Origin of the sequence: Halomonas sp. ATBC28 (assembly GCF_005937175.1) — a bacterium.
Taxonomy (GTDB): domain Bacteria; phylum Pseudomonadota; class Gammaproteobacteria; order Pseudomonadales; family Halomonadaceae; genus Vreelandella; species Vreelandella titanicae.
This window is the reverse complement of the sequence record NZ_VCQL01000003.1, coordinates 1-57,248: the sequence shown is the minus strand read 5'-3', so window position 1 is coordinate 57,248 and position 57,248 is coordinate 1. Positions and strand designations below refer to the sequence as shown.

Sequence of the window (57,248 nt, the reverse complement as noted above, 5' to 3'; positions counted from 1 at the left end):
GGAATGCTTGAATGAATTCTGTAAACGGCACTGTTCGATCCACAAGAACCTGCAAGCCGTATTGGTCGATCGCCTTCGATACTCGCGCCAGCCGCTGACCGTCGGATGCATGGAATATGAAACCGGCAGTGACGTTATGAGCCGCGACCAACGTTTCATCAGGCGGCATGACGGTAGACAACAAATGCCCTCCCGACCGCAGCACCTCGAAAGAGCGTTGCTGGGTTTCGCCACCCATTGTATCGAGTACTACGTCAATGTCGGATACCTTCTGGACGAAATCCTCGCAACGATAATCGATACCCATATCGGCGCCGAGTAGGCGGACGATGTCTAAACCGCTACCCGAGGCCGTTGCGATGCCCCTTGCCCCAACGCAATTAGCGAACTGAATGGCAAAGCTGCCGACGCCACCCGCGCCGGCATGGATCAACACCTTCTGACCCTCAGTAAGCTCGGCGGACTCGAACAAGGCCTGCCAAGCCGTTCCGGCGGCTGTCGGAATGCCGGCCGCTTCCTTGAGCGGTAGGGTACTAGGTGCCTTCGCAAGGAGCTCCTTCGGCACCAGTGCGTATTCTGCAAAAGCACCTCCGGCGGTCGGTTCGGTCCTGGCGACCACCTGATCGCCGAGAGCCCACCCTTCGACATCCGCCCCCAACTGCTCGATGACACCGGCGAGATCGGTGCCTAGCGTGTAGGGAAAGGTCAGGGGAAAGAACTGTTCCATGTAGCCGCGTTGCAGCTTGACGTCGAGCGGATTGAGGCTGGCGGCCCGAACCCGAACCAATACTTGGCCGCTAGCTGGCACTGGTTGGGAGACGTCATCAAGGTTCGGTTCGGTCTCATAGCCGGTGATACGGATGGCTTTCATCGTGTGCTCTCCTGCTGAGTCGCTGGCCAGGCGCCGACCTGGTTGAGCCATCCAAACCAGTCTTCCAGGTGCCAGGTGTGGGTCAATCTGCCGTTAGCAATATGGTGGAATTCGTGAATCGCGAGCTGGCAGGTCTTGCCGGTCGGTGCAATGCCAAACCACTCGCCTTCATGTGTGCCTGAGATCACGGCTCGCACGGCGGCCCGGCCAGGAGCACTGATGATCTCGTGGATAGTAACCTTTGCATCTGGAAACGCAGCTCCGAAATCGGCAATGAGCGGTTTCATTCCGTCTCGGCCTGCTATTTGTCCAGGAGCGAGCGGTATATCCTGCCAATCGGCCGCGACAGCATCGTCGAGCAGTTCCGGCTTTCCTTCAAAGGCGCGATAGAATGTTTCGATAGCCTTGAGTTCTTCAGCGGGTAGGCTCTCTACTTTGGCCTTGTGCTGAGTGGTTGAATCAATCATGGGGGGCTCGCTGTGAAGGTTCTCGTTGTGAGGGTTTTCATAGCTTAGGGCTGCAAAGAACATACTTGAAATCGATTTTTGATATGCATTAACATCCATCTCATGAATCTACACGGCATAGATCTCAACCTGCTCGTCGCTTTCGATGCCTTAATGGTGGAGCGAAGCGTCACGCGAGCAGGAATACGGATCGGACGCACCCAGCCCGCAATGAGCGCTGCGCTCTCAAGGCTTCGTGCTCTGCTCCGGGATGAGTTGTTCGTACGCGGAACCAACGGTCTACAGCCGACCCCACGGGCACTCGAATTGGCCGAACCGATTGGCCATGCGCTGGCGGAAATCCAGCGCACTCTGGATTTCACACAAGAGTTCGATCCTTCTTCATCCACCGTCGCTCTTTCTATCGGCCTGTCCGACCACCCGGCGTTCAGGTTTTTGCCGCGGCTGGTGGCGAAGCTGTGCGAGGTAGCTCCGGGCATAACGCTAGCTGTACGGAATTTCACCAGTCGGGATGATGCCATCTCAATGCTTGATGCCGGGGAAGTAGAAATGACCATCGGCGTCCCGCCCACATCGACCGGCCGCATTCTTAGTGTTCCCCTGTTTGAAGAGCGCTTTGTCTGCATCCTGCGTAAAGATCATCCGGCCATTCGTCAGGGTCTGAACCTCGAAACATTCCTGTCCCTGACGCATCTTCTTGTCTCTCCCGAGAACGACCATTTCGGCGTCGTGGATACAGCCTTAGCAAAACAAGGGCTGAAGCGGCAACTCGCTTTGACCCTTCCGCAGCTCTACGCCGCTCCGGCTCTTGTCGCCTCATCGGATATGATCGCGACGATTCTCGAAGGGGTGGTGGAAGCTTCCGGCCAAGCGGAGCGTCTCTATGTGGGAAACCCGCCGATCGAACTCGACCCGGTTCCTTTCACACTATCCTGGCATCGCCGCAACGATACTCACCCTGCACAGCGCTGGTTCCGTGAACGGGTTATTGAGGTATTTAGTGTCTGAACTTGCTTAAGCGATGCCACCATTCGCACGTATGACTTGACCGTTGATCCAGCCCGCCTCCGGCGACACGAGGAAGACGATGACCTCTGCGATATCGTTGGGCTGATCCCATCAATGCGTGATGCATCCATGCTAACCGTGTCGACACTCGCCGAGATCGTGGAAGCCTATCAGTGCGAAGTGAAGCTCTCATCTAACGCGACAGCTCTACCCCTTGGCTCTCGATGCATCCCAAACTAGCATCACTTGGGTGATAGCAGCATCTAGATCCGAGTGACGAACACCGTCTCGAGATAGCGTGGAAAGCCCCAATAAAAATGAGTCAAACACCATGGATAAGGCACGCTCATTGGTGTCAGCCCGCAGCTCGCTGCTCTCGATACCACGTTTCACGCAAGCCACGATACCCGCGCGGGTTCTTGCACGCGAACGCGTTAAGGGAGCGATCACAGCGGCATTTTCATCCGAAGGCGTGCTAATGACGCTCAACCCTACCATGCAGCCTTTAGGATGCCCGCGTTCACACTGCATCTTAGCTGAGCGCCGCAGGGTAATTTCGATGGCGTCGCGGGGAGCAAGCTCCTCCTCCCACAAGGATTCCGTCACTAGCGCATAGGTGGACAAATAACGTTGTGTACACTCCTGAAACAACGCTTCCTTGGAACCAAAAGCGGCATAGAAACTGGGGGCAGAGATACCGTTGCCGATACCCGCCTTTAATTGGCTTAACGACGTAGATTCGTAGCCATTCTGCCAAAAGATGTGCATCGCCTCCTCCACTGCCTTATCACGATCAAAGGTTCGAGGCCGCCCCATCGTTGCCATATTGAACTCCATAAATTCTCCCACTCAACTAATATACTATTCGGTATATAAATACTTGACAAGGGACTTCCGTTCCGCCTAGTTTTATACCGATCGATACATATATAGTTAAAAATCGGGATGTCACAGCACTGAACACAGCCCGGAGATTACTTAACCTTCTAAAGGATTTTCGTTGTGAGCTACTTATCCGCACAGACAGAATTAACTGAACCTGACCGCCTACCATTAGCGGGGCTGCTGGCCTTGGCCATGACGGGCTTTATTTGCATTGTCACAGAAACGATGCCAGCGGGTTTGTTGCCTCAAATCAGCCAGAGCTTTGGCATTAGTCCAGCACTCGCGGGTCAAATGGTAACGGCCTATGCGCTGGGATCTTTGTTAGCTGCTATCCCACTCACGATTGCAACCCGCGGGTGGCGGCGCCGTAACGTGTTATTAACAACCGTTGTTGGTTTTCTCATTTTCAATTCAGCGACAGCGCTTTCCACTAACATCTGGTTAACGCTAGCCGCTCGCTTTTTCGCCGGGGTTGCCGCGGGACTTGCGTGGAGCCTGCTTGCTGGTTACGCAAGACGAATGGTGGCGCCTCATCAGCAAGGACGCGCTTTGGCAGTGGCAATGGTAGGAACCCCCATCGCACTCTCCCTGGGAGTCCCTCTTGGAACCTTTATGGGTTCAGTGATTGGCTGGCGAGCGGCGTTCTGGATAATGTCAGCCTTGGCACTCATCTTGATTGCATGGGTACTCGCCAAAGTTCCTGACTACCCCGGTCAGCCCACTCACGAACGTATGCCATTGCTGAAAGTGTTTACGACTCCTGGCGTGAGACCGGTACTGGCGGTTGTTATCGCGTGGATGCTCGCTCACAACATTCTCTATACCTACATTGCGCCCTTTGTAGCTCCGGCAGGACTTACCGATCGCATTGACCTTGTTTTACTAGCATTTGGCGCGGCGGCCCTCGCCGGGATCTGGATCACCGGGAAGCTGGTGGATAGCTTTCTGCGCGCAACCGTACTGGCAAGCTTGGCAGCATTTGCTCTAACGACGTTGGTATTCGGTTTGGGCACGCTGAATCCCCCTGTTGTTTACCTGGGCGTCGCAGTATGGGGCATTACCTTTGGTGGCGCGGCAACGCTACTACAAACGGCGCTCGCTGATACTGCCGGTAGCGGCTCTGATGTAGCACTTTCCATGAATGTAGTGGCCTGGAACAGCGCTATAGCTGGCGGTGGGTTATTGGGAGGCTTTCTGTTGCAAACATGGGGAGCTAGCTCATTTCCATTAGCTCTTACCTTGTTGCTCCTAGTAGGACTCGCTATCACTTGGTCGGCAAAGATACATGGTTTCCGACCAGGACGACGCACCGCAGAGAGCCCTTCAATTAGTCACTAAGCCTATCGCTAAACCTCTTTTACCAATCTAGCAGTAACCATCTGGATCTCTGCCTATCTTTCCACCAATCAATTAATTGAGGATCAATCCGTGTCCCAACATCATAGCAATACGTTTTCTAATGCTTCATCTACTTGCCCCGCTGATGAATTCCCGATCCCCGATGGATTCACTAGTGGGTATCAGACCATCGACGGCGTTAAACTTCATTACGTCAAAGACGGATCGGGCCCACTGGTTTATCTGGTGCATGGTTTTGGACAAACGTGGTATGAGTGGCACCAACTGATGCCCGCGCTGGCAAAAAGCTTCACCGTCGTTGCACCAGACTTGCCAGGTCTGGGCCAGTCGGCTGTTCCCCCCTCCTATAGAGCCACCGATATTGCAGTGCTGCTCTATAAGCTTGCCAAACAATTCAGTGGCAATCAGACGTTTGATCTGGTCGCCCATGATATCGGCATCTGGAATACCTACCCGATGCTGGTGCAGCATCAGAATGCTATTCGTCGTGTTATCTACATGGAGGCACCGATCCCTGGCGTCAGTATTTACTCGTTCCCCGCTTTTACCCCCGAAGGTGAATCATTGGTATGGCATTTCAGTTTCTTTGCCGCAGAGCAGCAGTTGGCAGAGAAGTTGGTCTCAGGCAAGGAGCGCATCTTCTTCGAACACTTCATCAAAGTTCATGCCGCCAATAAGGAGGTATTCACACCGGAGCTTCTTGTCCTGTATGCCAGTTCGTATGCCAAACCACACAGCCTTAATGCCGCTTTCGAGTACTACCGGGTACTCAATCAAGGCGTAAAAGATAATAACGAATTGGCCAGGACAAAGGTCACTATTCCTGCACTTGCCATCGGCGGTGGAGATCATGGCGGTATGGGACAGTATCAGATTGATATGATGCGTCATTACTCCAGCGACGTGACAGGCATCGTTCTCCATGGTGGTGGCCACTGGTTGCCTGAAGAGTGTCCCGAAGCACTGAACAAAGCTGTGATGGAGTTCTTGAATAGAGACTAAGAGAGCCTACACTTTCTTGCGTTTAGTGCTTTAAAAACCATCGGGATCTACAAGATCCCGATGGCATCATATCAAGAGCCTTCGCCCTTTTATCAAAAAGACACTGTTTGTATTACGAATCAGGAGTGAGAATATAACGAACGCTTGGATCTCCGCCCCAGGCCTCTGCCACAGCACTAAGCGGTAAGCATTTATGCGGGGCATGGAAACCAGCTGCCGGTGCAGCGGCAAGCAACTCGCCAGCACCTTGGATGAGTTCATTGACAGCCACACTGCCGATGCCGCTTCCGATCAGCTCCAACCCTGAACTACGCAGCATATCGCCGCGAATGGGGATCTCATCTCCCGCCACGGTGCCGAGTTGCACATAGCGGAGACGTGGTTCACCGGCACCCGAGCCACGATTTAGAGTGGCGGCCCTTAAAACATGTACAGCGGGCTCACCCCATAGGAAGTCGAGCACAATATCGACCCGCTCGTTAAACTGCTCACGCAATGCTGCCTCGCTGCCGTCATTGAGGGCGATCTTCACATCAGCGTTGAGGCTTTGAAGTTTTTTCTCATCACGGCCGACGGCGATGATCTTACCTGCGCCACAATATCGAGCGGTATCAAGTGCCATTCCACCAGCTGAGCCTGTCGCACCCAACACCATCACCGTTTCACCTTTTCGCAATTTGGCTCGACGTGTAAGCGCGATCCAGGACGCTAGCCCAGCCGTGGCTATGGATGCTGCGTGTATGTCAGGCAACTCATCTGGCACTGGCACCATCATGTGATTGGTAACCAATGACTGCTCTGCCATAGAACCAAACGGTGCCTTGGGGAAAAGAAAGTAGACGCGCCGTCCGCTAGCATCGACTCCTACGCCGTCAACACCCGGTATGAATCCGGCTTCTGCACCACTCGCATAGTGTTTGCCTGACGCTAATCCTTTCACAATAGGGCTTAGCGCAGTGGCATTCACCTTGACCACCGACTCTCCCTCACCGGCCACTGGCTCGCGAAAATCCTCAAACGATGGTGGAGCACCGAATTTATTCACAACAGCTGCTTTCATGATGTTTATTCCTGAATATTGATTCTTCCCACTGAAGAATTGCCGCATTGGCAATGTAGGCAGAATCAACCAAACGATCTATACTTTAAAGTCCGCTTTGTTTACGCATTCGTCCGGGTAATATATGGATCCTCTTTCTGAAGTACTCTCAATGCTAAAGCCCCGTAGCTATATCACCGCTGGCTTCGATGCAGGCGGTGCATGGGCGCTCACACTCGATGATCTAGCTGGTCGAATCAAATGCTATGCCGTCATGCAAGGCGCCTGCTGGCTGTCAATGAAAGATATGGAAGCACCAGTGCTGCTCCAGGCTGGTGACTGTTTTGTCTTGCCCAGTGGCAAAGCCGTACGTATAGGCAGCGACTTGAGCACCGAGCCTAAAAGAGCCAGCGAAGTACTTGATCCCTCTCGTAGCGGCGAAATCGTCACCTATAACGGTGGTGGCGACGTATTTCTGGTGGGCAGCCGTTTTGAAGTCAATGGACGTCACGCAGAGGCACTGCTGCAAACGTTACCACCCCTGATGCGAGTCGAGACCTCGGCTGATCGCGCCAGACTACGATGGTCGATCGAACTGATGATGGAAGAGTTGCAAGAGGCCCGCCCCGGTTCATCCTTGGTGGCACAACAGCTGGCACACATGATGTTAGTACAAGCGTTACGGTTATACCTATCGGAGCAATCTTCTAATGACATTGGTTGGTTTGCCGCGCTTGAAGATCCTCAACTCAGTAAAGCACTCAGAGCGATGCATGCGAACCCTGCACACTCCTGGACAGTTCAGGAGCTAGCGACACAAGCAGGGATGTCACGCTCTACATTTGCCGAGCGCTTTCGCCATAAGGCAGGTGAGACTCCCATCGCCTACCTGACGCGCTGGAGAATGATGCTTGCGGGGGAGCAGCTCACTCACGGTCGTGACACGCTAGCGCGAATAGCCCTGTCAGTCGGCTATGAATCCGAGCATGCGTTTAATACGGCTTTCAAGCGCGTTATGGGCATATCACCAGGGCGTTATATCAAAGCCACGTGGTGAGTCGGACATCGTGATCGCACAACACTTCAGGCGATCAGGCGCCGAGTGCCGCCTTTACCCGTTCAGGTAGGAAAGGGTAGTGCCGGAGCCGCACGCCGCCAGTGAGGCGCGCCACGGCGTTGGCGATTGCTGGCCCGACCGGCGGCAGGCCAGCCTGGCCTATGCCGCCAACCGGACTCCCGCTTGTCGGCACCACCGCCACTTCGATTTCAGGCGCCTCTGACATACGAATCACCCTATAGGTATCAAAGTTTCCTTCCTGCACCTCGCCATTGACGATGTTGATCTGCTCAAATAGCGCGTGGCCGGTTCCGTTTGTGATGCCCGCGATCATCATGCCTTCAATGTGGCGCGGTTGGATCGCCACCCCTGGATCTACAGCACACCAGACCTTATGCACTCTAATCACACCGGTTTCCCGGTTGAGCGACACTTCCGCAATCTGCGCACAATGAGAGCCAAAGGCATCGGAATAGGCGAGGCCTAACGCCCGGTCATCACGCTCACGATCCCATTCGGCCATCTGGCCAACGGTCTCGATGACGTTGCGCGCCCGTGGCTGATCCTTCAGGAGTTCGAGCCTGAGCTGCAGAGGATCAGTTCCCCTAGCGGCTGCGATTTCATCGATAACGCATTCGATACTGAATCTGGTGTAGCCAACCCCGACGGCGAACCAGAAGCCGATATCCAAGCCATTATCCTGACGGATATACTCGATCCGGTGCCCTGGCACCGTGTAGTTGAAATGCGCGCCCTCGGTCACCACGTCGTCATGCCCACCCGCGCTTGCGAACAGTTCAGCATTCGTACGAGCAAAAATGGAATCGGCCACAATACGGTGCCGCCAGCCAGTGATATTTCCATTGACGTCGAGACCAACCTGAATGTGCTGCGCTTCGAGTGGTCGGAATTTATCGTGCCGGACATCGTCCTCGCGGCTCCAGATGACCTTGACCGGACGTCCTTCCACCTCCTTGGCCAGCGACACGGCATCGACGATGAAGTCTGCCTCGGCTTTGCGGCCGAAACCACCACCAAGCAGGGTCACGTTCACCTTGACCTTATCCGGCGTCGTGCCGACCACCTCTGCAGCAAAGCCTTGCGTGCCCGTCGGTCCCTGCGTGGGCGCCCAGATTTCAACAGTGTCACCAGTCACCAGCGCCGTGGCGTTCATCGGTTCCATGGTTGCATGGCAAACCAGATCGCTCATGTAGTCGACTTCAATGACCGTTGCCGCATTCGTGATCGCGGAATCTGCATCACCCTCCGAGAACGCCTCAACGCCCGTTTGCGAGAGATCGCGCCCCACATCGCGATAATGTTCCAGCAGGCGGTCGCTTGTGTAGTTGCGAACCCGTGAGGATGTGCTCCACGTCACATTAAGCAGATCTTTGGCCCGCCGCGTCGCCTCGACCGTCTCGCCGATGATACCGACCCCGTAGGAGAGCGGAACAATATGCGTGATGCCAGGCAGGGCCCTGGCTTCCGAGTCGTCAATTCTCTCGGGTTGCTCACCCTGGACAGGCGCCCGCAATACTGCGCCATACAGCATGTCGGGAAGCTGCACATCAATGCCATAGACTGCACTCCCGTCGACCTTCGAAGGGAGGTCGATGCGGTGGATGTCACGCCTGCCGATATAGCGCCATTGATCGGTCGGCTTCAGATCGGCCTCGGTTACCTGCGGCAGCGGATCGGGAAGCGAACCATCTGTGGCGATCTGGCCATAACTGAGTGAGCGGCCGGTTCGTGCATGTACGACCCTACCCGGCTCTGTTGTGAGCTCGCCCACTGACACGTCCAGCATGTTGGCCGCGCTCGACAGGAGAACCTTACGGGTCTGCGCGCCGGTAATCCGTAGCAGCTCATAATAGCCGCGCGTGGATTCGCTGCCGCCCGTGAGCTGGATGCCATAGAAGCCAGGATTGCCGTATTTATCCGCATCGGATGAAGCCTGAACAATGCGAACCATCTCCCAATCAGCATCCATTTCTTCCGCGATGAGAAGCGGCAGAGTGGTCATGATGCCCTGCCCCATCTCGGAGGCAGGCGACATGATCGTCACGGTTCCATCGCCCGCGATGGTCACCCACGCATTCGGGAGGTAATCGCCCTCACCGACCAACGACATTGTTGCGCCAAAGGCATTACGAACTAGACCGCCGAATGCAACCGCAACGCCGAGACTTCCAACCGAAATAAGGAAGCTGCGCCGAGAAATCGCGTGACTGAAAATCTTGACTGTCTTGGTCATGTCTCAGGCCTCCCGTGCGGCGAGCTGTATGGCGCTGATAACCCGCACATAGGTTCCGCAGCGGCAGATATTACCGTCCATATGTTCAATGATCTGCTCACGCGTGGGATTGGGGTTGCTCTCAAGAAGTGCAGCTGCTTGCATGAGCTGTCCGGACTGGCAATAGCCGCATTGCGGCACCTGTTCGTCGATCCAGGCCTTTTGAAGCGGATGGCTCGCATCTGGCGACAGCCCCTCAATCGTTGTTACTTCACGGCCAGCCACGTCCTCGAGCCAAGTCACGCAGGAGCGCGTCGGCGCGCCATCGATATGAACCGTACAGGCTCCGCACTGCGCGATGCCGCAGCCGAACTTGGTGCCAGTGAGCTGCAGATGCTCCCGGATCACCCATAGAAGCGGCGTGTCTTGCGCGGCGTCGACATCCACCACACGCCCATTGATTGTAAACGCTGTCATGACGGCTTCTCCTGGGAGGGTTACTGATTTTCGAGATAGTCGATGATCGCCGCACGCTGAGTGTCGTCGGGGACGGTGACGGTCATCCGAGTGCCTGGAACCACCTCATGCGGCGCTGCAAGAAACGTGTCGAGCGAGCGATTGTCCCAGACGATGCCTGAATCACGCATAGCATCCGAATAGCGGGCCCCTTCGATGCTGCCGGCAGCGCGGCCGATAACACCCGCGAGATGCGGGCCAATTCCGTTCTGGCCAATCTGAAGGCTGTGACAGGAACCACATCGTTGTTGAAAGAGCCTCTCGCTGCCAGTTTCCTGCGCCTTTACAGCAGTCGCCAGGGCAAAAAAAACCGCTAATATGCCCGTGGCGAACAGCAGCAAAGCGGCAAAATGAGGGGATTCGTTGGTAGTCTTCATGCCGTTATATCCATATCAGGGCTGCAGTGAGAGGAGGTTGCTTCGTGCGCCTCTAAAAGATAGGCCGTCGGAGAAGTACTATCTATGCTCAGAAATCCGTTTTATCTTTGCGATCGTCCAGGATACTTGATGGAATCACTGCCAGACGTGCTGGTATTGTTCAGGCGAGCAGCTATGTATCCTCCGTTTTTGGCACGGACGTCGACGGGTCAATCCAATTTTCCTGTCAGCAAAACCGAATAAAATGACATGCGGCAATATCAGCATGACCTGACCCAAGCACTGGTAGCTAATGCGTGGAAGTGACCCGACGGAAACGGTAGACCGTCGCCGGGGGAAGATTGGCTAACGTGCGGCCTAGCAGTTCCGCTTTAATCCCAAGATGATGCTGGAACCGCTGTGAAACGGGGCAGCGAGCACCATAAGTGAACTGATAGAGCACACCCTCTGGCCTCATTTTACGAAACGCCCCCGACAGAACCGCGATCACTTTACGCGGTGACATAGAAAGTAAAGGAAGACCACTAATAACCGCACCAGCCGGTCTCCCTTCGAAAAGGTCGACCATACGAAGGCGAGTGGCGTCCATCCTCAATATCTGGGCCTGCGGATAGAGAATACTGAGTGCAACCGCAAACTCAGGCATGGATTCAATCAGCGTCAGATCCTCTTGTTTAACACCACGTTCAATCAATGCGCGCGTAAATACCCCGGTTCCAGGCCCAAGTTCTATCACGGGCCCAGTTTCGCGCGAGATTTCAGAAGTGATAAGACCAGCTAGCGCGCTTCCTGACGGTATAACGGAAGCGACAAGTAGAGGATTTCTGGCCCATGCCAGGAAAAAACTTAATGATGTATTCGTGGTCGTGCACTGCTTCATAACCGATGCTCCTGAACGCGAGTTATAGATGGAAGAAAGTCGGTTGCATGCGCGCATTCGGTGCTTCTTATTACATTCCGCCGACTTGATACCCGTCGCAGAAGCCAAAACAGGACAATTTCTAAACACAACAGAAAACCGAGCGCTACCAGGGTTAGAAGCGTTGTATTTTCAGCAGTTGACCAATAGGAAGCGAAGTAACCGATGCTAATAAATAGGCCGTTCCAAATCACGATTCCAGCAGCCGAGGCCATCAGGAAACTCCCTGAGTGACTGCGTAGAAGAGCCGCAAAGGCAGGAGCGAATAGCCTGATGGTAGGCACGAGTTGAAGCGCAAAGGCCAGTACGGTCTGGTTTCGCCGAAAAGATGTAATCCAGTGAGTGATGCGAGAAGCAGGCATTCCGAAAAGTCGCCCTAATCTGTTGAGAAACCGCATAGAGCGTGAATCACCAAGCCCTCTAAAAATGTAAAAGAAGACGGTAGCCCCTAAGGTATTGCCTGTAACGGTCACCAGGAAAGCAATTGACAGCGACCAAGTTCCTTCCGCTGCTGCAATCCCAACAGCAAGTAGCAATCCATAAGAAGGTATTACCGGAACGAAACGCTCCACAAAAGTGATAGCGAAAAGTGCGATCAAACCATAGGCACTAAGCCATGCGGTAACGGTACTAACTGGATCGAAGTTCATAGGTTGTACTCTCCTGTCACAAGCTACTATGAGCCCTCTCTTCACACCGCAGAGGTAGGTAGAACGGTTCGCGTGCGGCGTTCAGCTATGGTTTCAGTAGTGGTCAGTGGCAGTGAGCGTATCCGTCGGCCCGTGGCGGCTTGAATGGCATTGGCGATGGCCCCTGCGATGGGCACGATGCCGGGCTCACCCGCCCCGCCAGGCGGCAGGCCGCTGTCGATGATCGTGACTTCAATCTCGGGTGCGTTCGCGAGGCGCAGCATCGGGAAATCGTGGAAATTCGATTCCACGACCGCGCCACTTTCCAGCGTAATGCTACTCATCAGCGCGGCTGTCACGCCAAAGGCGATTCCACCCTCCATCTGAGCGATCACAGCATCAGGATTGATCACCATTCCTACATCGATAGCGCAGAAAACGCGATCCACGGTGACAACACCATCTTCCCCAACAGTGACTTCAGCAACCTGGGCGACCACGCTGCGATAGCACTCTTCGATGGCGATGCCGCGGCCACGGCCACGGCCGGGGGCCATGGCTGAACCCCATCCAGCCATCTCCGCCACCCGATTGAGCACGGTCAAATGTCGCGGACTGTTTCGAAGCAAGGCACGGCGGTAGTCCAATGGGTCTCTCCCCGCCGCCAGTGCGCATTCGTCGATGAAGCTCTCGGTGAAGAAGGTATTGAAAGAAAAGCCGTTCGAGCGCCAGAGCCCGATCGGCACGTGGCTGGCCACATGCTGGCTGCGAATGCGTCGGTTGGGAATGGCATAGTGCAGCTTGTCCACCCCTTCGACGGTCAGACGATCGCCGTTGGGTCCGGGGTTGAACGGCAAGTTGCGGCCAGCGACAGATTCAATGACCGATTGAGCCGCAACCAGTGCGTCATAAGCGCTGGGCAGACCGTCGGGCCCTAGGACAGCACGCAGGCGTGCGGCAGCATGGCTGCGGTAGAGGCCGCGGCCGACGTCCTCCTCACGCGACCAAATCAGCTTGACCGGCCGGCCTCGGTGCCGAGTGGCCAGGAAGGCTGCCTGGGCCGCAACGTCTAGATCACCGCGTCGACCAAAAGCACCACCATTCATGGTGATGTTGCATGTGATTGAGGTAGGCTCTACGCTTCCCCATTCCGTTCCTCGCTGCACACCGGTACGCACCCCCAGGGGAGACTGGGAAGGAACCCAGGCCTCGGCCGTCCCATCTTCACGTACGATCACGGTCGCATTCATCGGCTCCATGCAGGCATGCGTCAGAAAGGGAACCTCATAGGTTTTCTCGATTACAGACATGGAGCTGTTAGCTATGCTGGCCTCCACATCACCGTCATTGATATTTTCGTACGGCGCATCGCTGCCAAGCGCAGCTTGCAGCCTTACGGACATCTCGGCGCTGTTAATGCCATCCCCGTCGGTTTGCGCCCACTCAATATCGAGACGCTGGGCTGCCTGTTCAGCACGCCACCAGGATTCAGCCACGACGGCCACCTGACGCCCATCAATGATCGCGACATCTCTAACGCCGGCAACGGTACGCACCTCAGCCTCGTTCACGACCCGAGCCACCTGCGCTCCAAAAACCGGCGCATGGCGGATAGAGGCATACAGCAGGCCAGGCTGAACCACATCCATTCCAAAGACCGGCTCCCCTCGGATCTTGGCGGGAAGATCCACACGGGGCTGCGACCGGCCAATCAGCCGCCAATCAGATGCCGGTTTCAGCGGAGGATCATTGGGCGGCGGCAAAACAGATGCCTCTCGAGCCAGCTCGCCATAGGACAAACTTTGGCCCGAGGCCTCGTGCCGAACAAAACCATCGGCGGTTGTCAGCTGATTTACCGGGACGCCAAGACGCGCGGCACCAGCGGCAAGCAGCATCTGTCGGGCAGCGGCACCTGCCACACGCATCGGATACCACAGTGCCATCGTTGATGCCGAGGCGCCGGTCGCGATAAAGCCAAGAAGCCCGAGCACCCGCCGTCCGACCCAGACCACAGGCCCGCTGGCTTCCTCGGGACGCTGTTGCAAGACGTTGAACCAGCTAGCATAGGCAGGCAGAGGTTCGACCGGAAACTCAACGCTGATACGGTCATCGAAGGGAATATCAAGTTCCTCGGCCACCACCATGGCGAGACCGGTATGGATGCCCTGCCCCATCTCGGTACGTGGTACGTTAACCACTACGCGGCCATCTTCATGGATAGTAAGGAACGCATTGAGCACAGCACGATCACCATCGACATATCCATCGAGGCCATCCACATCGACCGACGCTAGGTATCCGACGCCACCTACAGCGGCAACAAGGGCGGTGCCACCAAGGGCCGCACCGGTGAGCAGAAAGGCACGTCGGGAAAGTAAACGAGGCATGGCTGTCTCCTCAGCGCTCGGCTAGCATGGCGGCGGCACGATGAATGGCACGGCGAATACGCGGATAAGTGCCGCAGCGACAAATATTGGTGATCGTTTCATCAATGTCGGTATCTGTTGGTCGCGGCGTCGATTCCAGCAGCGCTGTGACAGCAATAATGAAACCTGGTTGACAATAACCACATTGCGGCACCTGCTCATCCAGCCAGGCTTGCTGAATGATCGATAAACGACCTTCCGCATCCGCAAGACCCTCGACAGTGACTACCGATGCGCCTGCCACAGAGCCAACCGGCGTTATACAGGAAAAGCTCGACACTCCATCAATGAGGACACGGCAAGCCCCGCATTGAGCAATACCGCATCCGTATTTCGGCCCGAGCAATTCCAGATCCTCACGAAGTACCCAAAGAAGGGGCTTGCTGGAATCTGTCTCGACGCTTACCGACGCTCCATTAACCACAAACTCAACCATGCTCTTTCTCCTCGGTTTTACCCGTTTTGCATAGGTAATCGGCTGATAGACCTTAAATCGCCTACCCCCTTGTGGGCACTTACATGAAGTTCATGCTGGCTATGAGTAGCTCGTCGCTAGTCCAGTGGCTGTCGTGGCTGTCACCTTGTGCAGAATCATGCGACATCGGTTCTGGAGCCCTCGCCAAGATCGACTGCCAAGTGATTTGCCATTCCGCAAGCGCTTCACCGTCGCCCTCAAAGACTAAGTCAAAGAAAGCTAAGGCCAAATCGGCGGTGGCGACTTTAACTTTGGCGTTGAGCGCACGACCGCCGGTAAGGGTGCGATCAGTGAATATGCTGTGGGAACCGCCCCGAAAAACGGCCAGAAACTTGTTCGGGCTGGTGATCGCATCGAAGATATCGATCCGATCCTCTATGCCCGAGTGATAGCCTGGGATCTGGATCACATCATCGGTCGCAGTGACGTGAATGGTAGGGATCGACACATTGTTAAGCACCGTTGCCACGTCGGACTCCCCATAGAACGGCGGAGCGGAGATCAAGACTGCCGCGGAAAAGCGTGAATCCAAGTAGTCAATCGTTTGGCCTTCTCTCACAACTTGCGCGCCAATCGTGAGTAGTGTGGTATTCGCGCCGTATGAGTGGCCTGCAATAACGAGGCGCTGACGGTTAACTGCAACACCGCGGCTGCCCATTTCATCCGAGAGCATTTGGTCAAGCGCAAAGCGTACATCGGCGGCACGTTCGATGGCCTCCGTTTCCCGCGCTGCAGCCTGCAGGCGATCGACCATCCGAAATGGATTGCCTCGCCACAATTCCTCATCACTGCCTACGTGCTGTACATGTAGGCTGGCAACGCCCTGGGCCGACCAGTGTTTTCCGAGATAGCTGTAACCTTCCCGCGAACCACCGATGCCGTGTGAAAACACGACCAACGGCACCGACATTTCAGGCGTAGCCGCCGTAGGCCAGTACAGTCGTGCGGGTACCGGGCGCGAACGATCTTGATCCACCCAGTCGAAATCAGTCACTGAATAGGTGGGCTCTGACTCTATTAACTGCGCGCTCACCGCCGAGTACGGTACGGCCAACCCCGCTAATAAAAGCATGGCGCTCACTTTTCGCCGCCACATGTTTACCTGTTTTTTTACAATCACTGTAGAGATCGGTGTGCCGCTGAACTCAGCGGATCGATCTGGAGCTATTGGTCGATGTATTGGGATATCGTTCATAAGTTGTCTGGTTCCGCACTACGCTACTTTGATAGAAGGCTGTAGTAGTAGATTTGAGAGAGATACGAAAAAAGGCGGCAGACTAAAGACTCGCTAGCGGCCAGCGAATCAATGGAGGCTTATATTTCGTTTATCAGCGACGCTGGAATTCTGAATTTCCTCAAGGGAAAACAGTGCTCCCGTCAATCGTTCCGACTCCTCCCATAACCTGATTGCAACTTCTAGATCCAGTGCTTGTGGAGGAAGTTTGGCCGCGGAAGGATAGCCTCGGGTTTCACCAAACCTATCGGGTCCGTAATAGGCACCACCTTGCGCCTGCGGTGACGTAGCGGCGAAAAGTGTTGGCAACGCCCCCTGCGCTGCTGGCTGAAACAGGAACCAAAGGTAACGACGGATGATCCCCACGACACTTTGTGCTCCAGCGCCATTGGGCAACAAGTCGGTGCGTGAAACGCCTGGATGCGCCGCAATACTCTGGATGCCCCATCCTGCGACATCGCTGCGACGTTGCAATTCGAGAGAAAACATCAAGCAGGCCAGTTTTGACTGGCCATAGGCAACCATTGGTTTATAGCTGCGCCCGGACTGCAAATCGTCGAAGTCGATCGCACCGCTACGAGCGGCAACGCTTGATAGAGTGACGATACGCGGATGATTACCATTACACAGAAGCGGCAATAGCTGGGCCGTCAAAGCAAAGTGGCCAAGATAGTTCGTACCAAACTGTAGTTCGAAATGATCGGCCGTCATTTTCCGATCTGGGGGCGCCATAACCCCTGCGTTGTTGATAAGGAGATCGATGCTGTCAAATGAGGAGTGCAGATGCTTACCAAATGCTGCAATTGAATCGAGATTAGCGAGATCTAGTTCCTCAAACCACACATTCGCGTTAACAACATCATGGCGAATCCGATCAATGGCCGCCGCCCCTTTTGATGGGTTTCGGCCTGCAAGGATGACGCTCGCGCCAGCGCGAGCCAGCGCCAATGCGGTTTCTAGTCCAAGCCCACCTGTGCCAGTGACGACCGCGGTACGGCCACATTGAGAGGGGATGTCGGAATCTGTCCAGTTGGTCATGGGGCGTACCTCGCGTTAAGAAGAAAGATCAGTTGAGTGAATAAATCAGCTCATAGGCATTTCTGTATGCAGCAGTATTTACTGGCGAGATTAATTTGCGTTTAAGACGCTCGGCACGAAGGTTGTGTCCGAGCCTGGGCTTCCAGAAGCGCCAGATATGACGGACTAGGACTTAAATGTTTCGAATAGAACAGAGTGAGACGTTCAATGGCTTGATTGACGTAATCGGGCTTGTGGTACAAGTCGTAGTGGCTGGCCCCTTCTACAACGAAGAAGTCTTTCTCAGCGGCAGGTGAACTATTGAACAGCGCTTTACCATTTTTGTATTGACCAGTGTTACCGCGGCGCCCCCCAACGATCACTTGAAGAGGCTGCGTCAGCAGTTCAGGTACCAAGTTAAAGGCATCAAAGCCGAGCAGGTGGATATAGCTGGTGAAGAGCAAGCGATTACTAGAGTTGGGGTGGCGATAGCGCGACTCCCGATAGAACGTGACAGCTTCTAGTACTTCCGGATCCGTGATGCCAACGGCTTCTGCTACTTTTATGCTGTCAGGAATCCAAGGATCAAACCTCGGTTCGGCTCCGCGTGCTTCGTCTGTACGCTGCCTGCCTATTTCTTCCAGCATTTTGAGGAGGTCTTCCCTTGTCTGCATCTCACGGAATGCTCGACCTATATCATTAGCCACGACCGTTCCAATGGCGTTGAAGCGCCGGTCGGTAAGCGCCGCTTTGACCGCGTATCCACCACCGGCGCAAATTCCCAGCAGCCCAACGCGTAACTCGTCTATGAAAGGCAGTGTCATCAGATAATCAACGGCGCAACGGATGTCCTCGACCCGAACGGATGGGTCTTCGAGATTTCGCGGCACCCCGCCACTTTCTCCCTGATATGACGGATCGAAAGTAAGGGTCACGAATCCTTGCTCCGCCATCTTCATTGCGTAAATCGCGCCGACCTGCTCCTTTACACTACTACCTGGCGTGGCTAGAACGAGTGCAGCATAGGTTTTGGTTTCGTCGAACCCGTTAGGAAAATGGATAATTCCGGCCAGTTCGATGGCTCTGTTTCTAAAAAAAATGCGTTTCATACTGACTCTCCTGCTTATATTGGCTGAGGCCGCCGTATGCACTGGGATACTGCATACGGCGACAGGGAAGCCTTTACTGGTAATCAATAAATTCGACCCAGCCATGTCGCTTGCTTCAAAAGGTCACCGCTAAACCATGGTTAACAAGCTGGATGAACGGCAGATCAGCTTAGTCAGGATTGGTTAAGGGGCACTTGATGGATAATGTGTGCCGGCGATCTCTTCGGTGACCGCCCACAGGCGAGCAGCGATCGCAATATCATTGGTCACAGAGGGGACGGTCGCCAGGCCAAGCGGGCCACTAACCTCCCGTTCTCCAGTCGGCCCGTAGTAGGCGCCACCTTGTGCGTCAGGCACAGTGGCAGCATATAGTGTCGGCACTGCACCTTGGGCTGCCGTCTGGAGGTGTTCGCGGTTGGCAGACCACTGGCGCCCCTGCTCACTATCCAATCCGGGGCCGCGAGCAACCAGTTCGGTTACCGCAACACCGGGGTGGGCGGCCATGCTCTGGATGCCCCAGCCTGCCGCAGCGCTGCGCCGCTGCAGTTCGAATGCAAACATCAGGCCCGCCAGTTTGGACTGCGCATAGGCCGTCATTGGTTCGTAGGCCTGAGCGGAATGAAGATCGTCAAAATTGATGCTGCCGCGGAGGGCAGCGATACTCGACAGCGTAATGACGCGAGGCGCATCACTGTTGCGTAACAGCGGTAATAGCTCTGCAGTCAGGACGAAGTGCCCGACATAGTTGATGGCGAATTGCATCTCAAAGCCCTCTGCGGACGTACTGCGCTCTGGAGGAGCCATGATGGCGGCGTTGTTGATCAGACCATCCAATCGAGGGAGTGAAGTGTTGAGGCGTTGGCCCAGGGCACGAACCGAGGACAGATCGGCTAAGTCAAAGGGTTCAAAGGTCACCTGAGCATCAGGCACCTCCCGCTTGATCTGATCAATCGCCTCCTGTCCCCGCTCGGGATTGCGCGCAGCGATCACCACCTGGGCCCCCTCAGTTGCAAGGGCTTTTGCGTCTTCATACCCCATGCCGCTGGTTCCGCCAGTGACCAGAAAAATGCGTCCTTCCTGGGAGGGCATATCGGCCAGACTCCAATCCGGTTTGGGTGGGTTCTGCGCCAGCGTGGCACCCGCAAAAAATAGACACATCAACAGCACACCAAGGGCGGCGACACGGATTCGTAATACGTTAAACATTTTTCTTTCCTCATTTTTGGTTTGCTATATATCGATAGATCAGAAACGCCTGCTCAACCCCAGAACGAGGCGTCCTACGCCATTTTGATCAGGCTCCAGCAGCGGGCTGTCTCTAAGTTCGCTCGGCAGGAACTGGTACTCGACCGACCCGAGGAGTTGCCACTGCGATGATCCAACGGAATGCGCCATCGTCAGGCCAATACGCGGAACAACAGCAGAACCCGGCAAGTACTCTGCGACCCCGCGCGCCACTTCTTCATCCAGTACCCCGAAGTAGTAGCCCGCGAAATCGGAGGACATCCAGCTTGCCCCCGCATTGGCTGTGAGCGCAGCTCGGCCGAATTGCCACGTATTGCGATAGTCGAGCGAGATTTCATAGCCTTCACTGGCATCTGAAACGTCGTGAACAGCCTCAAGCGATACCGCACCCCACGACGAGCCCAAGGTCGTGCGAAAACCGGCATCTATGCCGTCATCGCGATCACTCAAGAGGTCAGGATCCACGCCATTGACCAGAAGCTCCGAACGTCCCAGATCGTCGATATCGAACCCATAAAGCCGCGCAGCTAGAATCGCATCGAACGTTAATTGACGGGACTGGTATAAATGCACACCGCCGGAGGTACCCCGGAGGAACATGCGCTCTCCCTCGTAGCTGATCAGCGGCAATGGTCGGACACGTAATCCTTCGCCTGCATAAGGGCTGTCGATAGCTGCAGCACCGACGCCGACGGACCACCTGACGGAGGGTGCCAAGACCTCCTGACCGAACGCGGCGATAGGAAGTACGCTAGAAGCGAGTTGCAATAGTATTCGAGCTAACATATTCATTCTGTGACCCTCATAGCCACGGTTTTATTGGAGTTTGGGCGACACCTCATCGCATCTATTGCACTGAAGAGCTCACGCTCTTTTCTACCAGTTGTTTAAGGCCACCGAATTCGTCTTTAGGCCCGGTGAGTGCTACTTGACCGGCCTGTGCGCGGCCCAACCAGAGACCCAACACGGCCCAAACCAACGCCAAAGGAACAACCACACTGACCAGCCCACCTATAGCCAGCCCTAATCGCCCAAGCGCGCCCTCAGTTTGGGCACCGACAACATCGCCAGCACGGTAGATGAAGGTATCTACGAAGGCCTTGGCCTTGTACTTGTCCTCACGGCCGACCACGGTAAATAACGCCTCCCGTGCTGGACGGGTGACGCCGCGTTGAAGCGCACGAGTAGTGGCCTCTAACAGGATTAACATCACGAACGACCCGTATATCGCCAATCCGATGAAGCCAAGCGCGGTTGCTATCGGTAGGATCGCTAGCGCCACGCCCAAGCCGTAACGCTGGATAATCTTACCGGTCAGAGTAAGCTGTAGAACCAGCACCGCTACCTGCGTCCACATGTCGATCTGGCCTAGTATTTCCGCGCGCGCGTCCATGTTGTCTGATACCGCTGCGACCATCTGTAGGCGGGTGAAGTAGATGAATGTTGCGAGCACAGTCATTAGCAGGATGTACCCGGCAATACCGGTCAGATAGCGTGATCGGAAAACGGCACGTAGACCTGCCCAGGCGCCACCACCGATACGTTCGTATTCGCTCGCGAATCCGGCTACGGCAGAAGTTTCCATGGAGCTGGCCTGATCCGGCACCACGCGCACCAGCAGCCAAGCCAAAGAGAGAGCTAGCAGCAAGAAACCACCGGCGACAAGCAGCAGGCTGGGCGTACCCAATGGCAGGGCCAGTTGCGACGTAAGCCACGGGCCAAAAATCGCGCCGAGGGTTCCACCGACCGAGATAAGGGCGAAGAAACGTTTGCCCTGCTCACTGGTGAACCGGTCAGCCAGCAACGCCCAGAACACCATCGTGACGAACAGGTTGAACACACTGAACCAAACAAAAAATACCTGTCCACTGCGCTGACCCACGGCGGCGGGCGCGAACACCAGCAATGCCCAAAAGGCCACCAAACTCAGCACGAAGAATGTGTAGGTCGCCCCGATGAACTGTAGTCGCTTCAAGCGACTGACCAGCCAGCCGAACAGTGGATTCACTGCCAGCGTCACCAATGCGGTACCGATAAACAGCCAACGGACACTCTCGATACCGCGTTCCATACCTAGCGCATCACGAACAGGGCGCAACAGCATCAATGCGGTCAATATACAAAAGAAGAACAGTGCTGCAATTAGCACAGGCCCAACCTCCTCAAGGCGGAGATTGAAGAGGGTTTTCAATAGACGTGGACGTTGTGCCACCGAAGTCTTGGTTCTGCTCATTGGATAGCGTCCTGGGTTGAAGCACACCACAAAGGCGTCTTTAATACTCAGTCGAAGCGGCTGATGTCGCAGTATTTACCGGTGAGATTAATTTGCGTTTAAGACGATTAGAGCAAAGTTGTTGCCGCTGTAAGCGACCGTATCCAGCGATCGCCAGCCACCTAACAGCCTTTAAGCACAGGCCTTAATCCGTTATTAATGTCGATGTAGGAATATCGCTTCCCTCCCCTTATTACTCGAGCTGCCCGCTATGGATGCGATCCTGCTTGTTGAAGACGACCACATTCTTGATCGTGCGCTCTCGGCCAGAAGAGGAGGTGCGTCGTCCATTGCAAAGATGTGATATCTGCACGAACCGCGCTGGTTGAGCACCCATTCGTCGCTGTGCTACTTGATCTAGACCTGCTTGGCAGCTTTATCAGATATCACAAGCTGTCAGAACCTTTTAAGGGTTTCTGTCGGTCAGTTCAGACGGTGAAAATTTCCGGGTCTCGTGGTCTTGATGCATCGTTATCACGTCGACATAAGGAACGCTGTTATCTTTAGCCGTCCCACGCTCCGCAAGTGCTGCATGAGAGACAAGCATTAATGTAATAACTAACGCTGCGTTTAACATTTTCATGATTCACTCCTCATGCCTAAACCGTGGCTTAAGCATCAATAAATTTTTAGCTAACCCAAATAATTAAAGTGATCTTCGAGAATTAAGATCGCCACTCCTGCTTGGTATTAATAACTACCTTGTATCCGTCCAGAACCGTTTAAGGGTTTCAGCTCTGCAGCGAACAGGGGAATATTAAGGGGTAGATATGCCCACGATATGCCAAGTTCTTCGACGTTTTGTCGCCAAATGTGACAGCTAAGCTAAATAACATTAAACAATTTCTATTTGCCATTAAATATTCAAGTAAATGTGTTGTTTTAGCGCTGAGACAAACTGATACAAGTACGACACACTATTAAAGCTCAGCCATAGTAAAGTGCTCTCATTGCGTATTAAGAAGGGAGCATCGACTATGAAAATTCCAGATTTTGACGATAGCGTAGCAGCGCAATTTCAGGGGTCTGTCTTCGAAATACTCAACGTAGCGCTGTTCGTTATCACGCCAAAACTGTCCCGCCACTTAATATGGCTAGATCATGCTTAGGGTTAGAGAAGGCCGATATTGATACATAGGCCCGTCTAGCATAAGCGCAATTGCTCAATCGGTAATCCTTGCAAGCACACCGATGAACTTACGAAGGAGGTTGTCATGCATATTTTAAGGCGCAAACCCCTCAACCCATCTAACCTTCCCGATACTTTGACCGAAGGCCATAGTCAGGCAGTTATAGTGCAGGGTGGCACCCGGTTGCTAATGTCCAGTCAGGTGGGGGTCGATATCCAAGGAGATTTGGCGGGTCCCGAACTGGCCGAGCAGACTGAAGCGGCCCTGGACAATGTCGAGCGGTTGCTAAAAGGCCTCGACGGCGATCTCTCACGAGTGGTGATGTTGAGAATCTACTTAGCCGAATACGCTCGCTACGATCAACAAGTGGTGATGGAGGCGCTGAAGCATCGCTTCCCTATCGCGCCGCCTGCTGCCACTTGGTTAATTGTGTACGGCCTTGCCGAACCGGAATGGTTAGTCGCTATCGAAGCCGAAGCTGTGCTGCCGGGGTTTGTCTTGAATAGTTAGGTAGCTTTAACCCATTAATCATATTTTTACTCGTTTGCCAGCGCACAGCCCGTTTACCCGCCCCTTCTAAGGATAGGACGCGGTAACCCTCTGTCAGAAGCAAGCTCCTAAAAATGGAGTGGTTCATGTTTCGCCGCCTTAACATCCTACTTTTACTTCTCTTGCTGAACTCCTGTGCTTTACCGCCGGATTCCCCACGTTTTCGACCTTCAGAAAGTCTACCTCCCTATGAGCAAGAGAGTTTTGAACAATATGTGCGCGAAACCCGTGCATGGATTGCCGATAACCGCGCCTTCATCGGTGAAGATCGGGAACTTGAAATAGAGCTCAATACACCGTTCGAAATTCGCCCTGATGAACCGGCGAAGCGCGGTATCCTTTTAGTGCACGGACTGGGTGCCAGCCCGTGGTATTTCATCGATATCGCCACCGCCATGGCGAATGACGGCTGGCTGGTTCGCTCTATCCTTCTGCCTGGCCACGGCACACGTCCTGCCGATTTGATGCTAGCTGATAATAAGGATTGGGGAGAAATCATTGCCCATCACGCCAACCTGCTAGCAGCCGAAGTCGATGAACTTTGGCTTGGCGGTTTCTCAACTGGCGGTAATCTGGTCACCTCTCATGCGTATACAGATGACAATATCGATGGGCTACTGCTGTTTTCCCCTGGGTTTTATCCCGATACCAACTCTCTGTTTCTCACCCCGGCCATTTCCTATTTTTGGGACTGGCTTAATATCGATGACGAAGACAATATCGCTACTTACCAGTCGCTTCCTAGTCGCGGGGCCTCTCTCTATTATCGTTCGGTCAGCACCGTGCAAAAAAATCTCAAAAGCGCACAATTTAACAAACCTGTCCTGATGACGATGAGTCAACATGATAGTGTCCTTGACCCCAATACGACGCTCACTGCTTTTCAAAACCGCTTTCCCAATCCCAAATCACACTTCGTTTGGTACGGTGAAAGCCCGCCCAACCTGAACGATCCACGTGTTACCACCCTTAGCAGTAGCCTACCCGACCGACGCATTAGCACCTTCTCTCATATGAGCGTGCTATTTGCACCTGAAAACGCCTATTACGGTGAAGCAGGAAGCTACATCATGTTTGAGAATGGTCAGGACGATATACCCCGCCCCGCTAACCCTGAAGATCTTTGGTTCGGTGCATGGGGGCAAAACGAAGAGGAAAAATATCATGCTCGCCTGACCTGGAATCCCTATTTTGTCGAACTCCTAGACAATATTCGGGAGGTGGCAGTCGACTAACTGGCCGGGTAGGCTAACTTGTTCTTCCTGCATCGTTAAGTAAATGAACAAGTACGGCAACGTTGAGAGGGAGTATCAGAAGCTTTCCAGCTAGTCATGATCCGCACCTTACGTTAAGAAGAAGTAAGATCAATTGAGTACCTAACTCCTCTCATAGGCAGTAACATATTGAACAGTTTTTACTGGCGAGATTAATTTGCGTTTCAGACGATTAGGGCAAAGTTGTTACCACTGTAAGCGACCGTGTCCAGCAATCGCCGGCCACCTAACAGCCTTTAAGTACATGCCTTAATCCGTTATTAATGTCGCTGTAGGAATATCGCTGCCCTCCCCTTATTACTCGAGCTGCCCGCTATGGATGCGATTCTCCTTGTTGAAGACGACCACATGCTGGGTCGTGCGCTGTCATCCGCCCTTGGTCAGGAAGGCTGGCGCGTTGTGCATTGCAAAGACGTTGCATCCGCACACACAGCGCTGGTCGACCACGCATTCGTCGCGGTCCTACTTGATCTGGGGCTGCCGGGCGGCTCTGGATTGGAGGTGCTGTCCTCGATGCGCAGCCGCTACGACCCGACGCCGGTGCTGATCATTACCGCACGCGATCAGTTGAGCGACCGCGTCCGCGGGCTTGACGTTGGTGCTGACGACTACATCGTCAAGCCGTTTCAGCGCGACGAAATGCTGGCGCGGCTTCGTGCGGTATTGCGCCGCAGCCGTGGCGCAGTCACCCCCGTGTTGCGGTGGCGTGATGTCGAGATCGATCCCGCTGCGCGGGTTGTGACCCGTGAAGGTCAGCGTATTAGCCTTAGTGCGCACGAGTTCCGTCTACTGCTGGCACTGTTCGAGTCGCGTGGTCGTGTTCTCAGTCGTGATCAATTGCAAGATCGGCTCTACGGCGACGATACGGAGATCGGCAGCAACACCGTTGCGGTCTTCGTGCACCAACTGCGCCGCAAGCTCGGCGATGGCGTAGTGGTAACGGAGCTTGGATTCGGCTATCGCCTCGGGGATGAACACTAATGCGCGCGCTACGCACACGGTTGCTGGTTGCGCTGGCCACAGTGCTGCTCTCTACTTGGGCTATCGGGTTCGCCATTCAGTACGTAAACGTACTGGAGCGCCAGGGTGGCGAGATAGATGGCATGCTGCGCAATATTGCCGAGCAGATACTGCAGTCGTTGCCTGCGGACATCGCCACCGCAGGCCAACAGCAGCAATTTCTGCTCAGCGGCGAGACGGTGCCCGCGGAAGGCAAGTTCGGAGCGCTAGGCTTCCAAGCCTGGGAGCATGGCACTGGGCGACGATTGATGTCTTCGCGTCCGGCACCCGCGCACCCGATGGCGCCGGACTTTGTTGATGGCTTTGCCGATGCAACCGTTGCTGGAGTGCCCTGGCGCGTATTCGCAGTCAGCGACGCTGACCAACGGGTGCAGGTGCAGGTCGGCGTGCCGACATCGGCCATCCGGGCGGAATTGATGCGTTGGCTCGGCCCGACCCTACTCACAGCACTGTTGCTCCTGTTCGGTATCGGTGTCGCGATATGGTTGGTGATCCACTGGTCGCTGAGACCAGTGCTGCGCGTCAGCGAGTCGCTCGCTACGCGTGCCCCTCTCGATCTGGCACCGTTGCCCGAACATGGATTACCAAACGAATTCACGCCGCTGGTGCGTTCGTTCAACCAGTTGATGGCGCGATTGGCGCAGGCGCTTCAGCATGAACGCGAGTTCATCGGTGAGGCCGCCCATGAGCTACGCACGCCGTTGGCAGCGCTGCTGACCCAGGCGCAGGTGCTACAGCACGCCAGCGACCAAGAAGAAGCGGGCGAAGCGCTCGAGCATCTCATCGCTGGTATAGAACGCACCTCGCGACTGGCGCAACAACTGCTTGATACCGCGCGGGTGGAATCCGGCGGTTCCACCGCGCGCGCGCAAGATGTGGATCTGGCAATGATTGCGGGGATGGTGGCCGACGAGTTCGAGTTGGTTGCATTACGCAGTGACCAATCAATCGAAGTCGAAGGAGGTCACGCGCCAGTACATGGCGACATTGATGACCTCGGCATACTGGTTCGCAACCTGCTCGACAATGCCTTACGTCATGGAGGCCCGGGCACGCGTGTACGGCTGGAAACTTGGGTCGAAGATGAAGGACATGCTCGAATGGCGACCCTAGGCGTTGCTGATAATGGCCCTGGCATTACCGATGGCGATTACGAGCGCGTATTCGAGCGATTCTACCGCGCCGAGAACGGGCATCGCACTCAGGGTATTGGCATGGGCCTTTCGCTGGTCGAGCGCGTGGTCGCTTCGCATGGCGGACAGTTAAGATGTGGCGTCGGTCTTGAAGGTCGTGGATTTGGCATCACAATCCAATTACCGGCATCCAAAGGGCAGAGATAGCCCCACCTCTCACCTTAAAGCCTCTCAACTAGCTGACGATTGCGCTTTTAGGCCAGAATACGTAACCCCCTTGTGCAACATATCCGTTGTTGGAACACCAACGATGCGGCACTTGAACTTTGCCGGGGCTTTTTATGCACTATCGAACGCGCACAAATTCTGCACTGACTCGCCCTCCATCAGGGCGAGTGAACGTTTCGTACATCCGATCGCCTTCCACTCTCAGTTGAAGCTCCCGCGAGCTTCTCTCACTGCCCGCCCAGTTAGGGAACGTAGAACCTTCTACGTAATTACCGGTGAAGCGCCCCTGCTCATCAATGGTATAACTACCGAAGAAACCAATACTTGAAGCCATGGCACGGCTATTCTCTTCATCAGTGCCACCGCCACGTGTATTTGACTCAAAACGTTCGGTGTCCCCATTGGTTAATACCTCGACGAAGTGCATGCCAGCAGTGAAAACCAGCATGCCCTGTGGATTCTCACCATAAGGATGCTCGGTAGTCCCATCGTTTTCCAATGTAGCTGACACCATGCCCCACGTTCCGGCAACCTGATTGGGTTCGGAAGGAGGCAGTAAAGGCTCGCTAGCCTGAGTAGCTACAGCGGCCGCAAGTAATAAAGTGCCAGTTATAATTCCTAGCTTCATAAGGATGCTCCTGACGGGTTCTGAAGAGATATTTATTCTGTTGTTTTTAACTGTTGAGATAAATACCTATATTTCGCATGACCTAGTGAATAAATACCACCAACAGAAGTGCTTCAGCGCCTAGCTGCCTGAGCTTATCTACACTTTAGCCGGAGCGGGCCAACCCTAGAACTTGATGGCCACTAGCAAGTAGCTCTCTCGTAACGGCTATGCCTAAAAAGCCTGTCGCATCAGTCAAAAACATCTTCATAACGCTTCCCCTTCCTCCCAGTGAATGCTTGTCATGGGAGAGAATATCGATCAATCTTTATCCAGATAAATAAGCGGCTTTATAGGGGGATAATGACTAACACGCTAGCTCCCTCCTGCGATTCCAATAACCTTGGTGCTTTCTTAAAGGATCGGCGGCAACGACTTGACGCGCTAGCACTTGGTTTCGGAGGGCACCGGAGGACACCTAGCCTTCGGCGTGAAGAAGTCGCTCAGCGAGCCCATATCAGCACAACATGGTATACGTGGCTCGAACAGGGACGTGGGGGCGCACCATCAGTGCGCGTACTCGAAAGCCTTGCTAAGGCGCTGATGCTGACCGAAGCCGAGCGCGAGCATCTATTCTTGGTCGGCATCGGTCACCCGCCGAAAGCCCACTCCTCTGTTCAAGAAGGTATCTCGGAACGACTACAACGATTTCTCGACGCTATGCCTATGATCCCAGCGACCGTCGCAACGTCGACATGGGACATTGTTGGCTGGAACCGAGCAGCTCAACTAGCGCTCACGGATTACCCGGCACTACCTCCCGATCAACGAAACATATTGAGGCTCATGTTCCTTGATCCAGCGACACGCGCTGCCCAAAACGACTGGGAAACAGTGGCACGGTTTCTAGTGGCAACCTTTCGCGCAGAAACCGCACGTATGGGGGAGAACCCGCGATCTGCTGGACTCGTGGCGGAAATATCCAGCAAGAGTACGGATTTCAAGCGCATGTGGAGAGCAAACGATGTTCATACCGCTGGGGAAGGATCGAAGACAATTTTCCACGCAGTGGTAGGAGAAATTACCTTCGAGTTTTCATCCTTTGCGATTGACGGGCGGCCGGATCTAAAACTGATGACCTACAACCCGGCGGAGCGCTCCGACTTGGAAAAAATGGATCGGCTGAGCCACTCCGGATAACCTGTCGGCCGACCCTTTTAAAGGTGCTAATCGGCGTAGGCTGAGTCGATCGCACCATCGAAGACCACGAAGGCGACACAGAACTCTGACAAGCAATTGTCAGAGTGCAACTGGCCTCCAGGCTGATACTAATAGGCGCCCGCTGTCTGAATCGGCACGTCCGCTTCAAGCTGACCTTCATCCCAGTGCTTCATAGTCCCCTCCATAAGCGACAGGTGGTAAGCCGCGCTATGACTGTGGAAGCGACCGCCATAATTCAGAGGGAACCGAAACAGCGCTGCCGATGGGCCAGTCTGAGGATTCCCCCACAGCACCGAGATCTGAGGGCTGTTTGGATTATCAGCGTAAAGCGGCGTGAAGCGAGCCTCGGCAGCTTCGTAAGGAACCACGTACGTTCTTCCTTCGGTGGGCGGGATTTGGTCGACGTCGCTCGAATATGCAGGGATGCAGACCAACGAGCCAAGCAGCGAAGCGGCGCATGCCAAAAAAGCAGAGCGGGTCCCTAATCCAGTCCTGTCCATTCTTATTACGGCATGTAAGCTGAACACTACCATGATGCTTTCTCCATTTAGAGGGTGGCGCAAGCGTGTTGCCTGCCGCCGAGAAAGCTGGATTGTGTGCATACCTCACATCCTGGTAAATATGTTTTGTTATAGGGGTAAAAGCACTAACAGGTTGGGCAAACCATTGCAGTCACTGCACGTTCTTGAAAGAGTGCTAGAGAGCCTAGACGCTATTTTCATCACTTTCAGCGATCTATGCTGGGTTGACGCCAGCGCCATTGAGACCAACTGCGTGGCTATACGAAGCGGGCGTTGCCCCACGACTATACTGCCTCGGAGAAACTCCCATGACCCGCTTAAACGCAGTGCTGAACGCGCTTTCGGATTCGTATCCAAGGGATAATGAAATAACGGAAACGGGATCTTGGGAGTTCTCCAACCTCTCTCCCGCCAGCATCATGCGCCAGCGCGTCACGTACTCCATGGGCGATGCTCCTATCGTTTCCCTGAACTTCTGAGCGAACGCCGAGCGCGACATACAGGCGCACTCGGCCAGCGCCTGCAGCGTCCAGCGGTGTGCAGGGTCGGCATGGATCGCATTAATTGCCGGCCCCAACTGTTTGTCCGCTACCCCCAAAAGCCATCCCCCACCGTTAATGACTCCTTCCGCCATATGAAGCCTTAGTGCCTGTACCAGCATCATATGAGCGAGGTGCTGGGCAATCAGGAAACCACCGGGCTCGGGGTCGTGCAACTCCTTCATCATGCGTTCCACAGACCACCGTAATGCAGCCTGTTCTGTCTCGTTGTGGATGTGGACGATGGGCGGCAGCATGCCCATCAGCATATCGGCATGCCCCCCACTGACGCCGAACCGGCTGCCCACGATAAAGAAATCGCCCCCGCCGTTGACCTTCACAACGGTGCCAGTACGTGGTGGGGGAAAATAGTTGCTGGAGGGCTCTGGTGGCAACGACATATCGCTCGCCAACCGAAAAGGGCGTCCGCTCGGTAGAACGAAACAGTCGCCCTTCTGCAGATGTACGGCCTCCGGAACACCATCGACGGCCAACCAACATTCGCCGGAGACTACGGCATAACACTTGAGGAGCTTATGCTGATCCGGAAATTGGAGCGACCATGCACCGCCAGCCTCCACTCCAGAGGAGACATAGCTTCGCGGTTTCAGTAGCGAGAGTACATCTGATAGGGGATCCATGGGTCCTCCTGGACGATTGCAAAGATAAGCAGGACAAACGCGCATAGACCAACCTGCACGCACCCCTTATGGTCGCAGAGTACTCGACTCTGGCAGACACCGCGAGACCTAGTTGAACGCTAAGTTAGCCACACCCTTTGTCATTCACGCCAACAATCTGAACAGCATTATAGAGGACAACACTCTGATGCCATCAACTGTAAGCCCCCATCCGTTTAGCAGTGCGAACGATCAGTGTAGGCCGGGGACATCGCCGCGGGACATGGAACAGGAAATACTGATTGAACAGGAGCAGTATCTACGCAACTTATCCAATAGAACACGATACGGTTCCACTTCTCAGTCAAAGGAGATGAAACATGGACAACAAACAACTTCATCACAGTGAGCAATGCATAGGGGTAAATGATGTTGCTCGGCGCCAATTTCTTAGCGGCCTCGCTTTGGGTGCCGGTGCAGGCTTAGCTATGAGCCTAGCAATATCGCCTCTGGCGAATGCAACCAACCGCACAACTGGCACTCGAATCGTCGTGACTGCGCCGACTGGCAATATTGGTTCGCAAGTACTGACAAATTTACTAACCAGTTCCAGTGATGCGAAGATTCGCGTTATCGTGCGCGATCCATCGCGCCTTCCAGCGCAAGTACTTGATCAGGTCGAGGTCATTCAGGGCTCACACAGCGATGCGAGTGTCATGGATCAGGCCCTAGAGGGAGCCAGCAGTCTGTTCTGGCTATGCCCTCCGGACTCTCGCGCAGAAAGTGTTATGAGTGCCTATGTAGACTTCACCCGCCCCGCCTGCGAGGCAATCAAGCGGAATGGCTTAGGAAGTGTGGTCAGTATCTCGGCGCTAGGAAGGGGTACACCAATGGCGGCAAATGCCGGTTACGTCACTGCCTCTCTGGCAATGGACGACTTGATTGCGAGTACGGGAGTGGCGTTTAGAGCGCTAACCATGCCTTCGTTTATGGATAATATTGCTCGCCAGGCTTCCTCTATCCACGAACAGGGTAGATTCTTTCTACCTATTGATGGTGACCTCAAACTACCGGCCGTTGCCACCAGAGATATCGCTTCGGTCGCCACAGGGCTTCTACTTGATCCAACTTGGCGCAGCCAAGAAGAAGTGCCAGTGTTAGGGCCGGAAGACCTCTCCTTCAATGAAATGGCGAGAATCATGTCCGACGTTTTGGATAAGCCCGTAATTTATGAGCAGGTTTCTTTCGAAACGTACAAGACTGGCTTCGTTCAACGAGGAATGTCAGATGCCATGGCTCAAGGCCTAACCGACATGGCAAAGGCAAAGAACGAGGGGATCGATAACGCACTCAATCACACGCCTGAAAACAGCATGCCGACCAGCTTCAGGCAATGGTGTGAAGAAGAATTGCGACCATTGATTCTCGTGTAGCGGAATTCTCCTATTTTCACTTCACTAGCCTTACGACTTACCGACGCAGCAAAACATAGATCTGGCGCGTCCGCCGGTCACTACAGCGATCAAACTGAAAACAACAGTATCAAGGTCGTCGACTATCTCGTCTGGGGGAACTTGCCAGCAAGTTATAAACCGCACGAAAGCGGCTTTAAACATGACAACGGTGCTTTTAGCCAAAGAACTTCATGATACGAGAATAAAGGTAAATTCGGTCGCACCCGGCTTTACTGCTACTGCCCTGAACGGTGGTGGCTCAGGTGCGCAAACTGAATTAGAAGCGGCTCGGGTGTGCGTCATGGTAGCACTATTGCCTGATAATGGGCCCACGGGCGGCTTCCTTGGGCAAAATTGCAAAAGAGCCTTGGTAATAGCCATTCTATGTTAATTCCGACCAAAAAATCGCTACAGCCACACTCACAACGCTAACAGACTTGTTGGCGATGATTGTCTTATGCGCTACTTACTGGAACCTATTTTAATTCAGATTTAATGTCCATAAGAAAAAATAGAGAAATTAAGCTTAATCGTCTAGCCACGCATTCATCTTTTACCGCCTGATAGTTAAGTTTCTCTAAGTAACTATTCGGCGGTAGTCATAGGTCGAAAGAGTATCAAGTGCGATTGATCAATCGATACTTTTTGCTAATTATCATATTGGCTTACCATCAAGGTTACTATGCATATTTTAAAACGCAAGCTCCTAAATCCGCCCAACCTGCCCGATACCTTGATTGAGGGACATAGCCAAGCCGTATTAGTAGAGGGAGGCACCCGGGTGCTGATGTCTAGCCAGGTGGGGATGGATTCCGCAGGAGAGTTGGCGGGCCCTGAGCTGGCCGAGCAGACCGAAGCGGCGCTGGACAATGTCGAACGGTTGCTAACAGGCCTCGGTGGCGATCTCTCACGAGTGGTGATGCTAAGAATCTACTTAGCCGAATCCGCTCGCTACGATCAGCAAGTGGTGATGGAGGCGTTGAAGCATCGCTTCCCTGTCGCACCGCCGGCTGCCACTTGGTTAATTGTGTACGGCCTTGCCGAACCGGAATGGTTAATTGCTATCGAGGCTGAAGCTGTACTACCGGGGTTCGTCTTGAACAGCTAAATGCTTGTCACCACCGTTCACTGGCTAGAAATAACCGTAATTTTAATAGAGGCTTTGATGGTATGAGTTGTTGTATGAATTAAGTCACAACAAGCGCAAACTAACCCTGCAACGCTCGTAGCAAATCAATAAAAGCCCGCAGGCTAGGCGGCACATGCCGGTTATTCGGATAGTAGAGAAATAGACCGGGAATGCTTGGACACCACTCTTCTAGCACGGTGACCAACCTCCCATCCCTCAAATAATCTTGTGCATAGGGCTCTGGCACATAGGCTATGCCTAAATCATCCGCGGCGGCCTCCACCATCAGTTGGCTACTGTCCAAGGTCAGCGCACCGGGCACATCTACCGCCACATCCTGGCCATGCTGCTGAAACTCCCAGCGGTAGAGTTTACCGCTCGGCAGCCTTTGCCTTATGCACTGGTGAGAGGCCAGATCGTCCGGTGTCTTTGGTACCACACGGCCACGCAGATAGTCTGGGGAGGCAACGGCAAGAAAGCGCAGCTCATGACCCACAGGGATGGCGATCATATCCTGGGGAACCGCCTCTCTCAGTCTTACGCCCGCATCAAACCCCTGATCGACAATATCAACCAGCCGCCCCTCGGCCACGAGATCAAGCTCGACGCCATCATGAAGGGCAAGAAAACGCGGCACCACGGTTTGCAGCAACAGCCGCACGGCTCCTTCACTGCCATTGATACGCAGCCGCCCCGTGATCTTTCCTTCGGCGCTGGAAGCATCCTCAAGGATTGACTCCAAGTCGCTCAATAGAGGACTCAGCCGTAATAACAGCCGCTCGCCGCTCTCTGTCAGCGAGACACTACGTGTGGTTCGGTGCAGCAGCCGGGTGCCCAACCGTTGCTCAAGCGTGCGCACAGTATGGCTGAGTGAAGAGCGGCTGACTCCCATCAGGTCGGCTGCTCGGCGAAAGCTACGGTGCTCCGCCACGGCCTGAAACGCCTTGAGGTCGGTTAACGTTGGCTTACTCATTGGTGAATAAATTTCACCTCCTCGTGCCAATTGATGAGCATTCCCTTACCAGTTTTACTGCCCTAACCTTTGTCTTGCAACATTTAATGAATGACTTAGGAGATATCTCATGGCTAAAACCTGGCTTATCACAGGCACATCCACCGGCCTTGGCCGACTACTCACTGAACGGCTGCTTGAACGCGGCGACCGCGTTATAGCAACGCTACGCCGCAAGGGTTCGCTGGACGACTTGCTCGCCCTGCATGGTGATCGCTTGCAGATACTGACCTTCGACGTGACGGATACGTCGACGATGAGAGATGCCGTTTCGCAAGCGTTCACTACGTTCGATCGAATCGATGTGGTCGTCAGCAATGCGGGGTATGGACTCTTTGGAGCTGCCGAAGAAGCCAGCGATGAACAGATTGAGCGGCAAATCGCGACCAACCTCACAGGCTCTATCCAGTTCCTTCGCACCGTACTGCCACATTTACGTGAACAAGGGGGCGGCCGCATCGTTCAGGTATCGTCAGAGGGCGGCCAGATCGCCTATCCAAGCTTCAGCCTTTATCACGCCACGAAGTGGGGCATCGAGGGGTTCGTCGAATCCGTGGCAAAGGAGGTCGCGCCATTTGGTATTGATTTCGTTATCGCCGAGCCGGGCCCCACGGCCACTCACTTTGCTGAAGGACTGGATCGCACACCCACGACGACGATCTATGAAGATACCCCAGCAGGCGAGCTGCGTAGAGCACTGGCGTCAGGAGACTTGGCCATTAAAGGCGATGCAGGCAACACCGTTGATGCCATCATTAACATAACTGACATGCCGAACCCACCACTGCGTATTACGTTAGGCAGCACGGCCTATGACTCCATTAGCCATGCGCTAAAAGAAAGGCTTGAGTCGCTCGAAGCGTATAAGGAGGTGGCGCTCTCTGCGGACAGAGATGAAGTGACTTAATATGCAACTCCCGCTATGCATTGTCTTCACTCAAGCGCCTATTCGTTGCGCTTCAGGAACGTCTCCATTAACGGCTTGGAGAGATTTTTGATAGCGGAGAGCATCGCGCTTCGGTGGTGTTTGAAAAAGACGGCCGTATTCGCGAGTGAATTGCGATACGCTCTCGTAACCGACCTCAAAGGCAGCATTACTCGCGGAGCATCCCTCGTCGAGCATGAGGCGGCGCGCTTCAATCAAACGCAGCCGCTGTTGATACTGTCCCGGCGTTAGCGAGGTCATGTGCTTGAAGTGTTTGTGAAACGAGCTGAGGCTCATGCCTGCCTTTGCCGCTAGTTGCTCCACCGACACCCGAGACGTGTACTCGGCTCGCAAGAGTGCAATGGCGTCAGCAAGGTGGCTCGCGTAGCTATCCGGGTCGGCGATATCCCGTAAAGCGGCCCCCTGAGGGCCCGACAGCAGCCAGTAATGCAACTCCTGCATGATGCCTGGGCGAAGAAGCGGCGCTGAATCAGGGCGATCCAGCAGTTTCATCAGCCTTGATACGCAGTCAATCACCTCGACTTCACTATCTTCGGCAAATAAGGTCGGTATCTCGGGTAGTTGCTGGGCATGGGCACTCCCTATATGAGCGGCTAGCTCACGCAGGATCGCCCTATCCAGCTCGACCGCAACGGCTAGATAGGGCTCCTCCGTACTTGCCTGCACAATCCTACCCACCACGGGCATATCAGCGCTGACGATCACCGACTCCCCGGCGGACAAGACCGCTTGTTGTTTCCCAACAAGAATGCGCTTGGCGCCCTGGAGAACCAAACATACCAGTGGCTTATAGACCGATTGCAGATCGCCAGCTGGCGCCTCGACGCACATCATTCGCAGGCCCGGCACGGATGTTAACGCCAAACCATCGCTATTGGCGTGACGTTTGGCATACGTCTGAACCGCCTGTTTGAGTGAGTTCATGAGCTTTTCTCTAGCGTTTCGGCTCAACGTTAGCATGGCGATGAAGGCTTTTCTTCTCGCCTACAGGATCAGGCAAGTTTTTTGTAGATGCTGGCAAGCCCCGCCGCCGCCAAATTGGTAAAAAGTGAGTGGCATTCGCCTCTAAAAGTAGACGGAGAGTTAAACCATGAAAATGTCAGGAAACACCATACTTATCACCGGCGGTGGCTCCGGGATTGGTCGTGAACTTGCCTTACGTTTCAATGCGCTTGGCAACACCGTGATCGTCGCCGGTCGGCGCATGGAAACGCTGGAGGAGACCATTGCTGGCCAGCGCGACATGCACGCGATGGTTGTCGATGTTGAGGATCCAGAGGAGATCACCGCCTTTGCTGAGCGTGTCATCGCCGAGCACCCCAACCTCAATGTACTGATCAACAATGCGGGCATTATGCGGCGCGAGGACTTGTCCCGCACCCGCGACCTGAGCGATGCCGAGCAGACAGTCGTTGCCAATCTACTCGGGCCGATCCGGCTAACGAACGCACTGACCGACCATCTGGTAAACCAGCCAGACGCGGCGATCGTGAACGTCTCCTCGGGGTTAGCGTTTGTGCCGTTAAGCGGCACGCCCACCTATAACGCCACCAAGGCAGCCATCCACTCTTACACAATCTCACTACGCGAGCAGCTCAAGGGTAAGGTCGAGCTCATCGAGCTTGCGCCCCCTGCGGTGCAGACGGAGCTGACGCCGGGCCAGTCGACCCGTGAAGGCTATATGCCGCTCAATGATTACATCGAAGAGGTCATGACACTGTTTCAACAGCAACCGACACCCAAGGAAATTTTGGTGGAGAAAGTCAATTTCTTACGCTGGGCAGGGCGTGACGGACACTTCGATCAAGCGGTCGAGATGCTCAGCAAGATGTGAGCTCCCCTATCCTCTAGCCTTCTAACTCGCACATGCACTGTTTGCTGATGGCCACAGTGCATTTGTCCATTCACGTCGGTCAACCATTCTCAGAGCGAATACAAGGATAGAAGACAAGCCCTTACCTCAACGCAAGCTAACGATTACCCACCCTTCACTGCAATATTTTTAATTATGCGAGCAGGATTACCGCCTACCACCACATTATCGGGTACATCCTTGGTTACAACAGCGCCCGACGCTATGACCACGTTATTGCCTACTCTAACGCCTGGATTAATGATGGCGCCGCCACCAATCCAGACGTTATCGCCAAACGTAATCGGCTTTGCGTATTCTTTACCCGCATTGCGCTCATGCGGATCAAGCGGATGGGTCGCCGTATAAATCTGCACATTCGGCCCAAGCATGCAGTTATCGCCAAAGCGTATTTCACAAACATCTAGCAGGATACAGTCGAAGTTAGCGAAAAAGTTTTCGCCTACATGAATGTTATACCCGTAATCCAAGCGTAAATTAGCTTCTATATAGAGGTTTTCTCCCGTCGATCCGAACAACGATTTCAAGGCTTTCAAGCGCTGGGCGTCAGTTTCCAATACGTGATTGTAGAGCCTCACTTGTCGCCTTGTTTCTTCACGCTCTTTTAGCAGTAGCGGATCAGCAGGGTTATAGAGCTCTCCTGCTAGCATCTTGTCTTTTTCTGAACGCATTAGTCACCCTCCTAGATTTTGCCCAATATTAATCACTCTCAGCCGTTGTTATCACCCTGCAGTTTTCCGTCAAGCGTCGCAGCCAGTTCACAAAATCGTCAATACAGCTGTAAACAACAGGAATGACCAGCAGGCTCAACAGCGTCGACGTGATCAACCCGCCAATGACCACTAAGGCCATGGGGGCCCGAAAGCTGGGATCGCCAGCCCATCCTAGGGCGATCGGCATCATGCCCGCCCCCATGGCAATGGTGGTCATCACGATGGGCCGGACACGTTTTTTGCAGGCATCAATAATGGCGTCCACGCGTTCCAACCCATGCACCCGACGGGCGATAATGATGTAGTCCACCAGCAGGATTGAGTTCTTGGTGGCGATGCCCATCAGCATGATCAATCCGATCATGGCAGGCAGCGACACGGGCGTCTGCGTGAGGAACAACGCCAGGAAAGCCCCAGGTACGGAGAGCACCAGAGCCACCAGAATAGTGACCGGCTGCATGAAATCCTTGAGCAGCAGCACCAGCAACATATAGATACACAGCACGCCGGTCAGCATGGCAATCCCGAAGCTTGAGGCAAGCTCCTCCATTTCCTCTGCATCGCCTTCTGCTGTCTGAAACACGCCGCGTGGCAACTGACGTAAACTGGGCAGTGCCTGCACGGCCTGCTCGATTTCTCCCAAAGGCTGCCCTTGCAGGCTCACCTCGAAATTGACGTTGCGCAGACGATCATGCCGGGTGATTTCCGAAGGACCGCTGCTCCACTCGAAGGAGGCCACACTCTCAAGCGGCACTGGCCCATTCGCACCAGGCACTGGTAGCCGTTTAAGGGTCGCCATATCCTCCCGAGCGGCATCCGCCAGCCGAACCATCACCGGCACCTGACGCGAGCTGAAGTTCAACTTAGGAAGGTCCTCGGCGTTATCGCCCACTGTCGCGATGCGCAACGTATCGGCGATGGCCTGAGCCGAGGCCCCAAGGTCGGCGGCACGGGCAAAATCAGGGCGTACAATGAGTTCAGGCCTGACCAGGCTGGCCGTCGAACTCACCGCGCCGATGCCGGGAATGGCGCGCATCTCCCGCTCGACTTGGCGGGCATGCAGTTCAAGCACTCGGCTATCCTCACCGGCGAGCACCAACTCATAGCCATCCCCCTCGTCGCCTACGCGAGTTCGCACGCCGGGAAGCGTGGCGAGTGCAATGCGTAACTGCTGCTCTATGTCTTGCTGCGTAACGCCCGCGCGGGTTGCGCGATCCGCCAAACCAACGGTCAGTTCCACCGAGGTCACATCAGAGTCACTGCTGCCGGAGTCCTCACCGACGGCCGCGAAGACGCTGACTACATGCTGTTGCGTCTCTAGTCGTGAGCGTGCCTGCTCGGCAAGCGCCTCCGCTTCAGAAAAGGTGCTACCGGGCGGCAAGGTGAGCGTCGCCTGCGTCTGGGAACCATCATCGGGGGGTATGAAGGTACCCGGCAGGGTCGAAGCCAGCCAGATACCGCCTGCAAAGCAGGCCGCCGCCGCGAGGAGGGTTGTCTTGCGGTGGCGCAGGCACCAACGGGCGACAACCAGATAGTAGCTAATCCACGCTGGGTCGCGATGATGCAGATGGGGTTTGCGCAACAGATACGCAGCCAGCATGGGCGTGAGAAGGCGCGCCACCAACAGCGAGAACAGTACTGCCACAGAGGCCGTCCAACCGAACTGAACGAAGAATTGCCCGACGGTGCCGCTCATAAATGCTGTGGGCAGAAAAACGGCAATCAACGTAAAGGTGGTGGCGACCACAGCCAAGCCGATTTCTGCCGCCGCATCCATGGCGGCCTGGCGCGGGGGCTTGCCCATTAGCAGATGCCGTTCGATATTCTCAATCTCGACAATGGCATCGTCCACCAACATCCCGATCACCAGCGAGAGCGCCAGCAACGTCACCACATTGAGCGAGAAGCCCATCAGGTGCATGAAAGCGAAGGTGGGGATGATCGACAGCGGAAGCGTAACCGCCGCAATCAGTGTGGCCCGCCAATTGCGCAGGAAGCAGAATACCACCAGCACCGCCAGCGCCATGCCCTCGAATAACATATGCATGGAGCCCTGGTAGTTCTCCAGCACCGGCCCAACAAAATTGAAGGCTTCTTCGATCTCGACATGGGGATATTGCACCTGCAACGCCGCGAGCGCAGACTGCACGCCCTCGGCCACATCCACCTCGCCGTACCCCTCGGCACGGGTCATCTCTAAGCCGACGACGGGCACTCCATCCAAGAATGCAATTGAGCGCCGCTCGGCCACGGTATCGGTAACCGTCGCCACCTCATCAAGGCGAATACGGCGGCCATCGCTGAGTGCCAGCTCCATCTTCGCCAGCTCGGCTGCGGATTCAGCGTTGGCGATGATGCGCACGGCCTGTTCGGCTCCGCCGACATCCACGCGCCCACCGGGCGCCTCCAACTGCGCCTGGCGCAGCTGGTGTGAGATATCCAACGCTGTCGTGTTCATCGCCAGCAGGCGGTTCGGATCCAATGCCACGCGGACTTCGCGATCGACCCCGCCGATACGCCGAACCGAGCCAACGCCTGGCACCGACAAGACGGCCTTGGTCATTTTGTCATCGACGAACCAGGAGAGTGCCTCATCGTCTAGATCGGAGGAGCTCACCGCGTAGCGTACAATCGGCTCACTGAAAAACTCACCCTTCCGAATCACTGGATCACGCAGGTCGGCGGGTAGATCCGAGCGGATGCGAGCAACAGCGTCGCGCACATCCTCCAGAGCCTCTTGCAAGGACTTTTCCAGTCTGAATTCAATAGCAATGTCGGCATTGCCATCCGTCAGCGTTGTAGAGATGTTTTTGACGCCGGAGACGGTAGCGATGGAGTCCTCGATCTTGCGGGCAACCTCGTTCTCCATTAAGGCGGGAGCCGCCCCCGGCAACGAGGCGGATACCTCTACGAGGGGCAGCTGTACATCCGGCAAGTCCTGAATAAACAAGCCTCGGAAGGAGATGAGCCCCCAGAAGGTCAATAGGATGAAGAGCAGAACAACCGGAATAGGGTTGCGAATCGCCCAGGATGAGGTATTCAGTGTCATACCCCCTCCTCGGCGTCGGTCTCAACCACCCGCACCTGATCACCGTTGCCAAGAAAAGCACCGCCCGAGGCGACCACCAAGGCGCCAGGTTCAAGGCCGGAGAGAATTTCGATTCGATCCTCTGTGTGCTGGCCCAAGGCAACTTTCTGCTCCGTTATCTGGCCTTCACCGCTGACGCGATGTACATAGCCAAAGCCGTCGCGTAGTTGCACCGCGGCACGGGGAAGCGTCATCACTTGGCGGCTGCCCAGTTCAAATTCACCCCGTGCAAACATTCCCGACCGAGCGATGTCGCTTAACGGTAGGTCGACATAAACCAGCCCATTGCGTGTAGCGGTGTCCACTAGCGGCGCAATGGTGCGCAAGCGCCCTTCGAGGTCGTAGCCGCCAGGCAGGCTTATCCTGGCAGTCTGGCCGGGTCGCAGCTTATTCAGATCGGACGCGGCGACCTCGGCCCGCCACTCCAGCCGACCGTGGCGCGTCAATCGGAACAGCTCCTGACCGGCGCCTGTAACAGCGCCAACAGTGGCCGTGCGGGAGGTAATCAAACCGTCGTCTGGGGCGGCAACCTGCGTCTGAGCCAAGCGTAGCGCTTGGGCTTCATTCTGCGCTTGCGCAACGCCTAACCGCGCACGGGCTGTAAGTTCGGCGGTTTCGTATTGCTGAATCTGCTGCTCTGAAAGCGAGCCGGTGGTTTTCAAACTTCGGGCACGCTGGGCGTTGGCCGTTGCTTCCGCAAGCGTCGCCTCGGCTTCCGCCACGGCGGCGCGGCTCCTAGCCAGCTCTGCGCGCACCGTTGTATCGTTATAAACGGCCAGCACCTGCCCTTCCGTGACCTCATCACCCACGTCTACCTTGACGTCTACCAGCCGCAGGCCACCGATTTCGGTACCGATAATGATCTCCTGCCACGCAGCAATATCACCATTGGCCGCAATCGTCGTTGGAAGCGTCTGAGGTTCTAATGTCGTCACGTTGACTGATAGTGAGGGCTGCGCCGTCGGTTCGGCGACGGCATCACTTTCCGACGACACCGCCTGCATACATGCCAGCGCGGCAGCGCTAGCAATCACGACAATCATAATGCCGAAACAACTTTTTCGTTTTGGAAATGGCATAATCCAGGCCTGCTTCAAAGGGTTCAATTCATTGATGAAAAAGAAAATCCAAGAATTTCAGTTGAACCACTATCGGCCTGCCTTCCTTTCTCATTTCTTACTGACGTCACGTTTTAAATAAATCCGGCACCAGTAAGAAACGCGTAAGATAGCGCTCCTGATGATGGCACTTTCAAACCACTCTCACTTTCAAACCATGCTAGGAGTGCCACCATGAGTTATCATCAGTCGCTATTACTGAACGGCCGCCTCATCACTATAAGATTGGCGACAGCCGCATGTATCGGTGGTCTTGTTATTGTCTCTCCGTTGGCGTTCGCCGACGAAGAGGACTCAGACGAAACCACTTGGGGATTGGGCGTAGGCGCAATAAGCGAACAGGATCCCTATGCCGGTATCGACAGGGAAAACACCCCATTTCCCTTGTTCCTGATCGAAAACCGGTACATTAGTGTCTTCGGACCGGAAATCGAATTTAAACTGCCGAGTCTTGTCATCAACGACTCACAACAGCTCAATTTCGGCATCGTCGCCCAGTACGATGAGAGCGGCTACGAGCCAGGCGATGCCCCGATTCTCAACGGCATGCGTGAGCGCAAGGGCGGATTTTGGGCGGGGGCCAAAATGGAATGGGAGACCGACTTCGTTGATGTTAGTGCCGAATGGCTCACCGACGTCTCCGGCAACAGCGACGGACATCGCTTCGATCTTGGCCTGGAGAGAACGTGGGAATTCGGCGAACATATAATGGTAACCCCACACGTGGGGGCGTCCTGGCAGGACGACAAGAACGTCGATTACTACTTCGGCGTTCGCGATAATGAGGTTCGCTTCGATCGCCCCGCCTATAAGGGAGAGTCGGCTACCAATATCGAGGCGGGGGTGCGCGGCGTGTACCAGTTTGACCAGCATCACTCTGTGCTGTTAGGCGTTGAGGTCACGAGCCTAGCGAACGAAATCAAAGATAGCCCACTGGTGGATCGTTCGACCCAAAACGCCGTGTTAGTTGGCTATCTTTATACATTCTGATGAGCCGCATACTGCTGATCGAGGATCATGACCGGCTAGCCCACTTGATGTGCAAAGGGCTGGTGGACGCCGGTATCGGCGTTGATGTGGTCGACCGCATCGATTCGGCTTGGGCTGCCGTTCAGCAGATGCCCTACCAGGCACTGGTACTCGATCGTGGCTTGCCGGATGGCGATGGGCTGCTATTGCTCAAGAAGTTGCGCAACGCGGGCCTTAGCGTGCCCTGCCTGGTGTTAACGGCTCGCGATGCGCTGCATGACAGGCTAGAAGGCCTCGAAGCCGGTGCCGACGACTACCTCCCCAAGCCGTTTGCCATGGATGAGATGGTGGCACGTGTCCGTGCCTTGCTACGCCGCCCTGCGGAATTCCATTCAATCGACCCCATTCACGGCGACCTGAGGCTGCATACGGAAAGCGGCGTTCTGTTTAGCGGCGACAAGAGCATTACCCTCGCCCCGGCGGAGCTGCACATCATGCAGTTGCTGTTATATAAGCACGATGAGGTAGTTCGCCGCAGCGCGCTGGAAGCAGCGGCCTGGGGGCTAAGCGAGGCGGTGACACCGAACGCCTTGGATGTCGCCCTGCACCGTTTACGCCGCAAGCTGCTTGCCATCGGTTCGCGCCAGCGGATCGCCAACGTGAGAGGGATGGGATATGCGCTTCGTCAAGCGGATGACGCTCAATAGCCTGAGGCTGAAGGTGCTGCTGGCCTATTTGGCAGGTATGGTGCTGAGTATCACACTGCTGGTAATTGCCGCAGCAGTGGTGCTTCAGAGCGATCTACTGCCTCGTATGGATATGGCCGACGCGGCCGATGGGCTGGTGGACAATGTCGAGTTCGACAGTCGTGGCCGGCCCGTTGGTTTCGACGCCAGCATGGACGACCGCGCTTGGCTATACGAAGGCCCACAACCCGAAACGGCGTACCGTATTCTGGATGATGCCGGGAACGTGGCGGTGACCTCGAGTGCCAGAGAAGCTTTCTGGCCAGCCGACGGCGAGGTTCTACGTTTGGCGCGGGGCACCTTTTCCTTTGAGTATGACGACAGAACTTTCTACGGTGCCACGGAGCCCTTTGAGCATGGTGAAAGAACGTGGTATCTGCAGTTCGTCGCCAGTTCAAGATTCGTTGATATCCTCTATCTCGTCGCCTTTCCACTGGTGGCAGCGGGCGTACTGGTGTTTGGCTTTGTCATGTTCGTTGCCTTCGGTCTATGCGCCTACATTACCTTGCGCTTAACCCTCAAGCCGCTGCGCGATGTTTCCAAATCGGCGGCGGCTATCTCGCCGCGCTCTATAGACGCCCGGCTCGATACGGACGCCGTGCCTGTGGAAATTGCCCCGCTGGTACATAGCTTCAATCACGCTCTGGAACGCCTTGAGCGGGGTTATCGCCTGCAGCAGGAGTTTCTCGGCCACGCGGCCCACGAGTTAAAAACGCCCCTGGCGCTGATCCGCGGGCAGGTTGAGTTGCTCGAGGAAGGGCGAAATGACCGCAAGGCGCTATTGAGCGATGTCGAGTACATGACCCGCCAGGTGCAACAACTGCTACTTCTGGCCGAAGCGAGCGAGGCGCACAACTACCAGTTTAGCGTTGTTCGAATGCACGACATCGCCCACGAAGCTTCCATCTACTTGCAACGCATGGCGGAGTCCGCCGACGTGCATTTAACGGTGCTTGCCGCGGATCAAGGGGTGACATGGAAGGCTGATCACGGGGCATGCTTCACTCTGCTCAAGAACTTGCTGGAGAACGCCATCCAGCATGCCCCCGCGCAGACTCTCGTCAGCATGGAAATCCAGAGCAATACGATAACCGTGCGTGACCGAGGGTCTGGCGTCGAGCCTGAACAGCTGTCTCTGCTGTTCTCTCGTTTCTGGCGAGGTGCACATCGACGCGACCATGGTGCTGGTTTGGGGCTGGCCATCTGCCAGGAAATCGCCATGGCACACGGCTGGGTGCTTTCGGCTCACAACGCCCATCCCGGGTTGATCATGACGCTACGCAAAGAAGCCTAGGGTTAATCCCTGTAAACAGCGCCCTACATCACTTATCAACGAGGTGGTCATGCAAATTTTAAGACGCAAGCCCCTAAATCCGCCCAACCTGCCCGATACCTTGATCGAAGGTCACAGCCAAGCCGTATTAGTTCAGGGAGGCTCCCGGGTGCTGATGTCCAGCCAGGTAGGGGTCGATGCCGAAGGCCATTTAGCGGGCCCTGAACTTCCCGAGCAGACCGAAGCAGCGCTGAACAATATCGAACGATTGCTATCAAGCCTCGGCGGCGATCTCTTGCGGGTGGTGATGTTGAGAATCTACTTAGCCGAATCCGCTCGCTACGACCAGCAAGTGGTAATGGAGGCGCTGAAGCATCGTTTCCCCACCGCCCCGCCGGCTGCTACTTGGTTGATTGTGTACGGCCTTGCCGAACCAGAATGGTTAATCGCTATCGAGGCCGAGGCAGTGCTGCCGGGGTTTGCCTTAAACAGTTAAATAACCGTAACAGTCGAAATAATAACGCTGCTTGTTAAACACTACATAGCCCGCCTGCCCGACCATTCTAAGTAAGAGGGAGCACATTTGTGACTCTCTGTTAGAGGCAAGCACCGACAGAGAGGGTTCCATGATTAGCCGCCTTAGCGTTCTACTTTTCACACTCTTTCTGCTGACTTCCTGCGCCGTGCCGCCGGATTTCCCTGGTTTTCAACCCTCAGAAAATCTGCCTCGCTATGATCAGGAGAGTTTCGATCAATATGTGCACGATACACGTGAATGGATTGCGGATAACCGCGCTTTCATCAGCGAAGATCACGACCTTGAAATAGAGCTCAATACGCCGTTCGAACTCCGCCCGGATAAACCGGCGAAACGCGGTATCCTGTTAGTTCATGGACTGGGCGCAAGCCCGTGGTATTTCATCGATATCGCCACAGCCATGGCGAATGACGGCTGGCTGGTTCGCTCCATTCTTCTGCCTGGCCACGGCACACGCCCTGCCGATCTTATGCTGCCTGATAATGATGATTGGGAAAAAATAATTGCCCATCACGCCAAACTGCTGGCAGCCGAGGTCGATGAACTTTGGCTTGGCGGTTTCTCAACCGGAGGTAACCTGGTCACCTCTCATGCGTTCACAGACGACAATGTCGATGGCCTGCTGCTGTTTTCTCCTGGATTTTACCCCGATACCCACTATCTATTTCTCGCCCCGACCATTGCCTATTTATGGGACTGGCTCGATATCGATGATGAAGACAATATCGTCACTTACCAATCATTTCCTGCGCGAGGGGCCTCGCTCTATTATCACTCGGTCAGTACCGTGCAAAAAAATCTCAAAACCTCACACTTTAATAAACCTGTCCTGATGACGATGAGTCAACATGATAGTGTCCTTGACCCCAACGCGACGCTCATTGCCTTTCAAAACCGCTTTCCCAACCAACAATCGCGCTTCATCTGGTACGGCGATCCACCACAGCACCTTGACGCCCCCCGCGTCACCGCCTTTACCAGCCACCTTCCCGACCGGCGAATCAGCAACTTTTCCCACATGAATGTGCTGTTTGCGCCCGAGAATACCTATTACGGTCAAGCGGGTAGCTATCTTATGCTGGAAAACGGCCAGGACGGTCTCGCGCCACCCGATGACACCAACGCCCTCTGGTTCGGCGCATGGGGACAGAGCGACGCGAAAAAATACCACGCTCGCCTGACCTGGAATCCCTATTTTTACGACCTCCTCGATGGTATTCGCGAGGTAACAGGAGACTAATCGACGTCCCTCCCCGACTGAGCTTTTCGGGGCTCATGGAGAATAGGTGCAATAAAATGGTTATATCTATACTTTCACTATCCAAGCATTTTTTTGTAACGCTATACATGAAAGAGAAAACGTCATTCTCAAATATTTGGTTCCCGGAATCCCCTGGAACACTAAGCCATTCACAGTGCTTTGCTTTACGCATTACAATAACGTTAACTGCTGATGCTTCTTAATGCTGGATCAATTGAAAGCGTCATTGCCGTCTTCAGCGTTGAAGCTAGCACTACGGCCTTAATCTTTTCCAAAATAAAATCAAAAAGCACTACAGCTTGGCTACTGAGTGATATTGAGGATGAGATACTAGAGTGCACCAATACAATAGGAGTGGCAGGCGTAGGGGCTCTTTTAGTTATATTTTTGTTGGCCTAATCCACTTCTTAATTGCTGTGCTGAATATCAAATGACGAATTAATCATTAATAACGACTTGGCCGCAGGCTCTGAGAAAAGCAGCCCCCGATAATACTTGCTGGCAGAAATAAGCAGCGTGTATATGGACTCCTCCTCGTCTACAAGCACAGAAGGTCATAGCGGCACAGTCGACTGCTAGCGTATATCCGGTCTCGTAAAGAATGCCTAACGTGTGGGCATCAGAGCTTAATGGGCTATTCGCACGTCGGTGCTACCGCTTTCCGCGCTGGCCGACCTGAACGAGTCTGTCAACACGGACAGCATTCGGCGGCTGGACGGGCGCCATACGGTGACGCTGAATATCGTGCCACCACGCTCGGTGGCGTTGGAAACGGCGTCGAATGAAGAACGATATGTTAGACAACATGCCATTTTTTGATCTGCAATCAGGCTTCTCCACGCTTGGCGAGAGCTGAAGCGATCATGTCCGAATTCTCTGTTCCCCATTCGCACAGCGGAACCAGAGCGCGTGAGAGGCTCCGACCGCTTGACGTCAGAGCATAGTCCACGCGCGGCGGGATCTCCTTGTGATCGGTTCTTGATACGACACCATCGGATTCCAGCTCTTTGAGCTGCTGGATGAGCATCTTGTCGCTAACCCCCCGAACGCAGCGCTTCAGCTCGCCATAACGCTTCGATCCATCATGCAGGAAAAAGAGGATCAGCGGCTTCCACTTACCTCCTATTACGCGAAATGTGGCGTCCAGACCACACGTAAACGGAGGAATAATATTGGCTGTTTTCATTTCGATCTCCCTACTTACCAAAAGGTGCATACTTGTATTAAGTATACTGCCCGACCTACAGTGCTTACGTCAACATGAACGACAGCGGCCACTTCATCGCTGAAGAAAAACCCGACGCGACCATCCAGCTTCTGTTCGGGTTCTTCAGCTCGGTGGCTCGTCGTTAGGCACATCAAAACCGCATTGACGGATCTAACCATGAGAGGTGGAAACATGAACATCGGCATCATTGGCGCGGGTCAAGTGGCTCAGGCGTTCGCCCGCAAGGCGATAGGAGCCGGGCACACCGTCGTCCTCAGCAGTCGTCGCGGCCCAGACAAGCTGGCTGCTCTGGTAGATGATCTCGAGCCGTTGGCGAACGCCGTCACGCCTGAGGATGCGGTCGAGAATCCGATGGTACTGCTTGCGGTGCCCTGGCCGGGAGTCGATGCGGCTCTGGGATCGCTGCCCACATGGCATGGACAGATATTGATCGATGCCACCAATGGCTTCGAGGATGGGGGGCTCGTCGACTTTGGTGACGGAAGCTCCAGCGAGATGGTCGCATCACTCACGCCTGGGGCGCGTGTCGTCAAGGCGATGAACTCGCTCTTCATGACGAACTTCGAACTGGATCCCACCTCTGGCGACTTTCGTCGGGTGGTGTTCGTCTCGGGCGACGACAGTGCTGCGAAGACTGAAGTCGCGGATCTCTTCGAGAGTTTCGGTTTTGCCCCAATCGACCTGGGAACCCTGCGCCAAGGCGGACGCATACAGGCGGTGGGCGCACCGCTTGCTGGCCATGACTTTTTCCTGCCTTGGCCTGCACCGCGTTCCTTTCCTGCCTTCAATGGCGAACGATAGCAAGGCAATGATATGGACACTCAAAAACGTACAGGACAGCGCATCATCCAATACCGCTACGGCGATCCCAACGAAGTACTCCAGGTCGAAGATGCGACTTTTGACCAGCCCCTCGGCGCCGGTGAGGTACTCGTCAGGGTCACCCGCAGCATGATTCATCCGGGGGATTTGCAACTGATCGCGGCACGTTATTCGAATCCATCCGAGCCGCTTCCCAGTGGCCGCGTCCCAGGGTTTGAAGCCGCTGGGATCATTGAGAAGGCCGCGCCAGGCGCGCTGGAAGGGACAGGACTTGCCCCTGGAATGCGGGTCGCCTTCTTTGCTCCGGGTGCCTGGCAGAGTTATGCGGCCGTACCGGTGACGTCGCTCGTCGCGCTGCCGGGCGAGCTCTCGGACGACGTGTCGACTCAGGTCATTATCAACACCATCATCGCACGCCAAGTGCTCCGTCTCGGCTTGCGAGATATGTCGCCAAGGCCGCGTCTCATTCTTCAGTCAGCCGCAAACTCGGCAGTGGGTAAGCTCATTACGATTTTTGCATTGCAAGAAGGGTTAGAACCGATCCGCCTAGTGCGCGAACCAAAGAGCGCGGATTTGCTCCGAGGCATCCTGCCCGGCGGCCATGTGATCAGCACCAATGCCGAGGGGTGGCAGTACGAGGTGCGCAACGTGGCGCGTGGCGATATTGCACTAGCTGTGGATGGGGTTGGCGGCCCGATGCTGACTGACCTATCTCGCCTCCTAGCCACCAAGGGGCGCGTCGTATTGTACGGCACCCTCGCAGACGCACCGTCGGATATGACGCTCTATTCGCATAAGGCGCTTACCGTGACCGGTACGACCATTCTGACCTGGCAGGACGACACAACACCGAAAGAACGCGATGCCGACATGCGTGCTGCGATCGAGGTCGGCCTAGCCCAGAAGAACGTGTTCGGCGGCAGCAGCGAGTTCACTCTGAAAGAGCTCGACAAGGCGATCAACGCGGTAACGGCACCGGGTAAGAGCGGCAACATTATCCTGAAATTCTGAGGAAAATCTAATGAATAACCACGACAGCATATTGTTCAATCCGGTCAAACTCGGCGAGGTCGAACTGCAAAATCGCATCATCATGGCTTCCATGTCACGGGCGCGAACCAGCAATCCCGAACTGATCCCGATCCCGCTGCAGGTCGAGTATTACAAGCAACGGGCGTCAGCCGGGCTGATCCTCAGCGAAGGAACTTGGCCGAGCCGCGAGGCAGTCGGTGCAGTCGATGTGCCCGGCCTCTTCAACGACAAACAGATGGAGGGCTGGAAGCCGGTAACCGAGGCGGTTCATGAGGCCGGTGGTCGGATCTTCGTGCAACTTGGGCATTGCGGCGCGGCCTCGCATCCAGACTTGCTTGGCGGTGCGTTACCTCTAGCGCCTTCAGCGGTGAACCTGAATCACCAGGTGTTTGCTGGCAGCTTTCAGCAAACGACCACGCCAGGAGCGATGACGCTCGGGGATATAGAACGTACGATTGAGGATTATGCTCGCGCGACCCGTCTCGCTCAGCAGGCAGGGTTCGACGGTGTCGAACTGCATGGAACCGTCGGCTTTCTGATTCCTCAATTCCTGAGTGACAAGTTTAATCTTCGTGATGATGAATACGGTGGAAGTGTCGAGAATCGGATCCGCTTTCCCCTAGAGGTTCTGGAGGCCATGATTTCTGAATGGCGCCCGGGAAGAGTTGGTTTGAAGCTGAGTCCAGCGGTTGGTATGGGAGACCTGCAGCCCACGGCGGCAACGCTGCCGACGTACGAGCGCCTTGTATCCCGGGTTTCCGCATTGAAGATCGCCTATCTCCAGCTCCAGGAGTCGCCCGAGGATTTGACCGGAACGCCGGCCGAGGCGTTGAACGAAGGAACCGCCAGACATTTCCGCCCGTTCTTCGATGGCTCCATAATTGCCAATGGCGGGCTGGACAAGGCTAGAGCTGAGGGGGTGATTGCGTCAGGTACCGCAGATGCAGCAGCGTTTGGGGGACTCTATTTATCTAACCCTGACCTTGTCGAGCGACTACAGCGTGGTGTTCCACTCGCGCCCGTGCCCTCACGAGAAACCTGGTATGGAGGCGGCGCGGCCGGATATGTGGATTACCCACGTGAAACGTGATGGTCGATTCGGTGATGGATTGGACACGGCAAGCCCATGCGTTGGCCGCCATTCATCACACAAACGAGAAAGGTAGCGATAAGCATAATTTATGGCAACACTTAATTTCTAACGGAGCAAAGGTTGTGCTTGGCTACTGAGACCTCAGCCCGGAAGGTAGCGTAAAACCTCAATCCTATTGAATCAAATAGAAGTCTGAAAATAAACGGGCGAGCCTAGTAATCCTAGGCTCGCCCGTTTATTTTCCATATCAAAATCAATAGTTCGCTTTAAATTTTATAACCAGCGCATCAGATGATAAAAAAACTTTCGCTTGCTGCGAAGACATTAACTCGAGATAAGCAATCTCTTTATCTTCACCGGAACCTCTCTCAACGGATGCTACACCTTAGAAAAGCACCAAGGTGAAAATTTAGGCTGCTTTTGAAATCTTCATAATTCACTCCTTATCCTTAAATAATTAGCCATCTCTCAATAAACCCAGTGACATGTGAGAAATTTAAATCTACATGCCACCGAGTAGTTTCAATGACTTTAAGTCACTTTAGAACACACTACCTACAACCGCCCCTATTAGGTTCGTTCAAGGGTTGTCAGAAAGTACCTGGGAGGCCGGAATATCCTGTGTGCCGCTGTCTGCAGATGTCGATCCAGAATAAACAATTCTATTATCTTCATCCGAGCCTCTTTCAGCAAGTGCTACGCCTGAAGAAAGCATTAATGCAATAATTAAGGCCGCATTTAAAAATTTCATGATTCACTCCTTACGTTTAACTATTCGATCAACCTACTGAGCTAAAAGCAACTCATGGATCGCTTCCCCTCTAACTTCCTACATGTGAGTTAATCAGCTCTTTTAGAGAAGAAGGCTTGGTTTGCTAGTCGCATCATCAGCACATGAATGATAGATTCAAAATGAACGAATAAGAATGCCAAATACTCTTCCTTTCTTGCCTGATCCAGTCTTTCTATATATTTCCGAGAATCTTTTAATATTGAGAAGAAGTGATGCCCGCCTGACACTCTCGTCAGACAGCTCATACAGAATAAAGGCAACTGCCGACCAAAACCCTCGCCGAAATCGCGGACATGAGCATTCTGCCCCTCAAGCGGCACTTAAAATCTCCAACTATCGATGTCTTCTAGTGAGGGTGCACTTGGGGCTAAACTGGTATTTCCACGATGCTAAGAGCAGCCAGCCCCCAACGCTATGATCAACACCTTTGCCGTATCCAACTACCGCAGCCTGAAAAACGTTGTCTCTCCCCTGTCGAGTCTCAATGTAGTGACTGGGCCCAACGGGTGCGGCAAATCCAATTTATACAAAGCGCTGCGGTTATTGGCAGAAACAGCCAAAGGCAATCTTATCTCATCGATTGCTCAAGAAGGCGGGCTTGATAACACCTTCTGGGCTGGCCCGGAAAAACTCACCAGAGGCATGAGAGACGGCTTCGATCCCATCGAGGGCACTGCCAAGAAAAACAGTCCCCGGCTTAGGCTGGGTTTTGTGGGTGAAGATTTCGGCTACGCCATTTCATTGGGGATGCCCGCACCTCAGGGCTTTGCGGGCTACCAAGACCCGTCCATGTTCCAGTTCGACCCCGAAATAAAACGGGAATGCATTTGGGCAGGCGATGTTTGCCGACCCAGCAGCTGTTTGATTGACCGAGTTGGGTCTGTGGTCAAAGTGCGTGCAGGTCGTAAATGGCAGGTTTACGGCGCCCACCTTAACAGTTACGAAAGCATTCTGAACGAAATCAGTGACCCGATCGCCGTGCCTGAAGTCCATGCGGTTCGGCAAACTATTCGTCATTGGCGCTTCTACGATCAGTTCCGAACCGATCCGCACTCCATCATCCGCACACCGCAAATCGGTACCCGTACCCCGGTGCTGGATCACGATGGCCACAGCCTAGTGGCCGCATTGCGCACCATACACGAGATTGGCGACCGAAAGGCCTTGTATGAGGCAATTGAAGACGCCTTCCCCGGCGCAACGATTGATTTTGGGGCCGATGCTGGGAATCGCTTTCTACTGCAGTTTCTACAAAAGGGGCTGTTGCGCCCCTTAAACCAGTCCGAACTATCAGACGGCACGCTTCGCTATCTGTTGCTGGTGGCGGCGCTGCTCACACCCAGGCCGCCTTCCTTGCTAGTGTTGAATGAGCCAGAAACCAGTCTACATCCGGATTTGCTTCCCGCCTTGGGCCGCCTGATTATCCGTGCATCGAGGGAAACTCAGGTGTGGGTGGTCTCCCACGCGCCGCGCCTGGTGGCGACACTGGAGCAAGATCAGGCCTGCAACTCTATCGCGCTGGATAAAGAGTTTGGCGAGACCGTTATCCTCGGTCAGGGATGGCTGGACGAGCCGCCCTGGCAGTGGGCGGATTAAACAGAACGCTAACGAACCGAGGACACTAGCGTTTCGTCTTTTCCATTTAGTTTGCCTAGAAGCCCTTTTCGCTAACTAAAGTGTAGCTGTTGGGGTGCTTTAGATTGATCAAAACGTAGGCTCATCACTATCAGCCCAATAAAAATCACCCCAAGCATCAGCCATGCCTGCTCAAACCCTCCCAGTAAGTCTTTTATCAACCCCGCCGCGATAGGTGCTAAAGAGGCGATGAGATAGCCGATCCCTTGTACCCAAGCAGCAAGCTGGCCCGCTAGCACGGGATCGTCTGAGTGATCCATAGTGATGATCAAGCTTAAGGGAAAAAGGCCTCCAATTCCTAACCCCAGCAGCGCGGTTGCCAACCAAGCCATTGTTTTAGGCATTAGCCCAAGAAGCAAAAAGCCCGCCACCGATAACAGAAGCACCAGCAATAACACCGGGCGACGGTCTTTCATCTGTTGAGCCAGTATGGGAAACGTTAGGCCAGCCATCACCTCAATGGCAGTTAGCCAACTAAGCGCCAGCCCCGCTTGCGTTTGAGACCAGCCTAAATTGATAAAGGTGGGCGGAATCCAAGCCAGAAGGCAGGTATAACCCGCCGTACCTAAACCAAAGAAAATCGCCAACGACCAAAACCGAGGCTGCCGAGCCATCGCTGAAAAAGCGATGCTAACACTGTTGTTTTGACTAGGGGCTGGCAGTACTTGCCTGCGCATCACCCAGCAAACGAGCCCTGCAAGTGCTAAAAGTCCCCATAACGCCAAGGCGCTCTGCCAGCCAATATAATCACTCACCACAGGCGTAATGGCAGAGGCGAGAGCCGCGCCCCCCATGATGGAGGCAATGTAGAACCCCATCACCATCGGGGTTTTCTCGACTGCCGCCTGTTTTATCACCGCAGGAAGTGCCGCCTGGATAAAGGCTATGCCAATGCCGGCGCCCAGCGCGGCTGCCCATAAGCCTGTATACCCGAAGCCAAACCAGTGTAACGCGTCCGATAAAGCAATCGACGCAAGCGCCAGGGTAATCACGCTATTAAAGCCGATCCGCTTTGCAAGCAACGCGCTAACAAAACACCCCAACCCCATCGCTAGTACCGGTAACGTGGTTAAAAGCGACAGCTGTGTAAATGAAAGACTCACATCATACCGGATTGCCTCAACCAGCGGGCCAATAGCCGCCATGGATGGCCTCAGGTTGAGCCCAATCAGAATGATCAGAAGGATCGTTCTTACCAACGGTATTGATCTCGAATTGCTATTGCGCATACCCACTGCCCACCCTTTATCGGCCATTGCTAAAATAAGAATCGGCGCTTACTTTAAAACCTCAGGTTAACTTGAGGTCAAGATAAATGGAGGGTCGTCGCATAGCCCCTGGGAAGAGAGCATTGAGTGTGGACGAAGAAGAGAAAGAGCCGCTGAATGCCCTACCCCAACAAAGCCCCCCTTCTCAACAGGATTGGCAGGCGCTATAACTTGGCCAGGTATGGCTATGGTATTAATGACGGGTTTGATGGTATTACGTCAAAACCGTCCCTAAAGAAACGACAGCGATTTATCATCGCATTGCCTATTCGCGTTGGATAACCGCCTGCCGATAACGTCGCTTAGTCCGGTAGCGGCGCTTAGGGCAAGATACGGAGGGTCAACTATACTCCGCCCTAACGTACATGATGTCGTTCCCTTGGCTGGTTTGTTCAGCCTGCCTAGGTAAATCAATGAGTTGGGGCCGCATAAGGAGCTTGCCGTTCGTGAATAAAGGATCTTATATGATCGAGTCACTAGAAGAGCTCGAAGCCATTAAACAGTCATGCCGTTCGATGGTAACGAAGAGCTCAAGCCTGTCAGCTGGCACTGCGGTTATACCCATACCAGGCTTAGATATTGGCTCAGACGTCGCCATATTGATGCGGTTAATTCCCAAAATTAATGAAAAATTTGGGTTAACGCCTGAACAGATCGACAGCCTGGATACAGAATCCAAGCTTTTTGTGATGACGGTCATTTCAAATACCGGCAGCAAGATGGCGGGAAAATACATTACAAAAGCACTTATTATGACGCTGCTCAGCAGAATGGGGGTCAAGGTTGCTTCCAAAGGCGTTGCTAAGTTCGTCCCCTTCGTAGGTAGCGCTGTGGCAGGCAGCATTAGCTTCGCCGCCATGAAGTACATGGGTAACAGCCATATCGACGATTGTTATGAAATAGCCTTGGCGGCACTGGAAAAACATTGGCTGGAAACCGAGGTAGTCATTGAGCCCGAGCCTGAAATCGCTAAGAAAGGCACCCACAACATACCCGACGACTCTACAAACAACGCTTAGTAAACAATATTTATACTTGTGATAAACTGCCGGTTAACCCTCGGCAGCTGTTGCATTCTTACACACACTTATTTTCAACCCAGTATGTTTTATTTCAAAAATACCATAAACTTTTTAAACACCCCCTACAACTTACCATTTAATCAACACATCCTGCATCACTCTTTCTCATCGACATCCTAGCTCTCTCCTTTATATAAATCTAAATTTACAACCCTGCCAACAAGAACAACTACTACAGCTAGAGCTTATCAGTGAAGCAACCTCCGCATCGGATCTATAGTTGAGTTAGCAGGGTTATAAAACTTGATAGTACGAATATTTAATTTCCAGTCAGTTGCTTTAAAACTACTAACTAGAAGCCCATTTAGGCTTGTGAGCCGACTACTACACCAGCATTGGCTGAAGCCGGAGGCCCATAGCTAATACGTAATCGACTGCTGGCGTCTACCCATAGGTAGTGATTATTCAGCACCAGAGTGCTGTCGAACGTACCTTTACCAACCGTAACATGACCGCCGTAGGGATTAACCTGTAAGATACGGTGTGAAATGCCTGCTTCTATAGCTTGAATGCGTGCCATATTGGCAGTATCGTCATACTCAAAAGAAAGACGTTTTGAATTGGAACTCTCTGGGCTAATAGCAAATTGGCCAGCGTTTCCAGTATCACCTAACTTACCAGCCATTTTCTTTCCAGCAACATGAAAGCCAGAAGCTTCTGGTTCTGTAGTGCCAGACCCCATATTGCCATTGTTGGACATAAGCGAACCAATCTTAGAATTGGCGCCATCATTAAGGACGTTAGCGATCAAGCCTTCATAACGACCACCAATCAGCGTCGGTGTCGCCTTAGTTACACCCGAAGGAATGTAAAAACCCACTTTGTGATTCTGGAAAGCCATACAACCAAGAAATGTAACAAATGCCTTGTTTCTCGGGCCACCAATTAGATAACCAACACCGAAAGCTTCAGGGTCTTGACTATTAGCTTTTGCAACGCAGGATGTGAAAGTGGCAAAGTCATTGTCAATACGGTAACCGTGACGCTTACAGCCATAAGACATCAAGTTAGTGCCGGAAGTGTAAGAAGCAATTGCATCGAACCAAAAGCCATCATTCTCACAGAACCTGGATTCATAGAATAACCGCAGCACTTTGGATCACACAGTAGAGGAAGGAGGGCCAGCGCCGGTACCCTCTCGACTTTACCGACCAAAGTGAAGCAGAGCATGGGATACCGACAGCTGACCCAGG

General features: G+C 54.3%; 56 protein-coding genes (1 of these 56 running past the window's edge). 25 read left to right on the top strand and 31 right to left on the bottom strand.

From position 1 onward, the window contains the following. Positions 1-871, bottom strand: partial view of an NADP-dependent oxidoreductase gene (locus E0L35_RS03930; protein WP_138799670.1) — the 5' portion only. Its footprint begins 53 nt before the window's first position; 871 of the gene's 924 nt are visible here — the first part of the coding sequence; it begins with the start codon at positions 869-871; its stop codon lies off the left edge, out of view. Next, positions 868-1,338 (bottom strand): ester cyclase, encoded by a 471-nt coding sequence (locus E0L35_RS03925; RefSeq protein ID WP_138799669.1) that lies wholly within the window; start codon positions 1,336-1,338, stop codon positions 868-870. Before E0L35_RS03925 ends, E0L35_RS03930 begins: the two co-directional genes overlap by 4 nt. Before the next feature lie 102 nt (positions 1,339-1,440). Between E0L35_RS03925 and E0L35_RS03920 the strand changes: the two genes are divergently transcribed. Next, positions 1,441-2,346, top strand: coding sequence for a LysR family transcriptional regulator (locus E0L35_RS03920; protein WP_138799668.1), 906 nt, complete (start codon positions 1,441-1,443; stop codon positions 2,344-2,346). A gap of 207 nt (positions 2,347-2,553) precedes the next feature. On the opposite strand, the gene E0L35_RS03910 is transcribed toward E0L35_RS03920, so the two are convergent. Further along, complete coding sequence (locus E0L35_RS03910; protein ID WP_053857125.1) at positions 2,554-3,171, bottom strand: TetR/AcrR family transcriptional regulator; 618 nt, start codon at positions 3,169-3,171, stop codon at positions 2,554-2,556. 177 nt (positions 3,172-3,348) lie between these two features. Here E0L35_RS03910 and E0L35_RS03905 point away from each other — a divergent pair, with 177 nt between their 5' ends. Further along, entirely contained in the window at positions 3,349-4,569 is a 1,221-nt protein-coding gene (locus E0L35_RS03905) for an MFS transporter (protein WP_249362083.1), read from the top strand. Positions 4,570-4,659: 90 nt separating this feature from the next. Next, positions 4,660-5,592, top strand: a complete 933-nt coding sequence (locus tag E0L35_RS03900) for an alpha/beta hydrolase (protein WP_283241528.1) — start codon at positions 4,660-4,662, stop codon at positions 5,590-5,592. 112 nt (positions 5,593-5,704) lie between these two features. On the opposite strand, the gene E0L35_RS03895 is transcribed toward E0L35_RS03900, so the two are convergent. After that, complete coding sequence (locus tag E0L35_RS03895; RefSeq protein WP_138799666.1) at positions 5,705-6,652, bottom strand: zinc-binding alcohol dehydrogenase family protein; 948 nt, start codon at positions 6,650-6,652, stop codon at positions 5,705-5,707. Between the two features lie 124 nt (positions 6,653-6,776). On the opposite strand from E0L35_RS03895, the gene E0L35_RS03890 reads away from it, so the two are divergent. After that, the gene (locus E0L35_RS03890; RefSeq protein WP_138799665.1) at positions 6,777-7,688 is read left to right on the top strand and encodes an AraC family transcriptional regulator; all 912 of its coding nucleotides are present in this window, start codon (positions 6,777-6,779) and stop codon (positions 7,686-7,688) included. A gap of 34 nt (positions 7,689-7,722) precedes the next feature. Here the strand turns inward: E0L35_RS03890 and E0L35_RS03885 are convergent, their stop codons facing one another. From E0L35_RS03885 to E0L35_RS26225, 14 genes are all read right to left on the bottom strand, one after another. After that, positions 7,723-9,942, bottom strand: coding sequence for a molybdopterin cofactor-binding domain-containing protein (locus tag E0L35_RS03885; protein WP_138799664.1), 2,220 nt, complete (start codon positions 9,940-9,942; stop codon positions 7,723-7,725). 3 nt (positions 9,943-9,945) lie between these two features. Beyond that, entirely contained in the window at positions 9,946-10,398 is a 453-nt protein-coding gene (locus E0L35_RS03880; RefSeq protein WP_138799663.1) for a (2Fe-2S)-binding protein, read from the bottom strand. A 20-nt stretch (positions 10,399-10,418) separates the two neighbouring features. After that, entirely contained in the window at positions 10,419-10,814 is a 396-nt protein-coding gene (locus tag E0L35_RS03875; protein ID WP_138799662.1) for a c-type cytochrome, read from the bottom strand. Between the two features lie 289 nt (positions 10,815-11,103). Further along, positions 11,104-11,694, bottom strand: a complete 591-nt coding sequence (locus E0L35_RS03870; RefSeq protein ID WP_138799661.1) for a phospholipid methyltransferase — start codon at positions 11,692-11,694, stop codon at positions 11,104-11,106. Beyond that, the gene (locus tag E0L35_RS03865; protein ID WP_138799660.1) at positions 11,691-12,383 is read right to left on the bottom strand and encodes a VTT domain-containing protein; all 693 of its coding nucleotides are present in this window, start codon (positions 12,381-12,383) and stop codon (positions 11,691-11,693) included. The genes E0L35_RS03870 and E0L35_RS03865 overlap by 4 nt, the downstream gene beginning before the upstream one ends. A gap of 41 nt (positions 12,384-12,424) precedes the next feature. Then, on the bottom strand, positions 12,425-14,749 hold the full coding sequence (locus E0L35_RS03860; RefSeq protein WP_138799659.1) for a molybdopterin cofactor-binding domain-containing protein: 2,325 nt from the start codon (positions 14,747-14,749) through the stop codon (positions 12,425-12,427). 10 nt (positions 14,750-14,759) lie between these two features. Further along, a complete protein-coding gene (locus E0L35_RS03855) occupies positions 14,760-15,224 on the bottom strand; it encodes a (2Fe-2S)-binding protein (protein WP_138799658.1) in 465 nt (154 codons plus the stop codon). Positions 15,225-15,303: 79 nt separating this feature from the next. Next, positions 15,304-16,335: a hypothetical protein gene (locus E0L35_RS03850; protein WP_212751653.1), complete on the bottom strand. Its 1,032-nt coding sequence runs from the start codon at positions 16,333-16,335 to the stop codon at positions 15,304-15,306. 231 nt (positions 16,336-16,566) lie between these two features. Next, complete coding sequence (locus tag E0L35_RS03845) at positions 16,567-17,535, bottom strand: SDR family oxidoreductase (RefSeq protein WP_138799656.1); 969 nt, start codon at positions 17,533-17,535, stop codon at positions 16,567-16,569. Positions 17,536-17,636: 101 nt separating this feature from the next. Next, on the bottom strand, positions 17,637-18,623 hold the full coding sequence (locus E0L35_RS03840) for an alpha/beta hydrolase (RefSeq protein WP_022519849.1): 987 nt from the start codon (positions 18,621-18,623) through the stop codon (positions 17,637-17,639). A gap of 183 nt (positions 18,624-18,806) precedes the next feature. Continuing rightward, positions 18,807-19,829, bottom strand: coding sequence for an SDR family oxidoreductase (locus E0L35_RS03835; RefSeq protein ID WP_138799655.1), 1,023 nt, complete (start codon positions 19,827-19,829; stop codon positions 18,807-18,809). A gap of 39 nt (positions 19,830-19,868) precedes the next feature. Then, the gene (locus tag E0L35_RS03830; protein WP_171051110.1) at positions 19,869-20,585 is read right to left on the bottom strand and encodes a MipA/OmpV family protein; all 717 of its coding nucleotides are present in this window, start codon (positions 20,583-20,585) and stop codon (positions 19,869-19,871) included. A 130-nt stretch (positions 20,586-20,715) separates the two neighbouring features. Then, complete coding sequence (locus tag E0L35_RS03825; RefSeq protein WP_138799653.1) at positions 20,716-22,101, bottom strand: MFS transporter; 1,386 nt, start codon at positions 22,099-22,101, stop codon at positions 20,716-20,718. A gap of 445 nt (positions 22,102-22,546) precedes the next feature. Beyond that, on the bottom strand, positions 22,547-22,723 hold the full coding sequence (locus E0L35_RS26225; RefSeq protein WP_171051109.1) for a hypothetical protein: 177 nt from the start codon (positions 22,721-22,723) through the stop codon (positions 22,547-22,549). Between the two features lie 394 nt (positions 22,724-23,117). On the opposite strand from E0L35_RS26225, the gene E0L35_RS26825 reads away from it, so the two are divergent. From E0L35_RS26825 to E0L35_RS03805, 5 genes are all read left to right on the top strand, one after another. After that, positions 23,118-23,249: a hypothetical protein gene (locus E0L35_RS26825; protein ID WP_283241527.1), complete on the top strand. Its 132-nt coding sequence runs from the start codon at positions 23,118-23,120 to the stop codon at positions 23,247-23,249. 105 nt (positions 23,250-23,354) lie between these two features. Next, a complete protein-coding gene (locus E0L35_RS03820) occupies positions 23,355-23,780 on the top strand; it encodes a Rid family hydrolase (protein ID WP_138799652.1) in 426 nt (141 codons plus the stop codon). Between the two features lie 125 nt (positions 23,781-23,905). Then, complete coding sequence (locus E0L35_RS03815) at positions 23,906-25,054, top strand: alpha/beta fold hydrolase (protein ID WP_171051108.1); 1,149 nt, start codon at positions 23,906-23,908, stop codon at positions 25,052-25,054. Positions 25,055-25,408: 354 nt separating this feature from the next. After that, positions 25,409-26,074 carry a response regulator transcription factor gene (locus E0L35_RS03810; protein WP_138799650.1) on the top strand — a complete coding sequence of 222 codons (666 nt, stop codon included), beginning with the start codon at positions 25,409-25,411 and terminating at the stop codon, positions 26,072-26,074. Then, on the top strand, positions 26,074-27,453 hold the full coding sequence (locus E0L35_RS03805) for an ATP-binding protein (protein WP_138799649.1): 1,380 nt from the start codon (positions 26,074-26,076) through the stop codon (positions 27,451-27,453). Before E0L35_RS03810 ends, E0L35_RS03805 begins: the two co-directional genes overlap by 1 nt. A gap of 139 nt (positions 27,454-27,592) precedes the next feature. Here the strand turns inward: E0L35_RS03805 and E0L35_RS03800 are convergent, their stop codons facing one another. Next, positions 27,593-28,102 (bottom strand): lipocalin-like domain-containing protein, encoded by a 510-nt coding sequence (locus E0L35_RS03800; protein WP_138799648.1) that lies wholly within the window; start codon positions 28,100-28,102, stop codon positions 27,593-27,595. Positions 28,103-28,444: 342 nt separating this feature from the next. Here E0L35_RS03800 and E0L35_RS03790 point away from each other — a divergent pair, with 342 nt between their 5' ends. Then, positions 28,445-29,281 (top strand): helix-turn-helix transcriptional regulator, encoded by an 837-nt coding sequence (locus E0L35_RS03790; RefSeq protein WP_138799647.1) that lies wholly within the window; start codon positions 28,445-28,447, stop codon positions 29,279-29,281. 128 nt (positions 29,282-29,409) lie between these two features. Here E0L35_RS03790 and E0L35_RS03785 read toward each other — a convergent pair whose 3' ends face one another. Then, the gene (locus E0L35_RS03785) at positions 29,410-29,670 is read right to left on the bottom strand and encodes a hypothetical protein (protein WP_138799646.1); all 261 of its coding nucleotides are present in this window, start codon (positions 29,668-29,670) and stop codon (positions 29,410-29,412) included. A gap of 367 nt (positions 29,671-30,037) precedes the next feature. Further along, positions 30,038-31,003, bottom strand: a complete 966-nt coding sequence (locus E0L35_RS03780; protein WP_138799645.1) for an AraC family transcriptional regulator — start codon at positions 31,001-31,003, stop codon at positions 30,038-30,040. 359 nt (positions 31,004-31,362) lie between these two features. On the opposite strand from E0L35_RS03780, the gene E0L35_RS03775 reads away from it, so the two are divergent. Together E0L35_RS03775 and E0L35_RS03765 are read left to right on the top strand one after the other, a co-directional pair. Continuing rightward, positions 31,363-32,415 (top strand): NmrA family NAD(P)-binding protein, encoded by a 1,053-nt coding sequence (locus E0L35_RS03775; RefSeq protein WP_212751652.1) that lies wholly within the window; start codon positions 31,363-31,365, stop codon positions 32,413-32,415. Between the two features lie 703 nt (positions 32,416-33,118). Next, positions 33,119-33,544 carry a Rid family hydrolase gene (locus E0L35_RS03765; RefSeq protein WP_022519837.1) on the top strand — a complete coding sequence of 142 codons (426 nt, stop codon included), beginning with the start codon at positions 33,119-33,121 and terminating at the stop codon, positions 33,542-33,544. 100 nt (positions 33,545-33,644) lie between these two features. On the opposite strand, the gene E0L35_RS03760 is transcribed toward E0L35_RS03765, so the two are convergent. Beyond that, on the bottom strand, positions 33,645-34,538 hold the full coding sequence (locus E0L35_RS03760) for a LysR family transcriptional regulator (protein ID WP_138799644.1): 894 nt from the start codon (positions 34,536-34,538) through the stop codon (positions 33,645-33,647). A 109-nt stretch (positions 34,539-34,647) separates the two neighbouring features. On the opposite strand from E0L35_RS03760, the gene E0L35_RS03755 reads away from it, so the two are divergent. Further along, a complete protein-coding gene (locus E0L35_RS03755) occupies positions 34,648-35,484 on the top strand; it encodes an SDR family oxidoreductase (RefSeq protein WP_138799643.1) in 837 nt (278 codons plus the stop codon). A 30-nt stretch (positions 35,485-35,514) separates the two neighbouring features. Here the strand turns inward: E0L35_RS03755 and E0L35_RS03750 are convergent, their stop codons facing one another. Further along, entirely contained in the window at positions 35,515-36,447 is a 933-nt protein-coding gene (locus E0L35_RS03750; protein WP_022519834.1) for an AraC family transcriptional regulator, read from the bottom strand. A 166-nt stretch (positions 36,448-36,613) separates the two neighbouring features. Here E0L35_RS03750 and E0L35_RS03745 point away from each other — a divergent pair, with 166 nt between their 5' ends. Then, positions 36,614-37,357 (top strand): SDR family oxidoreductase, encoded by a 744-nt coding sequence (locus tag E0L35_RS03745; protein WP_138799642.1) that lies wholly within the window; start codon positions 36,614-36,616, stop codon positions 37,355-37,357. A 143-nt stretch (positions 37,358-37,500) separates the two neighbouring features. On the opposite strand, the gene E0L35_RS03740 is transcribed toward E0L35_RS03745, so the two are convergent. From E0L35_RS03740 to E0L35_RS03730, 3 genes are read right to left on the bottom strand one after another with little or no spacing between them, the layout of a single operon-like run. Beyond that, positions 37,501-38,067 carry a sugar O-acetyltransferase gene (locus E0L35_RS03740; RefSeq protein WP_022519832.1) on the bottom strand — a complete coding sequence of 189 codons (567 nt, stop codon included), beginning with the start codon at positions 38,065-38,067 and terminating at the stop codon, positions 37,501-37,503. Between the two features lie 28 nt (positions 38,068-38,095). After that, positions 38,096-41,158 carry an efflux RND transporter permease subunit gene (locus E0L35_RS03735; protein WP_138799641.1) on the bottom strand — a complete coding sequence of 1,021 codons (3,063 nt, stop codon included), beginning with the start codon at positions 41,156-41,158 and terminating at the stop codon, positions 38,096-38,098. Beyond that, positions 41,155-42,276, bottom strand: coding sequence for an efflux RND transporter periplasmic adaptor subunit (locus E0L35_RS03730; protein ID WP_236557238.1), 1,122 nt, complete (start codon positions 42,274-42,276; stop codon positions 41,155-41,157). Before E0L35_RS03730 ends, E0L35_RS03735 begins: the two co-directional genes overlap by 4 nt. Before the next feature lie 213 nt (positions 42,277-42,489). On the opposite strand from E0L35_RS03730, the gene E0L35_RS03725 reads away from it, so the two are divergent. The 5 genes from E0L35_RS03725 to E0L35_RS03705 all read left to right on the top strand — a co-directional run bounded on the left by E0L35_RS03725 (position 42,490) and on the right by E0L35_RS03705 (position 47,081). Further along, positions 42,490-43,305, top strand: a complete 816-nt coding sequence (locus E0L35_RS03725) for a MipA/OmpV family protein (protein WP_009286854.1) — start codon at positions 42,490-42,492, stop codon at positions 43,303-43,305. Beyond that, positions 43,305-43,991 (top strand): response regulator transcription factor, encoded by a 687-nt coding sequence (locus E0L35_RS03720; RefSeq protein ID WP_009286853.1) that lies wholly within the window; start codon positions 43,305-43,307, stop codon positions 43,989-43,991. Before E0L35_RS03725 ends, E0L35_RS03720 begins: the two co-directional genes overlap by 1 nt. Further along, a complete protein-coding gene (locus E0L35_RS03715) occupies positions 43,960-45,324 on the top strand; it encodes an ATP-binding protein (RefSeq protein WP_138799639.1) in 1,365 nt (454 codons plus the stop codon). The genes E0L35_RS03720 and E0L35_RS03715 overlap by 32 nt, the downstream gene beginning before the upstream one ends. A 49-nt stretch (positions 45,325-45,373) precedes the next feature. Next, the gene (locus E0L35_RS03710; RefSeq protein WP_039858846.1) at positions 45,374-45,799 is read left to right on the top strand and encodes a Rid family hydrolase; all 426 of its coding nucleotides are present in this window, start codon (positions 45,374-45,376) and stop codon (positions 45,797-45,799) included. Positions 45,800-45,929: 130 nt separating this feature from the next. Next, positions 45,930-47,081 carry an alpha/beta fold hydrolase gene (locus tag E0L35_RS03705; protein WP_138799638.1) on the top strand — a complete coding sequence of 384 codons (1,152 nt, stop codon included), beginning with the start codon at positions 45,930-45,932 and terminating at the stop codon, positions 47,079-47,081. Between the two features lie 847 nt (positions 47,082-47,928). Here E0L35_RS03705 and E0L35_RS03700 read toward each other — a convergent pair. After that, positions 47,929-48,288: a helix-turn-helix domain-containing protein gene (locus tag E0L35_RS03700; protein ID WP_138799637.1), complete on the bottom strand. Its 360-nt coding sequence runs from the start codon at positions 48,286-48,288 to the stop codon at positions 47,929-47,931. Between the two features lie 213 nt (positions 48,289-48,501). Between E0L35_RS03700 and E0L35_RS03695 the strand changes: the two genes are divergently transcribed. Genes E0L35_RS03695 through E0L35_RS03685 form a run of 3 tightly spaced genes read left to right on the top strand, consistent with a single transcriptional unit; the run spans position 48,502 to position 51,274 of the window. Further along, the gene (locus tag E0L35_RS03695) at positions 48,502-49,131 is read left to right on the top strand and encodes an NADPH-dependent F420 reductase (protein ID WP_138799636.1); all 630 of its coding nucleotides are present in this window, start codon (positions 48,502-48,504) and stop codon (positions 49,129-49,131) included. A gap of 12 nt (positions 49,132-49,143) precedes the next feature. Continuing rightward, positions 49,144-50,163, top strand: a complete 1,020-nt coding sequence (locus E0L35_RS03690) for a hypothetical protein (RefSeq protein WP_138799635.1) — start codon at positions 49,144-49,146, stop codon at positions 50,161-50,163. Positions 50,164-50,173: 10 nt separating this feature from the next. After that, positions 50,174-51,274: an alkene reductase gene (locus E0L35_RS03685; RefSeq protein ID WP_138799634.1), complete on the top strand. Its 1,101-nt coding sequence runs from the start codon at positions 50,174-50,176 to the stop codon at positions 51,272-51,274. Between the two features lie 583 nt (positions 51,275-51,857). On the opposite strand, the gene E0L35_RS26220 is transcribed toward E0L35_RS03685, so the two are convergent. Continuing rightward, on the bottom strand, positions 51,858-52,028 hold the full coding sequence (locus E0L35_RS26220) for a hypothetical protein (RefSeq protein WP_171051106.1): 171 nt from the start codon (positions 52,026-52,028) through the stop codon (positions 51,858-51,860). 89 nt (positions 52,029-52,117) lie between these two features. Then, positions 52,118-52,390: a hypothetical protein gene (locus E0L35_RS03680; protein ID WP_138799633.1), complete on the bottom strand. Its 273-nt coding sequence runs from the start codon at positions 52,388-52,390 to the stop codon at positions 52,118-52,120. Positions 52,391-52,484: 94 nt separating this feature from the next. Here E0L35_RS03680 and E0L35_RS03675 point away from each other — a divergent pair, with 94 nt between their 5' ends. Then, a complete protein-coding gene (locus tag E0L35_RS03675; protein ID WP_138799632.1) occupies positions 52,485-53,666 on the top strand; it encodes an AAA family ATPase in 1,182 nt (393 codons plus the stop codon). A gap of 71 nt (positions 53,667-53,737) precedes the next feature. On the opposite strand, the gene E0L35_RS03670 is transcribed toward E0L35_RS03675, so the two are convergent. Beyond that, positions 53,738-54,850 carry an MFS transporter gene (locus tag E0L35_RS03670; protein ID WP_249362082.1) on the bottom strand — a complete coding sequence of 371 codons (1,113 nt, stop codon included), beginning with the start codon at positions 54,848-54,850 and terminating at the stop codon, positions 53,738-53,740. Positions 54,851-55,020: 170 nt separating this feature from the next. On the opposite strand from E0L35_RS03670, the gene E0L35_RS26820 reads away from it, so the two are divergent. Then, the gene (locus tag E0L35_RS26820; RefSeq protein ID WP_255200352.1) at positions 55,021-55,143 is read left to right on the top strand and encodes a hypothetical protein; all 123 of its coding nucleotides are present in this window, start codon (positions 55,021-55,023) and stop codon (positions 55,141-55,143) included. Positions 55,144-55,437: 294 nt separating this feature from the next. Then, positions 55,438-55,992, top strand: a complete 555-nt coding sequence (locus tag E0L35_RS03665) for a hypothetical protein (RefSeq protein WP_051430603.1) — start codon at positions 55,438-55,440, stop codon at positions 55,990-55,992. A 367-nt stretch (positions 55,993-56,359) separates the two neighbouring features. Here the strand turns inward: E0L35_RS03665 and E0L35_RS03660 are convergent, their stop codons facing one another. Beyond that, positions 56,360-57,148, bottom strand: a complete 789-nt coding sequence (locus E0L35_RS03660) for a hypothetical protein (protein WP_138799630.1) — start codon at positions 57,146-57,148, stop codon at positions 56,360-56,362. Between the last annotated feature and the right edge of the window lie 100 nt (positions 57,149-57,248).

What these genes read in the sequence shown, in the direction of transcription:
- E0L35_RS03925 (WP_138799669.1), bottom strand. Translation starts at nt 1,338, where the DNA reads ATGATTGATTCAACCACTCAGCACAAGGCCAAAGTAGAGAGCCTACCC.
- E0L35_RS03920 (WP_138799668.1), top strand. Translation starts at nt 1,441, where the DNA reads ATGAATCTACACGGCATAGATCTCAACCTGCTCGTCGCTTTCGATGCC.
- E0L35_RS03910 (WP_053857125.1), bottom strand. Translation starts at nt 3,171, where the DNA reads ATGGCAACGATGGGGCGGCCTCGAACCTTTGATCGTGATAAGGCAGTG.
- E0L35_RS03895 (WP_138799666.1), bottom strand. Translation starts at nt 6,652, where the DNA reads ATGAAAGCAGCTGTTGTGAATAAATTCGGTGCTCCACCATCGTTTGAG.
- E0L35_RS03890 (WP_138799665.1), top strand. Translation starts at nt 6,777, where the DNA reads ATGGATCCTCTTTCTGAAGTACTCTCAATGCTAAAGCCCCGTAGCTAT.
- E0L35_RS03885 (WP_138799664.1), bottom strand. Translation starts at nt 9,942, where the DNA reads ATGACCAAGACAGTCAAGATTTTCAGTCACGCGATTTCTCGGCGCAGC.
- E0L35_RS03880 (WP_138799663.1), bottom strand. Translation starts at nt 10,398, where the DNA reads ATGACAGCGTTTACAATCAATGGGCGTGTGGTGGATGTCGACGCCGCG.
- E0L35_RS03875 (WP_138799662.1), bottom strand. Translation starts at nt 10,814, where the DNA reads ATGAAGACTACCAACGAATCCCCTCATTTTGCCGCTTTGCTGCTGTTC.
- E0L35_RS03870 (WP_138799661.1), bottom strand. Translation starts at nt 11,694, where the DNA reads ATGAAGCAGTGCACGACCACGAATACATCATTAAGTTTTTTCCTGGCA.
- E0L35_RS03865 (WP_138799660.1), bottom strand. Translation starts at nt 12,383, where the DNA reads ATGAACTTCGATCCAGTTAGTACCGTTACCGCATGGCTTAGTGCCTAT.
- E0L35_RS03860 (WP_138799659.1), bottom strand. Translation starts at nt 14,749, where the DNA reads ATGCCTCGTTTACTTTCCCGACGTGCCTTTCTGCTCACCGGTGCGGCC.
- E0L35_RS03855 (WP_138799658.1), bottom strand. Translation starts at nt 15,224, where the DNA reads ATGGTTGAGTTTGTGGTTAATGGAGCGTCGGTAAGCGTCGAGACAGAT.
- E0L35_RS03850 (WP_212751653.1), bottom strand. Translation starts at nt 16,335, where the DNA reads ATGCTTTTATTAGCGGGGTTGGCCGTACCGTACTCGGCGGTGAGCGCG.
- E0L35_RS03845 (WP_138799656.1), bottom strand. Translation starts at nt 17,535, where the DNA reads ATGACCAACTGGACAGATTCCGACATCCCCTCTCAATGTGGCCGTACC.
- E0L35_RS03840 (WP_022519849.1), bottom strand. Translation starts at nt 18,623, where the DNA reads ATGAAACGCATTTTTTTTAGAAACAGAGCCATCGAACTGGCCGGAATT.
- E0L35_RS03835 (WP_138799655.1), bottom strand. Translation starts at nt 19,829, where the DNA reads ATGTTTAACGTATTACGAATCCGTGTCGCCGCCCTTGGTGTGCTGTTG.
- E0L35_RS03825 (WP_138799653.1), bottom strand. Translation starts at nt 22,101, where the DNA reads ATGAGCAGAACCAAGACTTCGGTGGCACAACGTCCACGTCTATTGAAA.
- E0L35_RS26225 (WP_171051109.1), bottom strand. Translation starts at nt 22,723, where the DNA reads ATGAAAATGTTAAACGCAGCGTTAGTTATTACATTAATGCTTGTCTCT.
- E0L35_RS26825 (WP_283241527.1), top strand. Translation starts at nt 23,118, where the DNA reads ATGAAAATTCCAGATTTTGACGATAGCGTAGCAGCGCAATTTCAGGGG.
- E0L35_RS03820 (WP_138799652.1), top strand. Translation starts at nt 23,355, where the DNA reads ATGCATATTTTAAGGCGCAAACCCCTCAACCCATCTAACCTTCCCGAT.
- E0L35_RS03815 (WP_171051108.1), top strand. Translation starts at nt 23,906, where the DNA reads ATGTTTCGCCGCCTTAACATCCTACTTTTACTTCTCTTGCTGAACTCC.
- E0L35_RS03810 (WP_138799650.1), top strand. Translation starts at nt 25,409, where the DNA reads ATGGATGCGATTCTCCTTGTTGAAGACGACCACATGCTGGGTCGTGCG.
- E0L35_RS03805 (WP_138799649.1), top strand. Translation starts at nt 26,074, where the DNA reads ATGCGCGCGCTACGCACACGGTTGCTGGTTGCGCTGGCCACAGTGCTG.
- E0L35_RS03800 (WP_138799648.1), bottom strand. Translation starts at nt 28,102, where the DNA reads ATGAAGCTAGGAATTATAACTGGCACTTTATTACTTGCGGCCGCTGTA.
- E0L35_RS03790 (WP_138799647.1), top strand. Translation starts at nt 28,445, where the DNA reads ATGACTAACACGCTAGCTCCCTCCTGCGATTCCAATAACCTTGGTGCT.
- E0L35_RS03780 (WP_138799645.1), bottom strand. Translation starts at nt 31,003, where the DNA reads ATGGATCCCCTATCAGATGTACTCTCGCTACTGAAACCGCGAAGCTAT.
- E0L35_RS03775 (WP_212751652.1), top strand. Translation starts at nt 31,363, where the DNA reads ATGGACAACAAACAACTTCATCACAGTGAGCAATGCATAGGGGTAAAT.
- E0L35_RS03765 (WP_022519837.1), top strand. Translation starts at nt 33,119, where the DNA reads ATGCATATTTTAAAACGCAAGCTCCTAAATCCGCCCAACCTGCCCGAT.
- E0L35_RS03760 (WP_138799644.1), bottom strand. Translation starts at nt 34,538, where the DNA reads ATGAGTAAGCCAACGTTAACCGACCTCAAGGCGTTTCAGGCCGTGGCG.
- E0L35_RS03755 (WP_138799643.1), top strand. Translation starts at nt 34,648, where the DNA reads ATGGCTAAAACCTGGCTTATCACAGGCACATCCACCGGCCTTGGCCGA.
- E0L35_RS03750 (WP_022519834.1), bottom strand. Translation starts at nt 36,447, where the DNA reads ATGAACTCACTCAAACAGGCGGTTCAGACGTATGCCAAACGTCACGCC.
- E0L35_RS03745 (WP_138799642.1), top strand. Translation starts at nt 36,614, where the DNA reads ATGAAAATGTCAGGAAACACCATACTTATCACCGGCGGTGGCTCCGGG.
- E0L35_RS03740 (WP_022519832.1), bottom strand. Translation starts at nt 38,067, where the DNA reads ATGCGTTCAGAAAAAGACAAGATGCTAGCAGGAGAGCTCTATAACCCT.
- E0L35_RS03735 (WP_138799641.1), bottom strand. Translation starts at nt 41,158, where the DNA reads ATGACACTGAATACCTCATCCTGGGCGATTCGCAACCCTATTCCGGTT.
- E0L35_RS03730 (WP_236557238.1), bottom strand. Translation starts at nt 42,276, where the DNA reads ATGCCATTTCCAAAACGAAAAAGTTGTTTCGGCATTATGATTGTCGTG.
- E0L35_RS03725 (WP_009286854.1), top strand. Translation starts at nt 42,490, where the DNA reads ATGAGTTATCATCAGTCGCTATTACTGAACGGCCGCCTCATCACTATA.
- E0L35_RS03720 (WP_009286853.1), top strand. Translation starts at nt 43,305, where the DNA reads ATGAGCCGCATACTGCTGATCGAGGATCATGACCGGCTAGCCCACTTG.
- E0L35_RS03715 (WP_138799639.1), top strand. Translation starts at nt 43,960, where the DNA reads ATGCGCTTCGTCAAGCGGATGACGCTCAATAGCCTGAGGCTGAAGGTG.
- E0L35_RS03710 (WP_039858846.1), top strand. Translation starts at nt 45,374, where the DNA reads ATGCAAATTTTAAGACGCAAGCCCCTAAATCCGCCCAACCTGCCCGAT.
- E0L35_RS03705 (WP_138799638.1), top strand. Translation starts at nt 45,930, where the DNA reads ATGATTAGCCGCCTTAGCGTTCTACTTTTCACACTCTTTCTGCTGACT.
- E0L35_RS03700 (WP_138799637.1), bottom strand. Translation starts at nt 48,288, where the DNA reads ATGAAAACAGCCAATATTATTCCTCCGTTTACGTGTGGTCTGGACGCC.
- E0L35_RS03695 (WP_138799636.1), top strand. Translation starts at nt 48,502, where the DNA reads ATGAACATCGGCATCATTGGCGCGGGTCAAGTGGCTCAGGCGTTCGCC.
- E0L35_RS03690 (WP_138799635.1), top strand. Translation starts at nt 49,144, where the DNA reads ATGGACACTCAAAAACGTACAGGACAGCGCATCATCCAATACCGCTAC.
- E0L35_RS03685 (WP_138799634.1), top strand. Translation starts at nt 50,174, where the DNA reads ATGAATAACCACGACAGCATATTGTTCAATCCGGTCAAACTCGGCGAG.
- E0L35_RS26220 (WP_171051106.1), bottom strand. Translation starts at nt 52,028, where the DNA reads ATGAAATTTTTAAATGCGGCCTTAATTATTGCATTAATGCTTTCTTCA.
- E0L35_RS03675 (WP_138799632.1), top strand. Translation starts at nt 52,485, where the DNA reads ATGATCAACACCTTTGCCGTATCCAACTACCGCAGCCTGAAAAACGTT.
- E0L35_RS03670 (WP_249362082.1), bottom strand. Translation starts at nt 54,850, where the DNA reads ATGGCGGCTATTGGCCCGCTGGTTGAGGCAATCCGGTATGATGTGAGT.
- E0L35_RS26820 (WP_255200352.1), top strand. Translation starts at nt 55,021, where the DNA reads ATGGAGGGTCGTCGCATAGCCCCTGGGAAGAGAGCATTGAGTGTGGAC.
- E0L35_RS03665 (WP_051430603.1), top strand. Translation starts at nt 55,438, where the DNA reads ATGATCGAGTCACTAGAAGAGCTCGAAGCCATTAAACAGTCATGCCGT.